The organism is Amycolatopsis sp. NPDC024027 (genome assembly GCF_040638975.1).
GTDB lineage: Bacteria > Actinomycetota > Actinomycetes > Mycobacteriales > Pseudonocardiaceae > Amycolatopsis.
Map to the genome: position 1 here is coordinate 258,351 of NZ_JBEZYY010000010.1, position 57,671 is coordinate 316,021.

Below are 57,671 nucleotides of genomic sequence, written 5' to 3' on the forward strand. Positions count from 1 at the left end.
GGCGTTTCACTCGTCCAAACGGAGGTACCTAAGCCACCGGCCCTCTGCCACTATCTTGCGCAAAATACATCTTCGGGTGGTCCGGCCGCTGAGTATCGGTCTGCCCGAATCTGGGGGTCGATCGAAGTGGAAATCGAACTACTAGGCACCATGGAAATAAGATCGAATGGGAGAATTTACTCGATACGCGCGAAGAAAGTGCGGACCTTGCTGGCCATGATGGCTCTGTCGCCGGGCCGCCCGGTGTCCTACGAGCAGCTGGCGGACGAGCTCTGGGGCCCGCGGTCACTCGCCAACTCCCGTAACGCACTGCAAGCGAATATCGCACGACTGCGGCGGCTTTTCAAGCCGATCACCGACGCGAGCGGGGAGGAGATCGTCCGGACCACCTACAGCGGCTACCAGCTGGAAGTGTCCGCCGATTCGATCGACTCGCACCGGTTCCTCGAACTCGCACGGCGCGGCACGTCCCTGGTCGCCTCCGCACCGCAGGAAGCCACCGGCATCCTGCGGGAAGCCCTGGTCCAGTGGCGGGGGCCGGCACTGATGGACGTGCAGGAGGGCGTGCGCTGCCGGGCCGCGGCCACGCACCTGAACGAGCGGCGGCTGACCGTCCAGGAAGACCTGATCGCCGCTCGGCTCGCGGTGGGACAGCACCACGACATCGTGCACGAACTGCGGCAGCTGGCCACCGAGAACCCGGGCCGGGAACGGCTCAGTGAACTGCTGATGCTCGCCCTCTACCGCACCGGCCAGCAAAGCGAGGCGCTGTCGGTGTTCCACCGCACCAGCAAGTGGCTCGGCAATGAACTCGGTCTCTCACCCGGCCGGGCGCTGCGGCAGCTGTACCAGGCGATCCTGGTGCAGGACTGCATGCTCGACTGAACACCACGGCACCATCGGCAGCAGGGACGGCGCGACCACCGGCCGTCCCTGCTGTCGTTTCCGGAGGAATTTCCGAAAGACTTTCACGAATACCGTCCGGGCTCATCCACTCTCCTTCCGTGATCACGAGCATGATCATGGCGGACGCGGATGACCGACGGCTGACGGCTCACCGACGCCTGCCTTCGTCAGCGTTCGGTCAGAGTGCGGTCATCTGCGCTGGCTAGTTTCCCGGCGAGGCCGAAGTTCGTCCGAAACCGGTACAGGAGTCGTCATGACAGCGGCAGTGTCCGAGCGCAGGGAACAAATCCGCGCGATCGTCCGCGAGCACCTCGAACTCGAGGACAACGAGCTCTCCCCGACGAGCAACTTCATCGAGGACCACGAAGCCGACTCGCTCACGCTGATGGACGTCCTCGCGGCGCTGGAGAAGGAGTTCGGCGTCACGATCGACCAGGCGCAGTTCCGGCGGATGGTCGACCTGGACAGCGCCTACGAGGTCGTCGCGGAATCCGCCGGCTGGTAGGGGAAATCCGATGAGCGAACAGTCCACACCCGGCAGGCGGGTGGTGATCACCGGTTGCGGGGTGGTTTCCAGCCTCGGCACGGGCATCGAGGAGTTCACGGCCGCGCTCCGCGCCGGGCGCAGCAACGTCCGGCCGATCAGCGTCTTCGACACGACCGGCTTCGAGCACAACAACGGCTGCGAGGTCATCGGCTTCGAGCCGGAGCGCTGGATCCACAACGTCGAAATCGACTCACTCGGCCGAGCCAGCCGGTTCTCGACCGCGGCCGCCCGGCTCGCGGTGGCGGACTCCGGCATCGACCTCGACGTGCTCCGGGACGCGCGGTGCCTGCTCTCGGTCGGCACGACCGACGGCGAGTCGCACGAAATCGACAGCATGGTTTCCCTGGAGATCGCGGACGGACCGGAAGCGATGACCCCGCGGCTGGCCCGGCGGACCTCGGCCGGCCGGCTCGCCACCTCGATCGCCCACGAGCTGCGGCTGTCCAATGTGGAGGTCGGCAGCATCGCGACGGCCTGCTCGGCGGGCAACTACGCGATCGGCCACTCGTTCGACGCGATCCGGCTCGGGGAAGCGGACTTCGCGTTGTGCGGCGGCGCGGACGCCGTCTGCCGCAAGACGTTCACCTCCTTCTACCGGCTGCGCAGCATCGCGCCGGACTTCTGCCGCCCGTTCGACAAGAACCGGCTGGGCATCCTGACCGGCGAGGGCGCCGGCATCCTGATGCTGGAAAGCCTGGAGTCGGCCACCGCCCGCGGTGCCCGGATCTACGGCGAAGTGCTCGGCTACGGCCTGTCCTGCGACGCCCACCACCCGGTGGCCCCGCACCAGGGCGGCATCGCCCGGTGCATGGAGCTGGCGCTGGCGAACGCCGGCGTCAAGCCCGCCGAGGTCGACCTGATCTCCGCGCACGGCACCGGGACCCACGCCAACGACAAGACCGAAGCCGCGGCGATCCGCGAGCTGTTCGGCGACGACACGCCCCGCGTGGTGTCGATGAAGTCGATGCTCGGCCACTCGATGGGCGCGGCGAGCGCGCTGGCCGCGATCGGCTGTTCGGTCGCCATCACCGAGGGGTTCATCCCGCCGACGATCAACCACGTCGAGACCGATCCCGAATGCGCCGTCGACTGCGTGCCCAACGTGGCGGTCGAAGCGGACCTGCGGATCGTGCAGAACAACGGCTGGGCCTTCGGCGGCAACAACTCGGTCGTGCTGATCGGCCGGTACGACGGCCCGCGAGAGGCGATCGCATGAGTACCGCAACACCGGCCGCGCCGGTCATCTCCGCCTGGACGGCGATCTCGCCGTTCGGCCACGACCGCGCCTCCTTCGCCGACGGCGTCCGCACCCGGACCTCGCCGGTGTCCACACTCGACACCCAGCGCTGGGCGCGGGGACCCGCCGCCACGGCGGCCACCGTCCCGGGCTTCGAGCCGCGGGAGTTCCTCGGCACGAAGGGCACCCGGGCGATGAACCGCGTGAGCGGGCTCGCCGTCGCCGCGGCGAAGCACCTGCTCGCCGACATCGGCGTCGAACCGGGCGACGAGCGCGACGACATCGGGTTCGTGCTGGGCACCACGACCGGCAGCGTGCAGAGCATGATGGACCTGACCCGCGCCTCGCTCACCGGCGACAAGCCCGACCACGTCGAACCGGCCGCGGTGCCCGGCTGCGTGATGAACTGCGCGGCCGGCCAGGCGGCGATCTGGCACGGGCTCAAGGGCCCGAACGCGACGATCGCCGCGGGCCGGACCACCGGCCCGCACGCGCTGAACTACGCGCGGCGGCTGCTGCGGACCGGCCGGGCGACCCGGGTGCTCTGCGGCGCCGCCGAGGAGTACTCCCCCGCCCGCGCCTGGGTCGAGCACCACCGCCGCGGCGGGCCCGACCCGGTGGTCATCGGCGAGGGCTGCGCCATGTTCCTCCTCGAACCCGCGGACCTGCGGCCGCCCGGCCGCCGGGTGCTGGGCACCCTGGAGGGGTTCGAATCCCGGGTCTGCCTCGACGGCGATCTCGCCGGGACGGTGGCCGTCGCGGTGCGCGCGCTGCTCGCCTCCGCCGGGGTCGCTCCCGAGCAGGTGTGGGCCGCCACCGGCAGCGGCTTCACCGACTCCCGCGGCGAACCGGCCGAGACGGTGGCGCTGCGGGCCCTGTTCGGCGACGCGCCCGTCGACCGGGTGCCGTCCGCGGACCTCCTCGGCGACACGGCTTCGGCGAGCGCGATGTTCCAGCTCGCCGCCGTCCTGAGCGTCGCGGAATCCGCCGAGCGGGCCGGCGCCGACCACACGGTCGTCACCACCTGCGACGACGACGGTTCGGTGGCGTGCACGCTGCTGCGGCTCGGGGAGCCGGTCGCATGAGTGACCCGAAGGTGGCGCTGGTGAGCGGCGGATCGCGCGGCATCGGCCGCGCGGTCGTGCTGAACCTCGCCGCGAGCGGCCACGACATCGCGTTCTGCTACCGCTCGGACGAACAGTCCGCCGACGTGCTCACCAAGGAGGTGCACGACCTCGGGCGGCGGGCGGTCGCGACGAAGGTCGACGTCACCGACCGGGAAGCGGCCGGTGACTGGGTCGCGAAGACGGCCGCCGACCTCGGCGTCCCGGACGCCGTGGTGACGTCGGCGGGCATCACCCGGGACGGCGCGTTCGTGACGATGACCGAGGACCGCTGGACGGACGTGCTGCGCACCAACCTCGACGGCGTCTACAACGTCTGCCAGCCGGCGGTGTTCCTGATGCTGAAGCAACGCCGCGGCAGCGTCGTCACGCTGTCCTCGGTGTCCGGGGTGTACGGCAACCCGACCCAGGTCAACTACTCGGCGTCCAAGAGCGGCGTGATCGGCTTCGCCAAGGCGCTGGCCAAGGAGGTCGGCCGGTTCGGCATCCGGGTCAACGCGGTCGCGCCGGGCCTGATCGAGACCGACATGACCGCCCAGATGACCGGCAAGGCCCGCGAGAAGCTGCGCGCGGCCATCCCGCTGGGCCGGTTCGGCACCGCCGAGGAGGTCGCCGACCTGGTGGCCTACCTGGCGTCCGACCGCGCCGCCTACATCACCGGAAGCGTATTCGAGATCGACGGCGGCCTGGTCGTCTGAGGGGAAGGTCCGCCAATGGACTCCGATAGCCCGAACTTCATCGCGCGGCTGAAGACCGCCGCGCTCGGCTCGGCCGAGCACCCGCTGGTCTTCCTCGGCAACTTCGAGGTCGAGGAACTGTGGGCCGCCGACGAGCTCGGCCTGCCGCGGGTGTCCGCGGCGGGCAGCACGGCGGTGGTCAACAGCATGGACGAGTTCGCGCTGCTGCTGGGCGGCAAGGGCGACCACGTCGTGCTGAAGCACGCGCCCGACCCGGACTACCACCACTACCTGCTCGACCTCGGTTTCGAGCTGCCGGAAGTCCACGTCGTGGCGGCACCGGACCCGGCGCGCAACGTCAGCCAGGACGCGCTCGCCGATCCCGCGCTCGTCGCCGCGCTCGCCGAACTGGCGACCGACGGCGCGCACCTGCTCCCGCACGGCGCCTCGGCCGTCGAGGAGGAACTGGCGGCCCGCACGGGCGTGCCGCTGGCCACCCCGTCCGCCGCGCTCTGCAAGTCCGTCAACAGCAAGGTCTACAGCAGGCAGCTGGCCGACGAGCTCGGGCTGCGGCAGCCGCCCGGCTGGGTCTGCGACACGCCCGCCCAGCTGGCCGAGGCCGTCCCGGAGGCCGCCAAGGTGCTCGCCGACGGCGGCACGGTGGTGGTGAAGGAGGCGTACGGCGTGTCGGGGAAGGGCATCGCCGTCGTCACGAGCGAGCAGCGGCTGCTGCGCCTGCAGCGGATGATCGAACGCACCGCTCAGAAGGCGGGCCGCGACCGCATCGCGCTCGTGACCGAGACCTGGGTCGACAAGCTCGCCGACCTGAACTACCAGTTCACGGTGGGCCGGGACGGCTCGGTGCGGTTCGACTTCGTCAAGGAAGCGATCACCGAGAACGGCGTCCACAAGGGACACCGGATGCCGGCCCGCCTCGACGAGCGCCAGCACCAGGTGATCCGGGACGCGGCGGACGCGCTGGGCGCCCGGCTGGCGAAGGACGGCTACTACGGTGTCGTCGGCGTCGACGCGCTGGTCGAGCCGGACGGCGGGATCTTCCCGGTCCTGGAGATCAACGCCCGCAACAACATGTCGACCTACCAGGTGCCGCTGCAGGAGCGGTTCGTGCCCGCCGGCGCCGTCGCGATGGCGCGGCACTACCCGGTGCGCCTCGCCGCTCCCCTGTCCTTCGCCCGGCTGCGCGAGACGCTCGGCGAGCTGCTGTTCGCCGGCTCGGGCAGCGGGCTGCTCGTCAACAACTTCGCCACGGTCAACGCCGGAGCCGGCGTCGCCGCCGAGGGCGACGCCTTCGCCGGCCGTCTCTACGGCGTGCTCATCGGGCCCTCGGCCGAGACGCTCGACGAGCTGGACCGCCGGATCACCGAGCGCCTCGCCACCCTCGCCGCGGCGTGACCGCGCACCGACCGCCTCAGGAGGCTGCCAGCATGAGCACCAGCACGTCCGTCCCGGAGTTCGCCGTGATCTCCGGGGCGCAGGTCCACGACGTCCTCGGCGGACAGGAAAAGCTCGTCATCGACCTGATCGAGTCGGCCTACCGCCTGCACGGCGACGGCGACACGGTCAACCCGCCGTCCTACTTCCTGCGCTTCCCCGACCGGCCGTCCTCGCGGATCATCGCCCTGCCGGCGTCGGTCGGCGGGGACATCGCGGTCGACGGGCTGAAGTGGATCTCCAGTTTCCCGGAGAACGTGGCGAGCGGGCTGCCGCGGGCTTCGGCGATCCTCGTGCTGAACGACCGGCAGACCGGCTATCCGCTGGCCTGCCTGGAAAGCTCCATCATCAGCGCCACCCGCACCGCCGCCTCGGCCGCGCTCGCCGCCGACTGGCTGACCCGGGACCGGGCCCGGCCGGCCCGCCTCGGCATCGTCGGCACCGGCCTGATCGCGCGGTACGTCCACGCGTACCTGGCCGCCGCGGGCTGGAGCTTCGACGACGTCGGCGTGTTCGACCTGAACCCGGCGCACGCCGACGGGTTCAGCGGCTACCTCCGGGCGGCGGGGCAGCCGTCGGTCACCGTGCACGACAGCGCCGAAGACCTGATCCGCGGGAGCGACCTGGTCGTGTTCGCGACGGTCGCCGGCGAGCCGCACGTCCACGACCCGGCCTGGTTCGAGCACAACCCGCTGGTCCTGCACGTCTCGCTGCGCGACCTCTCGCCGGAGGTGATCCTGGCCTCGACCAACGTCGTCGACGACGTCGAGCACTGCCTCAAGGCGAACACGTCGGTGCACCTCGCCGAGCAGCGGACCGGGGACCGGGACTTCCTGTCCGGGACGCTGCACGACGTGATGACCGGAAAGGCGTCCCTGCCGAAGGACCGGCCGCTGGTGTTCTCGCCGTTCGGGCTCGGGGTGCTCGACCTCGCGGTCGGCAAGCACGTCTACGACCAGCTCCGTGCGTCCGGCGACCTGCGGACCGTGCCCGAGTTCTTCTTCGAACTCGACCGGTACGGCAAGCGGTGAGCGGGAGCTTCGCGTGCCGATAATCAGCGCCCCGCAGGACTTCAACACCGACGACCTGTTCGTCGACCTCCGCCGGTTCGCCGGCCACCCGCTGTTCCTCAAGTGCGAGGGCTTCAACTTCGCCGGGTCGATCAAGATCAAGGCCGCCCGGTCGATGGTCGCCGCGGCCGAGCGCCGCGGCGACCTGCGGCCCGGCTCCACGCTCGTGGAGAGCTCGTCGGGCAACCTCGGCGTGGCGCTGAGCCTCGTCGCCGCCAGCTCCGGCTACCGGTTCGTCTGCGTCACCGACTCGCGGTGCACGCTCGGGGCCCGGCAGCTGATGGAGACGCTCGGGGCGGAGGTCCGCATCGTCACCGAGCCGCACCCGGAGCACGGCCTGCTGGGCGCGCGCATCGAGCTGGTGAAACGGCTGTGCGCCGAACGCGGGTTCGTCTGGCTCAACCAGTACGAAAATGCCGGGAACTGGCGCGCCCACTACGAAACGACCGGGCCGCAGATCGCCCGGAGCTTTCCGGACGCCGGCGTCGTCTTCATCGGCGCGGGGACCACCGGGACACTCATGGGGTGTGCGCGGTACCTGCGGGACCACCGGCCCGGCACCCGGGTGATCGCGATCGACACGGTCGGCTCGGTCACGTTCGGGACCCCGCCGGCCCGCCGGATGATCCCCGGCCTGGGGACCGGGATCCGGCCGCCGATGCTCGACCCCTCCTACGTCGACGAGGTCGTGCACGTCGAAGAAGCGGACACCGTGCGCACCTGCCGGGCGCTCACCCGGGAAGGGTTCTGCTTCGGCGGTTCCACCGGAACCGTGGTGAGCGGTGCCCTGAGCTGGCTGGCCGAGCACGCGCACGAGGAGATCGGCACGGCGGTGGCGATCGCGCCCGATCTCGGCGACCGCTACCTCGACACGGTCTACCACGACCAGTGGGTGGCCGACCTCTACGGCGAGGACCTGCTCGAGCACGACCCGGCGATCCGGCCCGCCGAGATCGGCCGATGACCGGGCCCGGGGCTGTGATCCACCACACACGGCCTAGCACCACCGCGAATCCGGGTCTCACACCCCGTGAACGAACGGTCACGGTCCCCTAGACTCGAACACACGCGCGGACGGAATCGCACCGCGAACGCCGCCTTGCTCATCGGGTCGAACGGGGACGATCGTGAAGCCTTCGCTCGCCGTCCGCACCTCCTGCTGGTGTGCCGAGCACCCCAGCGCGGTCATCGCGCTGTGGCTGATCTTCGTCGCCGTGGCGGAGCTGCCCGGCCTCACCGGCACCGCCCGGCTGGGTGACGGCTCGCTGTCCGACCCCGACGTGGCCGCGAACTGGTGGCCGGTGGTCGCCGCGCCGATCGCGGTCGTCGTGAGCGCCCCCTTCTCCCGGCTGCTGCTGCTCGTGTCCGCGCTGTTCATCAGCATCGTCACGGCTACCTCGGCGGCCGTGCTGGACGCGGTGTCCGAGTCCGCCGCGATGTCGCCGCTCGCCGGCAACGCGGCCCTGCTCGTCGTCATCACGGTGGCGGTCCAGCACATGCTGTTCGCCCTCTGCCGGAGCCGGGAAGCGGTGGCGAGCGGGAATGACGCGTCGCGGGCCGCCCGGATCGTCGCGAGCACGGCCGGCAACGCCGCCCTCGTCTCGGGCGGGGCCCTCGCCGTCTCGCTGACCGCGGTGGCCCTGGTCGCCGCCCCGGAGCTGGCGCCGCTGGCCACGGCCGTGCTGGTGGTGGTGCTGGTCGCGACCGTGGCCTCGCTCAGCCTGCTGCCGGCCCTGAACGACCGGGTGCTCGCCTCGTCGAGACCGTTGCCGCCGCTGCCCTCGGCCCTGAAGGTCGGTGTCCTGCCCCGGTTCGTGCGGCCGACGGCCGTCACGGCCGGCGTGCTCACGCTGGCCATCGCCGCGGTCTACGGGTCGATGCGGGTGTTCTCCTCCCCCGCCTGCGCGGGCTGCCGTCCGCTGGCCGCCGACCTGGACGTCTGCGGGGTGACCACGATGCTGGTCGTCCTCGGCCTGGCCACGCTCGTCGCCTACCGGCGTCCGGTGGTGGCCGTGGCGACCTTCCTGCTGAACGGCGTCGCCGTGCTCGCCGCGCTGGGAATGCTGGTCCTGCTCGTCGATCCGCTGCCCGGCTGGGCGCCCATGGTGCTGGTCGTCGCGCTGCTCGTGCCGGCGAACCACCTGCAGGTCTACCTGCTGCACCGGCTGCGGAGCGAAACCCTGGCCGGGATGTCCCGGCGCAACACCGTGGCGCACGCACGCCGCCGGGCCTGGTCGGCATCCGGCGGCGCGCTGCTGGTGACGGTGGTGATGTGGCTGGTCTGGGGACTGACCGAGCGCGGGGACGTCCGGGAGTTCGCCCTGGCCACCACGCTGGTCCTCGTCGTCGACACGACGATCGTCCGGTTCCTGCTGCTGCCCCGGCTCGCCGTCCTGGGTGAACGGACGAGCTGGTGGCGGCCGGTCAAGTGACCGAAGGACGTCCCGTGAGGTCGAGGAACACCTCGTCGAGCGTCGGGCGGCGCAGGGCGAAGTCGGTGTACTCGACGCCGGCGTCGCGCAGGGCGGCCGCGGCGGCGGCGATGCCCCCGGCGGTGTCGGGCAGTTCGACCGCGATGCTCCGCTTGCGTTCGTCGACGGTCACCGCCGAGGCCGAAACCCCGGACAGGGCCGAAACCGCGGGCTGGAGCCACTTCTCCTCGGCGACGGCGATCTCGAGCCGCTCCGCGCCGATCTTGCGCTTCAGCTCGTCGGCGGTGCCCTCGGCGATCACGCGGCCGTGGTCGATCACGACGATGTGGTCGGCGAGGTAGTCCGCCTCCTCGAGGTACTGCGTGGTGAGCAGGACCGTGACGCCTTCGTCGACCAGGCCACGCACGATTCCCCACAGCGTGCTGCGGCTCGCCGGGTCGAGGCCGGTGGTCGGCTCGTCGAGGAACAGCACCGACGGGCGGCCGATGAGGCAGGTCGCCAGGTCGAGCCGCCGCCGCATTCCACCGGAGTACGTGCCGACCGCGCGGTCGGCCGCGGCGGTCAGGTCGAAGCGCTCGAGCAGCTCCTTGGCCCGTTCCCGGGCACCGCGCCGGCCGAGGTGCAGCAGCGTGCCGAGCAGCTGGAGGTTCTGGCGCCCGGTGAGCAGTTCGTCGACCGCGGCGTACTGGCCGACGAGACCGATCCGCCGCTGCACTTCCTTCGCCTGCGTGGCCACGTCGAAGCCGGCGACCCGGGCGGTGCCGCCGTCCGGGCGCAGCAGCGTCGCGAGCACCCGGACGGTCGTGGTCTTGCCCGCGCCGTTGGGGCCGAGCAGGCCCAGCACCGAGCCCGCGGGCACCCGCAGGTCGATGCCGGACAGGGCCTGGTGGTCGCCGAAGCCCTTGCGCAGCCCGGTGACTTCGATGGCCGCTTCGCGGTCGAGCACCTCGCTCGCCATCAGCCCGCGTCCCGCAGGCTCTTCGGGCGCAGGTCCGTCCAGGTGGCCTCGACGTGGGCGACCGCGTCCGCACGGGAACTCTCCCCCAGCGAGACGTCCCACCCCGGCGGCACCGCGGCGAACACCGGCCAGATGCTGCGTTCTTCCTCGGCGTTGACCAGGACGAGGAACCGGCCGTTCTCGTCGTCGAAAGGACTCGTCACTTCACATCTCCGTCTGTTTCGGGCCTGGTGGCTTGCTGTCATGGTGTTCGGACCGGCTGACGGCACGCTGACCGCCACCTGACCCGCTAGGCGATCGTGCGGTACTTGCGGAAGCTCAGTCCCCCGGCCAAGACCAGGGTGACGGCCAGGGTGATCGCCACGACCACCCCCGGGTGCTGGGCGGGGAACCCGGTTTCGTCGACCGGCGTGCCCCACAGGCGGCGGACCGCGGTGGTCACCGAGCTGACCGGGTTCCACTCCGCGACCGGCCGCAGCCACGACGGCAGGCGGTCGGTCGACATGAAGGCGTTGGAGAGGAAGGAAAGGCCGAGCGTGGCCACCGCGCCGATGCCGTCGATCGCCTCGGGGTTGCGCAGCGACAGGCCGAGCAGGATGCCGACCCAGATCATCGCGTAGAGGAACACGACGAGCAGGGCGAGCCCGCCGATCAGCGGCAGGAACCCGGTGTGCACCCGGCCGCCGACGAGCAGGCCGGATGCCACGGTGATCGCCAGCGCGATCAGGCCCACCAGGAAGTCACCCAGGGAGTGCCCGATCAGCACGGCGGGCCGGACGATCGGCAGCGAGCGGAACCGGTCGGTCAGGCCGCCGTTGAGGTCGGTGGCGACGGCGATCGCGGTGGGCGCGATGCCGGCCAGGCCGACCTGCATCAGCGCGGCGGGGAACAGGAACTCCGGGTAACTGCCGCTGCCCGGCACGATCACCGCGTCCTTGAACACGTACCCGATCGCCAGCATGGTGATCAGCGGGTTGAGGGTGACCGCCAGCAGGCGGCCCGGAACGTTGCGCAGGTGGGTGAGACGGCGCCCGGCGAGCGCCAGCACCTCCACCACGGCGTCGGAAAACCGCCGCGCCGGCGCCGGGGCAATCACAGTCATTCGTCCTCCTCGGAAGAGCCGTCCAGTGCGGCGGCGACGATCCGGCCGATGGCGGCCTGGGCTTGCGGGTGCATCATGAATTCGTGCCCGCAGCCGATGCGGTGCGTTTCGATCGCCCCGTCGACGTACGGTGCCCAGCGGCCGGGCCGCTCGGCGAGGTCGGCCTCGGTGAGCCCTTCGGCCGCCAGGAACAGCAGCAGGCGGCCGGAGAAGCGGGCGGGTTCGTACCGGAGAGCGAGCTCGCCGTTGTTGCTCATCACGTCGAGCACCCGGGTCATCCGGTCCTCGCCGATCCCGGCCAGCCGCGAGCCACCGCGCCGCAGGACGTCGATGACGGCCGCCGGGGACAGGCCGGCGCCCTCGTCGGCGTCGTAGCCGAGGTGCTCCAGGAAGCTGACGAGCAGTTCCTGCCGGGTCGGCGGGGCCTGGCCCGCCGCTTCGACCGGGAAGCTGTCGAGCACGCACAGGGTCTCGACCCGCTCCCCCGCCTCCTGCAGCTGCACGGCGATCTCGTACGCCAGCAGCCCGCCGAACGACCAGCCGAGCAGGTGGTACGGGCCGGCCGGCTGGATCGCGCGGATCCGGGCGGTGTACTCCTCGGCGACGTCTTCGACGCTGACCGGCAGCTCGCCGTCCCCGCCGACGTTCGGCGACTGCAGGCCGTACATCGGGCGGCCGGGGTCGAGGTGCTGGACGAGCCCGAGGTAGGGCAGGCTCAGCCCGAGGCCCGCGTGCACGCAGAACAGCGGCGCGCGGTCGCCGTCCGGCCGGATCGGCAGCACCGGCGCGAACGGGTCGAGCACGTCACCGCCGTCACCGCCGGTGCCGGCCAGCGCGGCCAGGCGTTGGACGGTCCCGTGCGTCAGGACGTCCGCCACGGTGAACCGCACCCCGGCGTTGCGGGCCAGCGCGACCAGCCGCACCGAGAGCAGGCTGTTGCCGCCCAGTGCGAAGAAGTCCGCGTCGGCGCCGACCTCGGGCAGGCCGAGCGTCTCGGCGAAGGCGAGCCGCAGGACCTCCTCGGCCGGCGTGCTCCCGTCCGTGCGGGCGGCCGTTTCCGGTGCGGGCAGCCGCGCGTGGTCGAGCTCGCCCGCCGCGGTGAGCGGGAGGGCGGCGAGCTCGACGATCGCCGACGGGACCGCGAAGTCCGGAAGTTCCCGCGCCAGGTGCTCGCGCAGGTCTTCGCCGCGGCCGACGACGTAGGCGACGAGCCGGTCGTCCCGGACCACGACTTCGGCGGCGGCGACGCCCGGGTGGCGCAGCAGCGCGGCCTCGACCTCGACCGGACGGACGGCGAAGCCGCGCGCCCGGACCGGTTCGGCCACCAGTTCCAGGCTGCCGTCGAGCCGGCGGCGGACCAGGTCGCCGGTGCGGTACATCCGCTCCCCCGCGGTGAACGGGTCGGCGACGAACCGCGTGGCGGTGCGGCCGGGTCCTCCCGCGTAGCCGCGGGCGAGGGCCGGGCCGGCGAGCCAGAGTTCGCCGTGCGCGCCCGGTGGGACGGGTTGGAGCGTTTCGTCGAGGACGTAGGCACGCGTGGCGCGGGCCGGAGCGGGCAGGGTGCCGGGCTCGGCTTGGCCGGTGAGGGTGCGGTACTGCGTGTGCACCTCGGCGCCGGCGCGGTCGAGCCGGTCGATGAGCGGCGCGGCCAGGGGTTCGCCGGCGACGATCAGCCGGACGCCGGCGAGGGCCGGTTCGTGGCGGGCCGCCAGCGCCCGGACCTGGTGGGGGGTGGCGAACAAGACCGCCGGCAATTCACCTTCGAGGAGCTGGGCGAGTGCGGTGGCGTCGCCGGTTTCGGCCTCGGCGAGGTGGACGGAGCCACCGGTCGCCAGCGCGGCCAGCGTGGCGGGGATGGCATCGGGCAGGTCGGGGACGATCACCCGGCTGTGGGCCGGGATGGACTCCTGCAGGGCGGCGACGGACTCCGCCAGCGCGCGGCGCGAGAGGATGGTGCCGTCCGGGAGGTGGGCGGCCGCGTGTCCAGGGGCAACCGGTGCGGCGGCGGAAGAAGCTGCCTCGCCGGAAGCCGCCGGGCCGCTCTGCGGGCGACCGACCTCGGCCTGCGCCGCCGGGCCGCCATCCAGGCGACCGACCTCGGCCGCCGCCGGGCCGCCGTCCGAGCGAGCAACCTCGGCCACCGCCGGGCCGCCATCCGAGCGAGCAACCTCGATCACCGTGCCGAGCGCGTCGCCCGGCTCGGCCAGCCGGTAGGCCGCCCCTGCTTCGAGCGCAGCCAGCACCTGAACCACGCGTTCCGCCGCCGAGTCCGCGGCGATCGACACCGTCCACTCCGGACCCGCACCGCGGGCCTTCAGCTTCCGGGCCTCCGCCGTCACGCGGCGGCGCAGCTGGGCGTGGCTGAGCCGGCCGCCGTCCCAGATCAGCGCCGGGCCTCGGCTGTTCCGCAGCACCGGCAGCTCCGCCGGTTCCCCGGACCCGGCCACGGAAAGCACGTCCGGCTCGGCCGGCGTGCCCAGCTCGATCCGGCTCAACGGCAGCTCCGGGTCCTCCGCCACCGCCGACAGCAGCCGGTTCAGGCGGGTGGCGAGCAAGCCCGCCGTCTCCGGGGTGAACAGGTCGGCGCAGTACTCGATGCTGCCTTCCATGCCCGCCTCGCCCGGCCGCTCGCCGAGCTGGAACGTCAGGTCGAACTTGAACTTGGCCCCGGTCGCCGGGAGGATCTCCGGCCGCACCGAAAGGCCGCCGATCGTGAACCGCGGGTCCGGGACCTCGTAGTACGACAGCATCACCTGGAACAACGGCTGGCGCGACAGCGAACGCGCGGGCCGGGCCATCTCGAGCAGGAGCTCGAACGGCAGCTCCTGGTGCGCGTACGCCTCGAGGTCGGTGTCCCGCACCCGGGCGATCAGCTCGGCGAACGTCGGGTTGCGGCCGGTGTCGGTGCGCAGGACGAGGGTGTTCACGAAGAACCCGACGAGGTCGTTCGTCACCTCGTCCGAGCGGCCCGCGACGAGGCTGCCCAGCGGGATGTCGGTGCCCGCGCCGTGCTTGGTGAGCAGCGCGGCCACCGCCGCCTGGACCACCATGAAGACGCTCGCGCCGGACCGGCGGGCGAGCGCCGTCAGTGCTTTGTGGACGGTCGGCGGCACCTCGAAGCCGACCGAGCCGCCGCGGAAGGCGGTGGCGGCCCGGCGCGGGAGGTCCGCGGGCAGCCGCAGCTCGTCGGGCAGGCCGTCGAGCGCGGTGCGCCAGTACTCCCACTGCCGGTCCGCCGCCTGCCGGTCGTCGAGCAGCTCGCGCTGCCAGACCGCGTAATCGGCGTACTGCGCGGCCAGCTCCGCCCAGCCCGGCTCGGCCCCGCGCACCCGGGCGTCGTACGCGATCGCCAGGTCGCGCGCCAGGACGTCGACCGACCAGCCGTCACCGGCGATGTGGTGCAGGACGAGCAGCAGCACGTGCTCGCCGGAGTCCTCGACGCGGTACAGGCCGGCCCGCAGCGGGCGGTCGGTGGCGAGGTCGAACGCGCGGCCCGCCTCGGCCGCCAGCGTCGCGGCGAGCTCGTCCTCGGAGACCGTCGCCGTGGCGAGCGGTGAGTCCGGGGCGGGCGGCAGCACCCGCTGGTACGGGACGCCGTCGACGTCGGGGAAGACCGTGCGCAGGACCTCGTGCCGCTCGACGACGTCGCCGAGCGCGGCCGCCAGGGCCGCCGGGTCGAGGTCGCCGCCGAGCCGGACGGCCAGCGGGATGTTGTACCCGGCGCTTTCGAGCCGGTTGAGGAACCACATCCGCGTCTGCGCGTGGGACAGCGGGATCTTCTCCGGCCGCGCGAGCTTCCGGAACCCGGCGCCGGCCTGGCCCGCGGAAACGAGCCGGCCGGCGAGCCGGCTCACGGTCCGCGCCTCGAAGAGGTCCCGGATGGACAGTTCCGCGGCCAGCGCGGACCGGACCCGGCTCACGACCGAGTTGGCCAGCAGGGAATGCCCGCCGATGGCGAAGAAGTCGTCGTCGATCCCGACTTCGGCGACGCCGAGCACGTCGGCCCAGATCTCGCACAGCGTGGCTTCGACCGGGGTGCGCGGGCCGCGGGTGCCCGCACCGGTGTGCTGTTCCGGCGCGGGCAGCGCCTTGCGGTCGATCTTGCCGTGCGCCGTCAGCGGGAAGCGGTCGAGGACGAGGTACGCGCCCGGGACCATGTACGCCGGCAGCTGCGCGGTCACGTGCTCACGCAGTTCGCCTTCGGTGACGGCACCGGAGACGTACGCGACGAGCCGCCGGTCGTTGCCCGTGCCGTGCACCGTGACCACCGCTTCCCCGACGCCCGCGTGCGCGACGAGGCAGGCTTCGATCTCGCCGAGCTCGATGCGGTGGCCGCGGATCTTGACCTGGAAGTCGCGGCGCTCCACGAACTCGAGCTGACCGTCCGGGCGCATCCGGACGCGGTCGCCGGTCCGGTACATCCGCGTGCCCGGCTCGCCGAAGGGGTCGGCCACGAACACCGACGCCGTCCGGACCGGATCGCCCACGTAGCCGCGGCCGACCACCAGGCCGCCGACGAACAGCTCACCGATGGCGCCCGACGGCACCGGACGCAGCTCGTCACCCAGCACGTACAACCGCGAATTCCGCACTGCACGGCCGATCGGCACCACGTCGACGCCGGACCGGATCACCGCGTGCGTCACGTCGTCCGAACACTCCGTCGGGCCATAGGCGTTCACCAGCGGCACGTCCGGGAACCGCGCGAACCACCGCACGCACAGATCCGGCGGCAACGCCTCCCCCGTCACCACCAGCCACCGCAGCCCCGAGACATCGGGCTGCTCGGCCAGGTCCCAGGAATCCAGCGCTGCCCGCAGCAACGAAGGCACGACCTCCAGCACCGAAACGCCCTCGGCCCGGATCAAGCCGAACAACGCGTCGGGGTCCGCCGCGACGACCCGCGAGACGACGCGGACCCGGCCACCGACCAGCAGCGGCGCCAGCATCTGCCACACCGAGACGTCGAACGTCACCGGGGCGTTCTGGACCACCACATCCGACGGCTCGAGCCCGAGGTCTTCCACCTTGGCCAGCAGGTGGTTCACCATCCCCCGGCGATGCACCATCGCCCCCTTCGGACGACCCGTCGACCCCGACGTGAAGATCACATAACCCAAGTCAAGACCAGCGTCACCCTGGGCAGCCGGTGCCCATTCCTCGTCCTCGGCGTCATCCAGAACCACGATCTCGACACCATCACCGAGCTCGGCCGCGAGATCCTCGAAGCCCGCACCCACCACAATGGACGAGGCGCCCGAATCCGCGAGCAGCCCGGCCAGCCGGGCCACCGGCAACGTCGGGTCCAAGGGCAGGTAGGCGGCCCCGGACCACAACACGCCCAGCACGGCCGACACGAAACCCACGCCGGGGTCGGCCAGGATCCCGACCACGCCATCGCTCACCCGGCGGGACAACGCACTCGCCCGGCCGGCCAGCGACCCGTACGAAACCCACGCGCCACCGTCGGACACCGCCGCCGCTTCCGGGGAAGACAGCGCGAATTCACGCACCCGCGACACGACATCGGCACCCACCGGCCCGGTGGCACCGGCGCCCCGCTCCAGTTCCGCCACCGGCACCACGTCGATCGACCCGAGAGCCACCGTCGGATCGGCGATGGCGGTGTCGAGCAGGTGCCGGAACATGGCGGTGATCCGGCCGACGCGCTCAGCGTCGAACGCTTCCGGCGCGTAGTCGAAGCGGAAGGCCAGTTCGCCGCCCGGGTTCACGACCAGGCTCAGCGGGTAGTGGCGGGAGTCCTCGGTGACGGCGTCGAGCACGCGCACGTCGTCGCCCAGGACCACGTCGGTCTGTGCACCGTCGGCGGGCACGTTCTCGAAGACGATGGCGGTGTCGAACAGTTCGCCGGTGCCGGCGAGGCCGGGCACGTCGTTCTGCACCTCGGCCAGCCCGACGTGCTGGTAGGCCGACATCCGGGCCTGCTGGTCGCGGAGGAAGACCAGCAGCTCCTCCAGCGTGCCCGCCGGGTCGAGGTCGGCCCGGACCGGCACCGTGTTGATGAACATGCCGACCATGGTCTCCACGCCCGGCAGCTCCGCCGGGCGCCCGGAGGTGACCGACCCGAACACGACGTCCCGCCGTCCGGTGAGCCGGCCGACCAGGATCGCCCAGCAGGCCTGCACGACGGTGTTCAGGGTGAGCTCGTGCCGCCGGGCCCACGCCACCAGCTCGGCGGTCTCGTCCCGGGACAGCACCACTTCGGCCGACTCCGGCACCGCCTTCAGGTGCCCGTCGATCTGCGGCGCCACCTTCGTCGGCTCGGTGAGGCCGTCGAGGACCTCGCGCCACGCCTGCCGGGCTTCCCGCTCGTCCTGGCGGCCGAGCCAGGCGAGGTAGTTCCGGAACGGGGCCACTTCCGGCAGCGCGGCCGCGGGGCCTTCCGTGTACAGCGTGGCCAGTTCGCGGATGAGGATCGGCACCGACCAGCCGTCGGTGGCGATGTGGTGGGCGGTCCAGAGGAACCGGTGGCGGCCGGCCGCGACCTTGATCAGGGTGAACCGGACCAGCGGCGGGTGCGCGAGGTCGAACCGGCGCTCCCGGTCCTCGGCCGCCAGCCGGCCCAGCCGCTCCCCGCGTTCGGGCTCGGGCAGCGTGGAGAGGTCCAGCTCGGTCCAGGGCAGGCCGACCTCGGCGGCGATCAGCTGCACGGCGTCGCCGCCGCGGCGGTGCCGGAAGTAGGCGCGCAGGGTCGCGTACCGGCGCAGCAGCGCGGCACAGGCATCGCGCAGCGCGTCGACGTCGAGCGGGCCGGCGAGGTCCGCGGTGGCCTGCACGGTGTAGACGTCGACGCCGTCCGGGTCGAATTCGGAGTGGAACAGCAGGCCTTGCTGCAGGGCCGACAGCGGCAGGACGTCCTCGATGCGGCCGCCTTCCGGCGCCAGCTCGCGCAGCTCGTCTTCGGTCAGCTCGACCAGCGGCCCCTCGGCCACCGCGATCGCCTCGACGTCGGCGCCCGGCTCGCGGAGGCCGACCTGCTCGGCGATCGCGGCCGGCGTGCGGCGCTCGAGGATGTCGCGCGGGGTGAGCTCGATGCCCGCCGTGCGGGCGCGGCCGGCCACCTGGATCGCGCTGATGCTGTCACCGCCGAGGGCGAAGAAGTTGTCGTCGATGTACACCCGCGGCACGGACAGGACCTCGGCGAGGATGTCGCAGACGACGGTCTCGACGGTGTTGCGCGGGCGGCGCCCGACGACCTCGGCCCGGAAGTCCGGGGCGGGCAGCGCTTCGCGGTCGACCTTGCCGTGTTCGGTGAGCGGCAGCTCGTCGAGCACGACCAGCGCCGAGGGCACCATGTAGTCCGGGAGCAGCTGCTGGGCGGTGCTGCGCACGGCACCGGCGTCGATCGGGCCTTCGCCGTCGATGCCGATGAGGTAGCCCGCGAGGCGCTTGCCGCCGTCGGCGTCGGTGAGCACCCGCACCACGGCGTCCAGGACACCGGGCACGGCCCGCAGGACGCTTTCGATCTCGCCGAGCTCGATGCGGTGGCCGCGGATCTTGACCTGGAAGTCGCGCCGCTCCACGAACTCGAGCTGGCCGTCTTCCCGCAGCCGGACGCGGTCACCGGTGCGGTACATCCGCGCGCCCGGGCCGCTGAACGGATCCGCGACGAAGACCGCCGCCGTCCGCGCCGGGTCACCCACGTAACCGCGGCCCACGACCAGGCCGCCGACGAACAGCTCGCCGACCGCGCCCGCCGGCACCGGACGCAGCTCGTCACCCAGCACGTACAGCCGGGAATTCCGGACCGCGTGGCCGATCGGTACCACCTCGACGCCGGACCGGATCACCGCGTGCGTCACATCGTCCGAGCACTCCGTCGGGCCGTACGCGTTGACCAGCGGCACGTCCGGGAACCGGGCGAACCACCGCACGCACAGGTCCGGCGGCAACGCCTCCCCCGTCACCACGAGCCAGCGCAGCCCGGACACATCGGCGGACCGCCCGGCCAGGTCCCAGGAATCCAGCGCCGCCCGCAGCAGTGACGGCACGACCTCCAGCACCGAAACGCCCTCGGCCCGGATCAACCCGAACAACGCGTCCGGATCCGCCGCGACCGACCGCGGCACGACCCGGACCCGGGCCCCGGCCAGCAGCGGCGCCAGCATCTGCCACACCGAAACGTCGAACGTCACCGGCGCGTTCTGCACGACCACGTCCGCGGGCTCCAGGTCGAGGTCCTCCACCTTCGCCAGCAGGTGGTTCACCATGCCCCGGCGGTGCACCATCGCACCCTTCGGACGCCCCGTCGAACCCGACGTGAAGATCACATAAGCCAGCTCAGCACCGGCGTCTTCCCCCGCGCCGAACACCGGCGCCAGAGCGTCCGGGCCGTCTTCGGCACCGTCCAGGGCCACGATCGCGGCACCACCGCCGGCCGCGGCCACCACCTCCGCCGCCAGCTCCTCGTACCCGGGGCCGACGACCACGCGTGAGGCACCCGAATCCACCAGCAGCCCGGCCAGCCGGGCCACCGGCATCCCCGCGTCGAGCGGCACGAACGCCGAACCCGACCAGAGCACGCCCAGCACGGCCGAGACGAACCCGACGCCGGGGTCGGCCAGCACGCCCACCAGCCCACGGGCAGGAAGCCGGCGGGACAGCGCGCTCGCCCGGCCGGTCAGGGACCCGTACGAAACCCAGTCGCCGCCGTCGGCCACCGCGGCCGCCTCCGGCGAGGCCTGCGCGAGGGCGCGGATCCGCGACACCACGTCGGCCCCCACCGGTCCGGCCGCACCGACCCCGGAGGCCAGCAGCTCACCGAGCTCGTCCGCCGACACGACGTCGACCCCGCCCAGCACCGCCGACGAGCCGGCTTCGGCGAGCCGGCCGACGAACCCGGCCAGCCGCTCCAGGTGCGCGGCGACGCCCTCGGCGTCGTAGAGGTCGGGGTTGCCGTTCAGGTGGATTTCGATGATGTCTTCGGTGACGTCGAGCACGGTCAGCGAAAGGTCGTTGGTGATCCCGGTCGACAGGTTCATCACGCGCGTGTGGCAGTCGCCGAGGCGCAGGCCGGGCTCGGGCGGGAGCACGTTGACGAACGGGCCGCCGAACGGGCGGCGCTCGTCACTGCGCACGCCGATGTCCCGGCGGATCTGGTTGACGTGGTAGCGCTGGTGCTTGAGGGTCGCGGCGAGCTCGCTCGAGGCCTGGCCCAGCAGGGCGGCGATCGTCATCTGCGGCTCGACGACCATCCGCAGCGGCAGGTAGTTGGCGACCATGCCCGGGGTCGCCCGCGAGCGCACGCCCGCGCGCGCCGCGACCGGGACGGTCAGCAGCAGGTCCTTGATGCCCGAAAGCCGTTGCGTGTAGGCCGCCATCGCGGCGATGAAGAACGTCGGCAGCGTCACCTTCGCGCTCGCGGCCGCCTCGCGCACGGCCTTCGCCGTCTCCGGGGGCAGCACCATGGTGCGCCGCAGGAAGCCGCGCGCCGGCGCCGGTTCCTTGCCGGACAGGCTGACCAGGTCGGGCGTCGTGTCGAAGTGCCGTCCCCAGAACGCCTTGTCCCGCAACCGGTGCGGGGAGTCCTGGTAGGCGAGGTCGGCGTCCAGCAGCAGCCGGAACGGCGGCAGCGCAGTGGGCCCGGGGTCCTCCCCGGCCAGCAGCGCGTTGTAGAGCTCGCCCAGCCGGCGGTGGCAGATCATCGCGCTGAAGCCGTCGCCGATGAGGTGGTGGGTGGTGAGGTACCAGAAGTGCCGCTGCGCGCCGAGCTTGATCAGGGCGCCGCGGAAGAGCGGGAAGTCCTCCAGCGAGAAGGGGTGCCGCATGTCTTCGTGCATCCAGTCGAGCGCGGCGCTCTCCGGGTCGGCTTCCCCGGTCACGTCCGGGAAGCGGATCGGGAGCTCGGTCAGCGGCTCGATGAGCTGCCGCGGTTCGCCCTCGACCTCGACGAACCGGGCCCGGAAGCATTCGGCTTCGTCGGCCAGCGCCCGCAAGGCCGCCTGGAACACCTCGACGTCCAGCGGACCGGTGATGTCCAGGTAGTCCGCCATCGCGTAGGCGAGGCCGCCACCGGACAGCTGTTCGTCGTACCAGACATCGGTCTGTGCGGTGGACAGGGGCAGGAATGCGTCGACCGCGGTCATCAGGGCACCTCGAAGAGTGTTTTGGCGTAACGGGAATCGGGTTCGGCACCGTCGAGCAGCGCTTCGGGGCCGTAGTTGTCCTTGACCCACTGGTCCTGGTAGATCGTGTCCAGGTAGCGGTCGCCGAGGTCGGGCGAGATCACCACCGCCGTGGGCTCGGCGCCGCCCGCGTCGTTGTCCGCCAGCCAGCCGAGCGCGCCGGCCAGCACCATGCCGGAGCCGCCCCCGAGCAGGAAGCCGCGCTGCGCGAGCCGGCGGCACTCGCGGATCGCCGCCGCTTCGTCGACCCGCACGAGATCGTCCACGAGGGACATGTCGATGACCGGGAACCGCACGCTCGTGCGCAGGGCCGTGCTGCGCCGCGCGGCCCGCGGCCCGGGACCGACGCACTCGACCGCGACGATCCGCACCTGCGGCCGGACCTGGCGCAGGTAGCGGGCGCACCCGGTGAGGGTGCCGGCCGAGCCGACGCCGACGAAGAGCACGTCCAGATCCGGCACGGTGCGCAGGATGTCCGGGCCGGTCGAGCGGAAGTGGGCCATCCAGTTGCCCGCGTTGACGTACTGGTCCAGCCAGGTGTAGCCGTCGTTCTCCGCGCACAGCCGGCGGACGAGCCGCAAGCCCGCCGCCGGGTCCGGGGCGACCAGCACCTCGGTGCCGAGGTTCTGCATCAGCTGCCGGGTGAGCAGCGTGCTGCGCGGGTCGGTGACGCAGACGAACCGGTACCCGCGGCTGGCCGCGACCAGGCTCAGCGCGACGCCGAGGTTGCCCGACGACGTTTCGACGATGGTCGAGCCGGGGCGCAGCACGCCCGCGCGCTCGGCCAGTGTCACCATTTCGAGGGCGGGCTTGAGCTTGCTCGAGCGCGCGAAGTTGAAGCCCTCGCACTTCATCAGGACCCGCCGGTCCACGATGTGGCGGAGGTCGACGTACAGGTCCGTGACGTCGAACTCCTCCGGCCTCGTGATCACCTGCACGACGAACCTCCGCTGGACGATTTCCCGGCGTGCGCGGGAAAGGGGTCGCCCCGGCCGACCTTGCCGGCGACCAGGCCCTGGAAGACGGTGAGCTTCTGGATGTTGCCGGCGCCCTCCATGAATTCGACGCCGCGCGCGTCCCGGACCAGCTTGTCCAGCGCCGGGTGCTCCCAGCGGGCTCGCGGCCCGAAGAAGCCGCACGCTTCGAGCGTGGCCTCCTCGGCCAGCCGGCACGCTTCGGCCTTGGCCGCCGAGGCGAGGTGGCCGCGGGAGCCGTCGGCGTCGACCTCGATCGCGGACAGCTGCACGAGGTGGCGCACGCCGTCGATGCGGCGGCCCAGCTCCTCGAGCCGGTCGCGGCCGTCGCGGCCGAGCGGGCCGCGTTCGGCCAGCACGTAGTCGCAGGCGGCCGCGGCGATGCCGACCGCGATCGCGGCGACGCCCGGCCGCAGCCGGTTGAAGGTCTGCACGCACGCCCACATGCCCCGCCGCGCGGGCGAGCGGTCCCGGCCGAGCACCCGCTCGGCGGGCACGGCGACGTCTTCCAGGGTCAGCTCGCAGATCCGCGCGGCCCGCAGGCCCAGCGACTCGAGCGGCTCGGCGTGGAACCCCGGGTCCGCCGTGTCCACCAGGACCGCGGTGACGCCCAGCGGGCCGGGCCCGGTGCGGGCGAACACGACCCCGAGCGCGGCCCGGGCGGCGTTGCCGACGTACTTCTTGCGGCCGTCGAGCCGGTGCGGGCCGCCGTCCGGCGACGTCTTCAGCGCCGTCTCCAGCGCGGTGGCGTCGGAGCCGCGGTCCGGCTCGGTGAGCGCGAAGAACGTCCACGTGGGACGTTCGAGGAGCCGGCCGTAGAACCACTCCTTCTGCTCCCGGTCGGCCAGCACGTCGACGAGCACGCCGGACATCGACGCGCCGGGGCTGGCCAGCATCAGGCCGGCGTCGCCGCGGGCGAGTTCTTCGAGCACCACCGTCCGCTCGATCGCCGTCATGCCGTGGAAGCGGTGCGCGCCAAGGGACAGGCCCGCGCCCCCGAACTCCCCCGGGACGAGCATGGTGGCGAGGCAGCGGACGCCGGCCAGGTCCAGGTGCGCGCCGACGCCGTCGGGGTCGGTGTCGAGGCCGGCACCCGCGGCGCGGAACTCCGCGCCCCACTCCCGGGCCGCGTCCCGCAGCGTCACGAGCCGGTCGTCCAGCACGGTCGCGCTCACGCCACCGCCTCCGGGGTGTAGGCCCCCGCGAGCAGCTCGGAGACGTCGGCGACCTCGCCCGCCCCGCCGCGGACGAACCCCGCCGCGCCGAGCAGGCGCAGCAGGACGCGGTCGGTGTCGGTGAGCCGCCGGTGCAGGTAGGCCAGTGCGTCCGGTGCCGGGTCCGCGTCGTGCGCGGTCAGGAACGCGCGCACCTCGAGCTGCCCGGTCAGCGCCTCGGCCACGGCGCCCTGCACCATCTGGCGGCGCAGCAGGGTGGTGTCGCCGCTGCGCCGCCCGCCCAGATACGCGAGCCCGGAGTCGAGCAGGGCGCCGGACAGGCCCAGCCGCAGCCACACCGACCCGGTCGCCAGGACCGGGTCGAGGTGGCCGGTGGGCCGGTGCGTCCGGACGAGGACGACCGGGCCGCCCGGCAGCTGCGCCGTCCGGACCACGAGCACGTCGCCGGCCACCGGCCCGGCCGGCAGGACCGCGGCACCGCCGGCACCGAAGACCGGCGCCCCGGCCGGCAGCGCCGCGTGCAGCTCGGCCAGCGCCGGGGCCATCCCTTCCGCACGGGCGGTGTCGTGGCACCGCAGCCAGGTCGCCGTGATCGGCGGCGAGATCGTGGTCATCGCTCAGGCGGCCATTTCTGCCGAGACGAACCGGGCCAGCGACCCGACCGACTCGAAGTGGCTCATTTCCAGGTTCTCGGCGTCGAATTCGATGCCCAGCGCCTCTTCCAGCTGCATCAGCAGTTCCAGCACGCCGGTGGAGTCGAGACCGGCGTCCGCGAGCCGGGTCTCCGGGCCGAGATCGGCGACCTCCGCCTCCAGCACGGACTCCAGTGCCGCGCAGATGCCCGCGACCACGCGGTCGTCCAGGACCTCCGTCGGTTCAGCCACGGTTTCCGTCACTTCGCTCACCATTCCCTTCATGAAGACAGCAGCAATTACCCCACGGGCCCGGAACCGGGCCTCGAGTTCTTTTTTTCGGTTTCGCGTGTGTCGCGCGCTTATCCCGCCACGACCCGGTCGAGCGGGGCGAGGCCGCGCGCCGCCCGCCGCCGCAGGCCCCGGGAAGTGCGCAGCGGGTCCCAGCCGGGCTCGCGTTCCGGGAGCAGCTCGGGATTCCCCAGCACGCCGGCGGCGCCGTCCGCGAGGACCGGCCGGCCGAGGATCGTCGAAGCGCACAGAGCGCCCCCGGTCGCGACCCCGACGATTCCGCCACCGTGCAAGATGCTCTGACCCGTGAGGTAGAGACCGTCGACCCCCGAATCGATATCCGGCCGTTGCCCGACCCGGCCCCAGGTGTGCAGGCCGTACGCGCTGCCCCCGGTCGAAAGCGTGTAGCGCTCCTGGGTCAGCGGCGTCGACGTCTCGACGTGCACGAGGTGCTCGCGGAACGGCCCGATCGCGGCCTCGGCCAGGTCCAGCATCTGCTCGGTCAGCCGGTCCTTCGCGCCCAGGTAGCCGGGTTCGCGCCGGTAGCGGGCCCCGCGGGCCGGCCCGTCCGTGAGTCCCCAGTGCGCGTAGCCGGGCGGGCAGGCCGTCATGATCTGGAAGTTCATGTGCCCCGGCGGGCACGCCGAGCCGGGCACCGGGTCCTTCAGGGAAGCGAAGGACAGGAACGCGAACGGCAGCTCGTCGAGCCGGCCCGCCTCCACCTGGGCGTAGGCCGCGTCGACGTCTTCGTTGGGCCAGTACCAGATGTTCGCGCTGGGCAACGGCAGCTCGCGGTCGAGCGCGACGTAGCAGACGGCCAGCGGCAGGCGCATCGTCGCCGTCTCCGCGCGGGCGACCACCGGGCCGGGCAGGTTTTCCCGGCCGTCGCACAGTTCCAGCACGGTCCGGCGGTAGTCCGCATTGGACACGACCACCGGCGCGCGGTGGACCGTGCCGTCGGTCAGCCGGACACCGGCCGCCTTGCCGCGCTCGACCAGGATCCGGTCGACCCGCGTGCGGGTGAGCAGCGTGCCGCCGTGCGACTCCAGCAGCTCGACGAAGGACGCGGCGATCACCTGCCCGCCACCCTCCGGGTAGTAGGCACCGCGCAGGTAGTCGTCGAGCATCATCGTGTGCGCGACGACGAGCGTGCCGGCCGGCGCGGAACCGTAGTTCCCGGACTGGGCGGCCAGGATTGTGCGCGCCCGGGCCGAAAGCCCGCAGTGGTCGAACAGTTGCGCCAGCGTCCGGCGGCTCCAGCGCACCATCACGGCCGGCACCTTCGCCGCCGGGCCCGCCGCGAAGGCGGATTGCCGGCAGGCCCGCGCGACGGCCTCGCACACCTCGATGTAGCGGGTGATGCCGTCGGCCTCCGCGGGCAGCGCGGCCCGCAGCCGGTCGGCGTAGCGGTCCCACCCGGTCGGCACGTCCACGGTGACGCTCGGCAGGACGATCCGGTCGAACCCGTCGGGGTCCATGGGGTGGAAGCGCACCCGGTCGCCGAGGCCGAGGCCCGAGAGGACCCTCGGCAGCAGGCCGTCCGGCCCGCAGTCGCCGAGGTAGTGCACCCCCACGTCGAACTGGTAGGCGCGCCGCCGGCGGAACACGTGGCTGTTGCCGCCCGCGACGTCGTGCTGTTCGAGCACGAGCACGCGCATCCCGCTCGCCACCAGGTAGCCGGCGCACACGAGGCCGCCGATCCCGGAGCCGACCACGATGGCGTCCCAGCGCTCGGCGGCCTTCTCTTCTGTGTCCACGCCCGCGACGTTATGCCGGGGCGGTGACCTCGGGCTGACCGCGCGCTGACAATCTGGGGGAGAGTTCGTCAGCGCCGTGCTGGGGGCTCCGGCCCGCCCGAGGTCACCTATTCAGGGGCGAGCGTCGAAGGTGACGGCCTGGTGCGCAACGTGAACCACGTCGGCGCACAGGTGGCCACCACCGTCAGCACGACGGCCAGCCCGAGTATCAGAAGATATATCCACAAAGGACCGGACGGGAAGAGGCTGTCCGAGACGGCCGCGCTGAAGGGCATCAGCATCGACGCCGCGACGAGCGTGCCGAGGAAGACACCGATGGCGGCCACCACCCCCGCTTCCATGGCCATCATGCGCATCACCTGCCCCCGCGTCGACCCGATGAGCCGCTGCAGCCCGAACTCGCGCCGCCGGTCCGCCGTGGCCATCACCAGCGTGTTCACCATGGAAATCGCGGCGTACACCAGCAGCAGCCCGACGATCAGGTAGTTGACCCAGGCATTGGCCTGCAGCTCCGCCAGGAAGGCCTTGGTCAGCGCCTCCCGGCCGGCCACCTGCACGCCGTCCACGTCCCCGACCCGGCTGCGCAGCGACGTGAGCAGATCACCTTCCGCCGTCCCGGGTTGCGCCATCACGAGGATCCGGTCGGCCGCACCCGCGGCCGTGTGCGGCGCCAGCGTGTCGGCCGGCATCAGTGCCGACGCCGAGGCCGCCGTGGTCCGCAGCGTCGCGACAACGTCCAGGGTGACCTGGGAGCCGTCACCCAGCCGCATGGCGACCTTGGCACCCACGCCGACCCCCAGCCGCTGCGCGAGATCGGCGGGCAGGGCGATCGTGTTGCCGCGCAAGGCGTCGAGCTGCCCGCTCGCGACGATGCTGCCCCACGCCTTCGCCACGCCGGCCGCGGTGACGCCGGTGAGGTCCACGCCGTCCTCGTCCTGCGTCGCGTCCGACGGCTTTTCGTTGTACCCCTTGCTCGTCACGAACGCCGTGGCCCCGGCCACCCCGGGCGCCTGCTGCACCTTGGCGACCAGATCCGGCGGCAGGTCACCGGTCGCGGACGTCACGACGGCGTCGGCGAGCAGCGAGTCGGAGTACTGCTTCTCCGCGACCGCGACCTCCGTGGTCTGGAAGTACAGCATGAAGATCGCCAGGCCGGTGGCGAGCATGATGGGCGTGACCGCCCCGGCCATCGGCATCCAGCGGGCCCGCGCGTTCAGCGAGGCGAGGTAGCCGGGCAGGCCACCGAACGCCCGGATCGGCCGGCGCAGCACCCCGACCAGCAGCTTGGTGAGCCCCGGGGCGAACAGCGCGACGGCGGTCGCCACCAGCGTGACGGCCGGGCCGGCCGTGCTCGCCGCGAGCGGGCCGTCGACGACGGTGATCGTCAGGTAGGCCAGCGCCACCGCGCCGATCAGGCTCGAGACCCCGAGCCACAGCCGCGTGGGGGTCAGCCAGCGCGTGGGGATCGCCGTTTCCCGCATGGCTTCGACGGGTCGTGTCCGGCCCGCGTACCGGGCGGCGACGAACGCGGCACCCCACGCCGAGCTCAGGCCCACGATCGCCGCGGCGACGACCGGGTAGAAACCCTGCTCGAACTTGAGGACCGGCTGGATCACGCCGAACCCGGTCAGCCGGCCGAAGAGCCAGTTGCCGAGCAGCACGCCCGGGAAGATCGCCAGCGCGGTGCCCAGCGCCCCGATGATCATCGCTTCGCCGGTGATCATCCGGCTCAGCTGACGCGGGGTCGCGCCGATCGCCCGCAGCATGGCCACCTCACGGCGGCGCTGCTGCACCGAGAGCGTGAGGGTGCTCGCGACGACGAACATGGCGACCTGCGCCGCGAGGCCGCCGAACACGGCCGCGAGGATGATCAGCAGCTCGCCGTCGCCGGCGGCCTTGGCGAACTCCGCGGAACCGCGGGCGTCGCCGGTCAGCGTCACCGCGCGCTGGTCCCGCACCGCGGCGGCGATCTGCGCGCTGACGGCGGTGACGTCGGCACCGGGCGCGAGCTGGACGCCGAACGCGTCCACCCGCCCGGCCGCGGACTGCAGCCCGGCGGCTTCGGCGGGCGAGAAGAACACCGCGTCGGCGGCCATCCGGCGGCCGGCGTCGGCGATGCCGGTGACCTGGTAGGAGTGCACGCCCCCGCGGACGGCGATGTCGGCCTTGCCACCGGCGTGCGCCCCGATCCGGGCGGCGGTGGCGGAATCGAGCACGACTTCGCCCTCGCGGATCGGGGCCGCGCCCTCGGTCAGCCGGTAGGGCGCCAGTTCCGCGGAAACCCAGCTGTGGCCGGCCTGGGTGCCGGGCACCGACGGACCGCCCTGGTCGCCGAGCACCTCGGCGTGGAAGGAGACGTCGGGGACCACGTGCGCGACGCCGGGCACGCCGCTGATCGTGCTCGCGAGGCCTTCGCCGAGCCGGACGCGCTCGGACAGCGTCGCGGTCTCGTGTTCGGCGTCCTCACCGTGGCCGACCGTGGGCAGGTCGTAGGACTGGTTGCCGGCGACGACGATCGGCGCGGCGGCGAGGCGCTGCGGCGGGATCACGGTCCGGATGCCGGTCTCCATGAGCCCGCCGCAGGCGAGCATCACGGCGGTGCCGACGAACACCGAGACGAGGGTGGCGATGAAGCCACCGGTGCGGTAGCGCAGGGTGCGTACGACGAGGGTCAGCATCAGCGCGTCAGCTCGCTCAGCCAGGGGCCTTCCTGCGGCCGCTGCTCGGTGCGGGCGACGAGGTTGGTCATCCGCCGCGCCACCTCTTCGGGGTTCGGCTGCCGCAGCTCGTCGACGACGCGGCCGTCGGCGAGGAACAGCACGCGGTCGGCGTAGGAGGCGGCCACCGGGTCGTGGGTGACCATCACGATGGTCTGCCGGGACACGCTCTTCGCCTCCCGCAGCAGGGAAAGCACCTCCTGGGCCGACCGCGTGTCCAGCGCGCCGGTCGGCTCGTCGGCGAAGATGACCTCGGGGTGGGTGACAAGGGCGCGGGCGATCGCCACCCGCTGCTGCTGCCCGCCGGAAAGTTCCGCGGGCCGGTGGTGCCGCCGCTGGCCGAGCCCGACCTGTTCGATGACGCGGCGCACGAGAGCCGGGTCGGCTCGCCGTCCCGCCAGCCGCAGCGGCAGGGTCACGTTCTGCTCGACGTCGAGCGCGGGCAGCAGGTTGAACGCCTGGAACACGAAGCCGATCCGGTCGCGCCGCAACCGGGTCAGCTCGACCTCGCGCATCACGCTGAGGTCCGTGCCGCCCAGCACGACCGAGCCGGACGTCGGCTTGTCCAGGCCGGCCGCGCAGTGCAGCAGCGTGCTCTTGCCCGAACCCGACGGTCCCATCACCGCGGTGAACGTGCCGGCGGCGAAGCCCGCCGTCACGTTGTCGAGGGCCAGTACCTGCGCCCCGTTCTTGCCGTACGCCTTGCGTACGGACAGCAGCCGCACGACTTCGACCGTGTCGTCTTGGTGGTACATCTGCGGCTCCCCTGCGCGGCTTCGCTTTGGTTCGTTCTTTACCGCGACCACGTTACGAAGGTGCGGCCCGGTTTCCGAGGGTGCTAGGGAGCGGAAGTTTGCGGGGGTTAGCACTACCGCGGAGAACGGCCCGGCCTGCGCATAATGGGCGCCATGACAAGCGGAAGCCCGGTCGCCACGATGACGCGGTCGCTGCTGCGCGACGGCGGGCTCGCCACCCTGCGCGGCGGCGCGCTCGCCGTGGTCGCGGTGACCGAACTCGTGATGTTCGTCGTCGTGGTCACCGCCGGCTCGCTGATCGGCGTGGGCGTGGGACTGTTCATGCTGCCTCCGGCCGTGCTGCTGATGCGCGCCCTGACCGACCGGGTGCGCGCGTCGGCCGACGCGTGGTCCGGCGTGCGGATCGCCTCGCCGTACCTGCCGGAGCCGGCCGGGAGCTCGGCGCTGCGCCGCTGCCACCACCTGCTCGGCGACCGCGCGAACTGGCGCGACGCGCTGTGGTTGGTGGTGGACAGCTCTCTCGGCATCCTGCTGACGATCACGCCGCTTCTCCTGATCGCGCACGGCCTCCGCGGGCTGGCGATGCCGTTCCTGGTCGGCACCGAGGCGGCCGACTGGCTCGGCAGCTGGTACGTGGTGCTCCCGGTGGACGACCCGACGACGGCCTGGTTCGCCGCCATCCTCGGCCTGGCGCACTTCCCGCTCGCGCTGTGGAGCGCACCGCACCTGCTGAAGCTGCATGCGCGGCTCGCGGCCACGCTGCTGGCGCCGACCGAGGTGACCCGGCTGACGAACCGCGTGCAGCACCTGGCGGAAAGCCGCGACGACGCCGTGGGGTCCCAGGCGACCGAGCTGCGCCGCATCGAGCGCGACCTGCACGACGGCGCGCAGACCCACCTCGTCGCGATGGGGATGACGCTCGACGCCGCGATGCGCGTGCTCGACTCCCACCCCGAAGCGGCCCGGTCCTTGATGGACGAGGCGAAGAACAGCTCGGCCAAGGCGCTGCAGCAGCTGCGCGACCTCGTCCGGGGCATCCAGCCGCCGGTGCTGGTCGACCGCGGCATCGCGGACGCGATCCGCACCCTGGCCATCGAAAACCCGCTGCGGATCGAGACGACGATCGACCTGCCCGGCCGGCCGTCGCTGGCGGTCGAGACCGCCGCGTACTTCTCGGTGTCCGAACTGCTGAACAACGCGATGAAGCACTCCGGGGCGCGGAGCGGCGCGATCAACGTCCACTACGAGTTCGGCCGGCTGGTGATCAACGTCAGCGACAACGGCGGCGGCGGCGCGGACACCGAAGGCGGCACGGGACTGCGTGGCATCGAGAAGCGGCTCGCCCCGCTCGACGGCTTCATCACGATCCTCAGCCCGCTCGGCGGCCCGACCATGGTGACGATCGAAATCCCGTGCGCCTTGGAGCTCTGAGGCCCGTCAGTGCTTCAGGTAGGCCAGCACCGCCAGGACCCGCCGGTTGGCGTCCTCGGACTGCGGCAGGTTCAGCTTGGCGAGGATGTTGTTGATGTGCTTGGAAACGGCCTTCTCGGAAACCACCAGCACGCCCGCGATGCTGCTGTTGGACCGCCCTTCGGCCATCAGCTTGAGGACTTCGCGCTCCCGGGTGGTCAGCCGCTCCAGGCGGTCGTCGCGGGTGTTGTGCGTCAGCAGCCGGGTCACGACGTCCGGGTCCATCACCGTGCCTCCGAGAGCGACCTGGCGGACGGCGTCCACGAACTGGTCGCCGTGGAACACGCGGTCCTTGAGCAGGTAGCCGACCGAACCCTCGCCGTCGGCGAGGAGTTCGTCGGCGTACAGCCGTTCCACGTACTGCGAAAGGACGAGCACCGGGAAGCCCGAGATCCGGCGGCGGGCTTCGATCGCGGCGCGCAGGCCCTCGTCGGTGAACGACGGCGGCAGCCGGATGTCGACGATCGCGATGTCCGGCCGTTCGCGCAGCATCGCTTCGAGCAGGTCCGGCCCGTTGTCCACCGCCGCGCTGACCTCGAATTCGTGCGCCTCGAGCAGCCGCACCAGACCGTCCCTGAGCAGGAACTGGTCTTCACCGATGACCACGCGCACTTTTGTCCGTCCCCCGCTTCGAGCCCGACCACGACGACCCTCATCATAGGGCTGCCTCAGTCGGACCCGGCCACCACGCAGATCCCCAGCGCACCGCGGCGCGGGTCGTAGTCGGCCAGCAGCACCGGACCGGCGGCCGGGCCACCGGCGAGCGGCGCCCAGAGCCCGGTGCACGGGAACTCGGGCGGCGCGACGATCGCCCCCGGCCAAGCACCCGCCGCCCGGGCGAGCCCGCTGCCGATGACGACCGTTTCCGCCGGCTCGAACTCCGGCAGGGCGTCCGGCGCCACTTCGGGTTCGTAACCGACGCGGACCGTCCGGCGCCCGCCCGCCTCGAACAGCAGGGCCGTGGCGGCGTCGCCGATCCGGCCGGGCACGTCGTACGGTGTGACGCCCTGGTCCATGATCAGAACGAGGACGCGCCGGTAGTCGTGGCGCCGCGCGTAGGAACCGGCGATGCGCAGCGCGGTGAACGGGGCCAGGCTTCCTTGCCCCGAAACGGAAAACACCAGCGGGTGGCCGGGGAGCACGGCGGTGAGGTTCACCGGCGCCGACAGCCGCGGGTCGAACTCCGGCGCCGCGTGCGCGACGATCGCGAGGTCGATCCGCTCGCCGGACAGCTGCCCGGCGAGCAGTTCGCGGGCCATCGCGAGGAAGGGGTTGCCGCGCGCCCGCGTCACCCGGCCGGGCCGGAAGCCGATGTCGTGCCCGCGGCTGAGGTCGGCGAAGTACCGGTGCAGCTCGGGAACGTCGATTTCGCGCTCGCCGGGCGGGAATTCACGCCGGGCCGCCAGCGCCAGGCGCAGCGGCAACGGCTGCAGGCCCGGCGATGGCGCGGCGGACAGGGTGGTCGTGGACGCGCGGTACATCGCCTAGCGCTCCGCGCCCACGGCGACCGGCGGCGCGAACTCGTGCAGGTGCTGGCGGCGCAGCAGGTCCGCGGGCTGGTCCCGCTCGCTGACGAGGTAGTGGCGTCCACCGTGGACGATGACTTCGGCCGGGTAGCCGTGGCTGAGGAAGAGCACCGGTGACGCCGTCGGGCCGTAGGCACCGGACCGCGTGACGCCGATCAGGTCGCCCGGGCGGACCGGCGGCAGCGCGGCCTTCTTGGCGAGCACGTCGTTGGGCGTGCACAGCGGGCCGGTCACCTGCCAGGTTTCGGTGGCGGGTTCGTCGATGCGGTTGAGCAGCCGGATCGGGAAGTCGCGCTTGACGTAGGACCCGATGCCGACGGCGGCCATGTGGTGGTTCGTGCCACCGTCGGCGACGGCGAAGTTCTGCCCCAGCGAGGTCTTCGTGTAGCGGACGCGGACGACGTAGGTCCCGGAGGTGGCGGTCAGGTACCGGCCGAGCTCCATGACCAGCCGCGTCGCCGGGTGCCGCTGCGCGAACTCGTCGATCACCGGGTTGAGCATCGAGGCGAGCAGATCGCGGTCGAGGTCCTTCTCGCCGTCGAAGTACGCGACCCCGAGGCCGCCGCCGACGTCGACCATGTCCAGCGGGAACCCGAGCTGCCGCGAAACGCGTTCGGCGAGTTCGAAGATGCGCCGCGTGTTTTCGACGATCGGCTCCTCGTCCAGGATCCGCGTTCCCATGTAGACCTGCACGCCCATCAGCCGCAGGTTCGGGTGCCGGTCGGCGAGGTCGGTGGCGGCGAGCAGCTGTTCTTCGTCGATGCCGAACTGGCGCGGCTTGCCGCCCATGGTGAGGCCCGAGCCCTTGACCGCGAAGCTGGGGTTCACGCGCAGGGTGACCCGCGCTTCGATCCCGCGTTCGCGCGCGAGCTCGTCGAGGACCGCCAGCTCGCCGAACGATTCGCAGACCACGGTGTAGACGCCTTCGTCCAGGCAGGCGGCCAGTTCCGCGGTGCTCTTGCCGGGGCCGAGGAAGATGATGTCCTCGCCGGCGACCCCGGCCCGGCGCGCGGTGATCAGTTCGGCCATCGACGACACCTCGGCCCGGGCACCGTGGGCGTGCAGCAGTGCGCACACCGAGATGTTCGGATTGGACTTCAGCGAATAGAAGATCTCCAGCCGCGGGTGCAGCTGCTCGCGAAGACCCAGCAGCCGGCCGCCCAGTTCGTCACCGTCGTAGACGAAGAGCGGGGTGCCGTAACGCTCCGCGAGTTCGGCGATGCCGACGCCCGAGATCTCGAATTCGACACTCATTGCAGTGCTCCTCATTTCCGGAAGACCATGGCGGAGAACGTCGACCCCAGGCCGACGGAAATCATCAGGTAGTGGGCGCCGGGCGCGATGAGCCCGAGGCCGTTGGCGGCGTGGTAGTTGAGAAAGGGGTCGGCGCAGAAGCAGTGCCCGGTCGTCCCGACGTTCTGCAGGAAGATCTTCGAGCGCGGGATGCCCAGCGCCGCGCTCGCGCGGACCCAGGAGATCTTGTTGACGTTGTGCGGCAGGACCAGGTCGATGTCGTCGACGGTCAGCCCGGCGGCCGCGATGGCTTCGAGCGCGACGTCGGCGACCGTGCCGGGGTAGATCTGCCGGAACTCGGCGGCCTGGTCGTCGTCGAGGATCACTTCGCCGCCCGGGCCGCCGAGCGTGGTGGTGGCGTAGCCGATCAGGGTGTCCTGGTCCTCGCCCGGTCCGACGAGCACCGCGGCGGTGGCCTCCCCCATGATCGCGGTATCGGGAATGACCTGCGCGGAGTGGGTGAACGCCTTTTCGCCGGTGAGGATCAGGGCGAGCGCGTCGGGATCGCCGTCGGCGGCCAGCAGCGTGCCGCACAGGTCGACGGCGAGCAGCCCGGAGGCGCAGGCGTGGTCGGTGAGGGTGAACAGGGTGGCGTGGGTGAGCCCGAGCGCCTCCCGCACGTCGACCATGGGGTCGACGGGGTACGGGTTCGCGGCCGGCATCGTCTTGGCGCGCACGACGTACCGGACGCGCTCTTCCCGGCCGCGCAGGGAATCGAGCTTGCTGACCGCACCGAGGATCATGTCCGCTTCGGACTCGTCCGAGCGGCAGACCTCGTCGAGGCCGTACATCCGCCGGAACCGGCGCAATTGCCCGGCGGAGAGGGCCAGCTCGTCCTGCAGCGATTCGATCGCCACGGTCGTCGGAACGTAAGTGGACACCGCCACCAGCGAAGTCATCGCACCGTCAACTCCCCTCGGGGTCCGCCACCGGTTCTCGGTCCGGCCCAGAATCGCGGCGTCCGCTGACGAGGCACTGACCAGCCGCTGACCCGGCGCTCAGGTGTGGATTTTCCGGCAGGGCACCGGCAGTTCCGCCAACGCGGCGAGGTTTCGGCCTCCGCGGCCGCATCCAGCGTGACGGTCTGGCCAGCCGCCGCCCGGGGATCAGGCGTGGATCTTCCGCCGAGGCACCGCCAGCTCCCCCAACGCGGCCAGCGCCTCGGCCTCCGCAGCCGCATCACCCAGATCCCGCGCCAGCCTCACCGCCCGCTCATGCAGCAACCCCGCCTCACCATGACGACCGGCCGCCGCGTGCACCCGGCCCAGCGCGGTCGTGGCCATCCGCTCCCACCACCGGTCACCGACCTCCTGAGCCAGCGTGACGGCCTGGCGGAGGCAGTTCGCCGCCTCTGTCGCGTCGCCGGCGTCGTGGTGGAGGCGGCCCAAGCCGGTCAAGGCCATGCTTTCGGCCCAGCGGTCCCCCGCCGCGCGGGCGTACGCCAGGCCGTGCTCGAGGTGCCCGCGGGCGTGGCTGGGTGCGGCCGTGAAGCCGAGCCCGATGGCGGCCAGTGCTTCGCCCCAGCGGTCGCCGACCTCCTGGGCCAGGTCCAGGGCGCGCCGGAAGTCCGCCGCGCTCTCCGCCCGGCGGCCGGCGTGGTAGTGGAGGTCGCCGAGGCCGACCAGTGCGCGGGCTTCGCCGCACCGGTCGCCGGCCGCGCGGTACAGCTCGGCCGCGTGGCGGTGGTGCGTCAGCGCCTCCTCGTGGCTCCCGCCGCGGGCGTGGATGAACCCGAGGTGGTTGTGCGTCTTGGCCTGCCCCCACCCGTCGTCGTTCGCGCGGTCGAGCGCCAGCGCGCGGTGGTGCTGGCCGACCGCCTCCGCGAAGTCGCCGCTGCGCCAGTGGCCGAGCCCGAGGTTCTTGCGCAGCTCCGCTTCCGCGATCGGATCGCCCAGCTCGCAGACCACGCCCAAGGCGAGCCGGTGGGTGCGCAGCCAGTCGTCCACGTGCCCGCGGACGAAGTAGAACCGCCACAGCGTCTGGACGAGCTGCCAGCAGTGCTGCGGCCGGTCCCGGGCCGCCGCCGCGGCGACCGCGGCGAGGTTCACCCGTTCGGCTTCCAGCCAGGCGAGTGCCTCGGCCGCGGTGCCGAACTCCGGTCCGCTCGCCGGCGGGGACCCGGCCGGCCGGAACCGTTTCCTCGTCGGCTCCAGCACGTCGGCCGCTCGCCCCGCGACGTGCAGGTAGTAGTCGGACATCCGGCTCGCCGCCGCTTCCCGGTCCGCGGCGGGGCCGGCGAGGCCGGTGGCGCGGGCGTGGTCGCGGATCAGGTCGTGGAACCGGTAGCGGCCGAGCGCGGGCTGGGCCAGCAGGTGGACGTCGACGAGGTCCTCGAGGAGCCGTTCGGTCTCGCAGGGTTCGCGGCCGGCGATCGCCGCGGCGGCACCGGCGTCGACGTCGGTGCCGGGGAACTCGCCGAGCAGCCGGAACAGCCGTTGCTGCGGCTCGGTGAGCTGGCGGTAGGAGAGCGTGAACGCCGCCCCCACGCCGCGGTCGCCGGTGCTCAGCTCGGCCAGCCGCCGGTGCTCGTCGCGCAGCAGGCCGGCCAGGTGACTCATCGTCCACAACGGACGGTCGCGGAGCCGGGCGGCGGCGATCCGCACGGCGAGCGGCAGGTAGCCGCAGAGCCGGGTGATCTCGTCGACCGCCGGATCCGGCCCGGTGCGGTCCGGACCGGCGACCCGGGTGAGCAGCTGCGCGGCTTCGGCGGGCGCGAGGACGTCGAGCGAAACCGTTGTCACGACGTCGATGCTGGTGAGCCGGGACCGGCTGGTGATCAGCACGAGCGAGCCAGGGCCGCCGGGCAGCAGCGGGCGCACCTGGGCGGCGCCGGCCGCGTCGTCGAGCACCACCAGCGCGTGACGGCCGGCCAGCAGCGACCGCCAGAGCGCGGCGCGCTGGTCCAGCCGTTCGGGGATCCGGGCGCCGTCCACGCCGAGCTGGCGCAGCAGCGAGTCGAGCGCGGCCTCGGGGGCCAGCGCGCCGTCCGGGCCGTGGGCGTGCAGGTCGGCGAACAGCTGCCCGTCCGGGAACCGGTCGGCGAACCGGTGGCCGAGGTGCACGGCCAGCGCGGTCTTGCCGACGCCGGCCATCCCGCAGATGCCGTACACCGCGGGCCGGCCGGCGCCGCCGGTCAGCCGGACCGTCTCGGCCACGCGCCCGACGAAGGGGTCGACGTCGCGCGGGAGGTAGTTGCCGGTGCCGAAGAGCCGGGCCGCGGCGGGGACCTCCTGGCGCAGGACGTGCAGCTGGGCGGCCCGGATCTCCGGCCCGGGCTCGATGCCGAGTTCGGTCGCCAGCCGCGCGTGCAGGGTGTCGAACAGCGCGAGCGCGGCCGCCTGCCGCCCGCTGCCGGCGAGGGCGACCATGAGCCGGGCGTGCAGGCCCTCGTGCATCGGTTCGTCTTCGCGGATGGTCTCCAGGTGCGCGACGACCTCGTCGTGCCGCCCGAGGGCGATCCCCGCATCGGCGTGGGCGAGGGCGGCGGACAGCCGTCGCCGGGAGAGGGCGGCCACCGCGGAGTGCCGGTGCAGGGCCTCGTGGCCGGCGAGCACCGGGCCGCGCCAGCAGGCCATCGCCGCGTCGAGGGCGCGGAAAGCGGCTTCGCGGTCGCCGCCGGCCTGCGCGGCCCTGGCCTCGTCGAGCCGGGCGTCGAACCGCAGGACGTCGAACCGGCCGGGCTCGCCCTCGAGCCGGTAGCCGCCGCGCCCGGTGGCCGCCAGCCGCAGCTGCGGGTGCAGCAGCCCCCGCAACCGGCGCACCGCGCTGCCGATCAGGTCGAGGTGCGACCGGGGCGGCCGGCTGCCCCAGAGGACGTCGACGATGTCGTCCACGGCGACCGCCCGGTTCGGCTGCAGGGCCAGCAGGCCGAGCAGCCGCGCCCACCGGGCGTCGCCGGGGTGCTGCTGTTCACCGCGGGTTTCGACGAGCAGCGGCCCGAGGACGCCGACCCGGGTCGTGGTCCCGGCCGGCGTGCCCGGCCCGGGTTCGAGGGCGGCGAGCAGCTGCCGGATCGACGCCGGCCGCGGATTCCGCGTGCGGCCTTGTTCGAGGTAGCGCACGGCCCGGACGCTGACGCCGGCCCGCCGCGCGAGATCGGCCTGCGTGATGCCCAGCTCACCCCGGCGCCGCCGGAGCAGCGCCGAGAACGGCTCCCCCGCCGCGCCGGCGCGTTCGGTGTGCGGATGGCCTCCCCTGCCCGTGTCCACCCGGCCGATTCTGCCAGCGCCGGGGTGCCCGGGCATCCGGCGACCGGACCAGGCCCGGCACCCGATCGGCTCAGGCCGGCGGCTCCCCGAAGGCCTTGAGCAGCAACCGGTGCAACGTCTCCCGCTCGCCCGGGTTCAGCCGGGCGAGCAGCTCGCCGGTCACCGCGTTCGAAACCTCCTCGACCTTGCCCACCGTGGCGTGGCCGCGCTCGGTGAGGGTGAGGACGTGCCGGCGGCGGTCCTCGGTGTCGCGCTTCCGCGACACCCAGCCCGCCGCCTCCAGCCGGTCGAGCACCTTCACCAGGTCGCTGCGGTCCAGGCCGAGCCGGTCCGCGACGCGCTGCTGGGACAGCGGACCGGACTCGCCGATGCAGACCAGGACGTAGTAGTCGCGCAGGGCGACCCCGTGGCCGGCCAGCGCCGTGTCGATCCGGCCGACACCGCTGCGGTGCAGCTGGCCCATCACGTAGGTGGGCCAGCGCAGCAACGCGCGGGGCCGTTCGGACGAGGAAGCGGACATGCCGGCGAGCATAGGGCGGGCCGCGGGTGGGCGGAATTGTAGGGTACCCCTACAGTATGGGTCATGAACGAACTTCCGATCGCGCTGGTCACCGGCGCGAGCCGCCCGGAGGGGCTCGGCTTCGCCGTCGCCCGCGAGCTCGCCGTCCGCGGCCACCACGTCGTCCTCGCCGGCCGGAACCCCGACCGGACCCGCACGCTGGCCCGGCAGCTCGCCGGCGAAGGACACTCCGCCGACGCGGTGCGCCTCGACGTCACCGCCCCGGCCGACGTCGCCGCGTGCGCGGAATTCCTGCGCGGCCTCGCCGGCCGGCTCGACGTTCTGGTCAACAACGCCGCCGCCATGCCCGACTTCACCACGACGTCCCTGCTGGGCGCCGACCTCACCGAGGCCCGCACCGCCTACGACGTCGACGTCCTCGGCAGCTGGGCGCTCGTGCAGGCCTGCCTGCCGCTGCTGCGGGCCGCCCCCGCCGCCCGGATCGTCAACGTCTCCAGCGGCGCCGCCGCGCAGATCGCCGCCGGGACCGGCCTCCGCGGAGGCGTCCGGTCCCCCGGCTATTCCCTGGCCAAGTACGCCCTCAACGCCTTCACCGCGACCCTCGCCGCCGAACTGCGCGAAACCGGCATCCTGGTCAACGCCGTCGACCCCGGCTCGGTCGCCACCCACCCCGAACGCGGCGACGACGCCGCCGACCGCTCCCCCGCGGAAGCGGCCCTCGACGTCGTCCACGCGGCGACCCTGCCGGCCGGCGGGCCGACCGGCGCCCTGCTCAGTGCCGGCGACCCAGCGCTTCGCGCTTGACGAACCCGATCACGCCGGTCGCGACGAACAGCACCGCGCCCACGATGATCAGCCAGAACAGGCTCTTGACGACGATGCCGAGCACGACCAGGACGGCCCAGACCACGAGCAGGGCGACGAGGATTCCCATGGCGATTCCCTTCTGAACTTCTCAGGAGGGAAATACCCCGCCCGCGGGGCGCCTACTCCCGCCGCACCCGTCCGGGGCAGGCTCCGCGGGCACGCGGTGAGCCGGTGATCAATGGGTTTCCGTGGCGTAGCCGCCGTCGATGGCGAGGGTGGCGCCGGTGATGTTGCCCGCCACCCGGTCGCTGGCCAGGAACGCCACCAGGTTCGCCACTTCCGCGGGCCGGGTGAACCGGCCGGTGACGGCGTGGGCCGCTGCTTCGTCCGCGACCGAGTCCGGGTTCGCGCCCGTGGTGGCGGCCAGGGTTTCGGCCACCCCGCCGGCGCCGAGCCACAGGTCCGTCGCGACCGGGCCCGGGTTGATCGCGTTGGCGCGGATGCCGCGGGGCCCGAACTCCTTCGACACCGACTTCGTGAAGTTGACCAGTGCCGCTTTCGCCGCGCTGTAGTCGATGACGCCGGGGTCCGGCAGGATCGCGTTGACCGAGGCGACCGTGACGATGCTGCCCCGGCCCGCGGTCACCATCGTCGGCAGCACCGCCCGCGTCGCCCGGACCGCGCTCAGCAGGTTCAGCGTCACCGATCGCATCCACTCGTCGTCGGTGACCAGCAGGAAGCCGTTCGGCCGCGGGGAGACGGCGCCGACGTTGTTGACCAGGACGTCGATGCGCCCGAACTCGGCCAGGGCCAGCTCGGCGAGCCGGCCCGGGCCGTCGGCGGTGCCGAGGTCGACGGCGAGTGCGTGCGCTTTCCCCGCCTGGACGAGGGCGTCCAGGTCCGGTCCCGGCACCCGCGCGCCGGCCACGACGTGCGCGCCCTCCGCGACGAGGGCTTCGGTGACGGCCAGGCCGATGCCGCGGCTGGCTCCGGTGACGACGGCGACCGCGCCGGCCAATCCGAGGTCCACGGGCTCAGATCCCCTGCTCGCGCAGCCAGCCGAGCACGGCGTCGGCGACCTCGCGCCAGCCGCTGTCGATGGTGAGCGAGTGTCCCCGGCCCTCGAACTGCTTCAGCTCGGTCACCGCGGTGGAATCCCGGTACTGCTTGAAGGTCGAGCGGGTGACGACGTCCGGGACGGTGTGGTCCGCCGTCCCGGAGATCAGCAGGAGCGGGCCGCGGTCCGCGCGGCCGGTGTCGACCGCGGCCTGGGAGTGCAGCACGAAGTTCGCGGCCGCCGCCTGGAACAGCGGCCGGGCCGGGGACGGGATCGTCCAGCGCCGGTACAGCGCCGACGATTCCTCGTCGGTCAGCGCGTTGCCGAAGCCGAACCGGAACTCCTTCTCGGTCAGTGACACGGACCGGTGGAGGTTCGCCGGGTTGCCCAGGGCCGGCAGGCCGGCCCGCAGCTGGGCCAGCGGCAGCGGCAGGACGCCTTTGATCTGCGCGGGGTCGATGGCGACACCGGCGAGGCCGATCCCCTGCCCCAGCAGCTTTTCGGTGATCAGGCCGCCGAAGGAGTGCCCGATGATCACCGGCGGCCGCTCGAGACCAGCGATGATCGACGCGAAGTGGCCGGTGGCGTCGTCGATGCCGGTGTCCGCGACGGCGTCCGGGTTTTCCCGGGCCAGTTCGACGGTTTCGGGCTCGTGCGGCCAGCCGGGCGCGAAGGGCGCGTACCCGGCCGCCCGGAAGTGGTCGATCCAAGGGGTCCACGAGGTGGCGTGCAGCCACAGCCCGTGGATGAACACGACGGGGGTGCCCGGCTCGGCCATCGGATCCTCCAGTTCGCCCGGGTGGTCCCCGAAGCCAACCCGACGGACGCCCGGGCGTCCAAGACCCGTTGTGCCCGGATCGATAGCCGTGGTGGCATCGTTGGCGCTCCCGACCCTTTGCGCGGAAGGCCCGCATGGACCTCGACCTCAGGCTGGTGCGGTACTTCGTCACCGTCGCCGACGAACTGCACTTCGGCCGGGCGGCGGCGAAGCTGTTCATCAGCCAGCCGACGCTGTCCAAGCAGATCCGCAAGCTCGAAGCCGACGTCGGCGGCGCCCTGCTGGTCCGCGACAGCCGCCACGTGGCCCTGACCCCGCGCGGCGACCGGTTCCTGCACCTCGCCCGGCAGCTGCTGGCCACCGCGGACCAGATGCTGCGCGAACCCGCCCCGCACCACCTGCGGATCGCCCACATCTTCGAGCTGGACACGAGCCGGGTGGTGGCGGACGCGTTCCTCGCCGCCCACCCCGCCGTCCGGCTCGTCCAGAGCCAGATGGACAGCGCGCGCCAGCTCACGGCGCTGCTCGAGGGCCACCTGGACGTGGCGATCATCCGCGTCACCGGGGCGATGAAGGCGGCCCACCCGGCGGGCTGGCGGCACCGGCTGCTGCGGCTGGAGCCGTTCCGCCTGGTCGGCCGGCCCGGCGACCCCCGCCGCGCGGCGGTGTCGGTGCACGAGCGGCCGATCGAGGTCTTCGCGGACGCACCCGGCACGGCGCTGTACAACGTGCACGGCCGGTACTTGAGTTCGCTGGAGCAGCACACGGGACTGGCCCTGCGCTGGCTGGGCAACCCGGGCACGTTCGACACGTGCCACGCCGCACTCACCCGCGCGCCGGACAGCGCTTACCTGCTGGAGTTCGACAGCTACGCCAGGCGGTACGAAGATCTCGGGATCCCGACGTCCCGGCCGCAGGAGCTGCAGCCGGTGTACCCGTGGTCGCTGGCCTGGCGGGAGGGCGAGCGGCCGGAGATCGTCCGGACGTTCCTGGAAGTGGCCGAGGAGCTCGCGGCGCGGCTGCACTGGCTGCATCCCGAGCGGGCGGACGGGGTGCCGCTTTGGGCGCCACCGGAGGACCTCGCCGTCGCCACCGGGTGAGGGACCGGGTCACGGAACTGCGTGAGCCGGTCGAAGCACCGCTCGACCACGTTGCGCTGCCGGTGAGCCTCGGGATCGAAGGCCGGTGGTCGCCCACCGCGGGCGCCTTCGGCCGCGCGGCGGGCGATCCGAGTCCTTCCCCGTCGAGGGCGAGGACTTCGACTCCGTCGCCGCATCCCCCTTTTCCGGGCGCCGGCCGACCACAAGTTCGCGTTGATCACTCACCGGACACGTCCTACTCGGCCAGGCGGTGCAGCACGATCATCCCGCCGTGGGCGGCTTCGTCGGACCGCTGGTCGTCCGTGGACACGTATCGCTCGACGAGAGCGAGGATCCCGCGCTCCAGTTCGGCCGCGTCCTCGGCGGACAGGTGGACGGCGAACCGGAGGAAGATGCGCACCGAGTCGGGACCGGCCGCGCGCAGTTCGTCCTGAACGGCTTCGATGGGCGCCAGTGCCGCGTCGAATTCGGTGTTCGGGGGGTCGTCCAGCCACCACGATCGCGCCTTGGCGCGGTACGGCTTCTCCAGCGCGCCGCTGTCGCCGGTGCGGACGGGCGCCGGTTCGAGCAGACCCGCCTCGATCAGCTGGCGCACGTGGTACAGCACCGTCCCGGGATCGCGGTCCAGCCGGTCGGCGAGCTGCTTGTTGGTCAGCTCGCCCTGCCAGCACAGCCGCAGGATGCGCAGCCGCAGCGGATGGGCCAGGGCCTTGGCCTCGCTCACCGTGGCCTCGCGCCGCGGCACCGACGAGGAAGCAGCTCCGGGTTCAGCCATGGGCGAAGGCTAGTACACGCTGATGGACTTTTCTCCATCGATGTGAAATTCTCCACCAATGGGGACATCGCTCGGTGGCGGGTACTGGCGGCTGTGGACGTCGGCCGCCCTGTCCAACCTCGCGGACGGGATCCTCAAGTTCGCGCTGCCACTGCTGGCGATCGGCTACACGCGCTCACCGGCCCTGATCGCCGGCCTGACGTTCGCGTTCACGCTGCCGTGGCTGGTCTTCGCGTTGCCGGCGGGTGCGATCGCCGACCGCCGGGACCGCCGCTCGCTGATGCTGCTCGCGAACGTCGCCCGCGCCACGCTGCTCGCCGGGCTCCTCGTGACCGTGCTGCTCGACGCCGGCTCGATCTGGATCCTGTACGTCGCCGCGCTCGGCACCGGAATCGCGGAAACGTTCTACGACACGGCGTCCCAGGCGATCGTGCCGCAGCTGGTCGGACGCGACAAGCTGCCGAGAGCGAACAGCCGGCTGTACGCGGCCGAGACGACGGCGCTGGAGCTCGCCGGTCCCCCGGCAGCGGGCCTGCTCGTCGCCACCGCGGCGGCGCTGTCGCTGGAAACGCCGATCGTCCTCTGGGCCGCGGCGATCGTCGTGCTCCTGTTCGTCCGCGGCTCGTTCAAGGTGGGGACCACCGATCGGCGTCCCGAGCTGCGCACCGAGATCGCCGAGGGACTGCGCTTCGTGTGGCGCACCGGCATCCTGCGCACGTTCACCGTGATGACGGGGATTTTCAACTTCGCCAGCAGCGCGATCCAGGCCGTTCTCGTGCTGTACGCCGTAGGCCCGGCTTCGGCGATGGGGCTGTCGGAGCAAGCCTACGGCTGGCTGCTCAGCCTGGTCGCCGCCGGCTGCCTCGCCGGTTCCTTCTTCGCCGAGCCGGCCGAACGCGTGCTGGGCACGGCACGCGCCATCGGCGTCTCCTTCTTTCTCGGCGCCGCGTCGCTGGGCGTGCCGGCGTTGACGGCCGACCCGGTGATCATCGGCGCCGCTTTCTTCGTCGGCGGTGTCGGCCTCATCGTCTCGAACGTCACGACGGTCTCCCTGCGCCAGCGGGTCACGCCGGACCGGCTTCTCGGGCGGACCAACAGTTCCCACCGCCTGGTGGCCTACGGCACGCGGCCCCTCGGCGCGCTCGCGGGCGGGCTGCTCGCCCAGAGCTTCGGCCTGCAGACGGTGTTCGCCGTGATGAGCCTGCTGGCCGTGTCCACCGTCTTCGGCGCGACGAAGGTGACCGCCACGGCGGTGGCCGAAGCCGAACGCCACGCCGTGCGGAGCTCGCCCTAGTCGTCGCCGGTGACGGCGGCCAGCCGCTCCTGCACCCGCGCGTGGCGGAACTGGTACACGCCCCCGGCCTGCCTGAGCACCCCGCGCCGGTGGGCGTCGTCGAGGAAGTGCATCAGGCGCCACGGCAAGCGGCCCGTGGCCGCCAGCCAGAGGTGGTGGACGAAGTAGTTGCCCCACGCCCGGGTGACCAGGACCGTCAGGCCGATGCCCACGCCGAAACACACGCCGGCCACGATCGGGGTCATCGCGTTCGTCGCCGCCGGGAACACCTGGCCGCCCGCCAGCGCGGCCGCCACGCCGTAGCACACCGCCGCCACGCCGCGGCCCATGAAGAACCCGAACGACGCGCCCGCCACCCCGGCCGCGATGGCCAGCGCCAAGTCGTAGCGGCCACCGAGCACCGGGAGGAACCGGGTCTGCGCGGTGAACGCGAACGCCATCCCGTCGAACAGCCCCAAGGACACCAGGAACGACACCGACAGCGCGATCGCGCCGGTCCGTTCGTTGCGCAGGATCGTCCCCGGGCTCGACACGCGGCTCGCGTCGACCGGTTTCGCCAGCCACACGTGCACCGCGAACACCAGGCCGAACACCAGCGCCAGGAAGCCGACCAGGCCGGCCGCCAGCGACCAGCCCAGGCCGAGCAGGACACCCACCACGGCACCGATCGCGAAGCGGCCGGCGAACTTCCGGGCCGCGCCGGCGAACCGCAGCTCCGTGCGCAGCGGCTCCGGCGGCCGGCCGAAGCGGTGGCTCAAGCCGGCGGCGCCACCGAACGACAGCCCGTAGACCGCGGCCAGGACCGGTCCGTCGTCGACCCAGCCGGTGATCACGAAGAACACCGCGACCAGCACGCCGACCAGGACCGACCGGGTTCCGGCGGGCACCGCGCGGTACAGCTGCCACCAGGCCAGGTCGCGGCTGCGCGCGCGTTCGAGGTGCCGGGCCAGGAACCCGAGCCAGCGGGTGGCCTGCTCCGCGGTGTAGCGCCCGGACGGGCTCGTCTTCGGGTTCCGCCCCGGTGACTGCGGCGCCGGCGCGTAGGCGTTGGGGACGAAGGAGTCGAGCAGCTGCCCTTCGAGGGCCGCGGCGTCTTCGGTGGCGAGCAGTTCCGCGGGATCGGCCGGCGGCCGGCCGTAGCCGATCCGCGCGAGGTCGACCATCAACGGCGTCCGCAGCACCCGGGCGAGGGCGGCGTCCGGATCGCGGCGCAGCCGGTCGGCGACGGGAAGCCAGCGGTCTTCGCCCTGCCGCGCGGACAGGTAGGTGATCGCCTCCTGCCGCACGACCGGTTCGAGCCGCACCACCGTGGCGGCGCCCAGCACCGTGCCGGACTCGCGCGTCGCCTGCTCGTACTCGGCGGAACGGCAGGTCAGCACCAGCGAGCGTCCCACGCCCATGGTCTGGTCCAGGGCGTCCAGCGCGGCGACGCGCAGGTCGGCCGGCATCTCGTCGAGGCCGTCGAGGACCGGGACGACGTGGCCGCCGAGGACGAGCCGGGTCGGGGCGTCGGGCCCGTACTCGCGGGCGTTGAGCAGGGCCGGGTGGTTGTCGGCGAGCCGGGCCGCCAGCCACCGGTCGAGGTGCTCCCGCCGCGGGTCCCACGACGCCAGCGACAACAGCACCGGGACGGGAGCCTCCGGGGTGCGGGTGCGCAGCAGCTCCAGGGTCAGCATCAGGGCGAGCACCGACTTGCCCGAGCCGGGATCGCCCAGCACGACCAGCTGCCGCGCGGGCAACGCGGTGAACGTCGCCGCGATGTCGTCGAGGTCGCCGCGCGGCGCGGGTTTCCCGGGGCGCGCGACCGCCGACCAGCGCAGCCTGATCGGCTGTGGCCGGTGCAGCGACCGCAGCTCGGCTTCCGCACGCCACTGCCACGTGACGGCCTCGGCCAGCTCGGTGACCGCCCGGTCGAACTGGTGCTGCGCCGGGGGTTCCGGCTCGGGGTCCCCGGCGCCCGGCGTGGCCTCGGCGAGGATCTGCTCGTGGAGCCGCCGCAGGTCGGGATTCGGGTCGACGCCGAGTTCGTCGGCCAGCCGCCGGCGCAGGCCGTGGAACAGCGTCGAGGCTTCGGCGTAGCGCCCTTCCTTCGCGAGGGCGCGCATCAGGAGGAGGTGGGACAGCTCGCGCGTCGGGTGCTCGCCGCAGAACTCCGTCAGGTCGCGGACGACTTCCCCCGTTTCGCCGAGCCGCAGCCGCCATTCGGCACAGAGTTCGACGGCGTCGGCGCGTTGTTCGTCGAGCAGCGCGGCCCGGCCGGCGAGCGTGGCCGTCCGCAGCCCGTCGAGCGCGGGACCGCGCCACAAGGCGAGCGCGGTGCGGATTTCGTCGACGGCGTCGGCGAGTTCGGCCTGCCCGGCGAGTCCCCGGGCCACGGCGACGTGCCGGCGGAAGCGCAGGGAGTCGAGATCGTCGGCGTCGATCTGCAGGCGGTACCCGGGACCATCGGTGACGATCGCCCCGCCGAGCTCGCCGAGCCGGCCCCGCAACGCGGAAACGCAGTTGCGCACCTGCTTCACGGCCGTCGCCGGCGGCTCGTCGTCCCAGAGCGCGTCGATCATGCGCTCCACCGGCACGACGGCGCCCGCGTTGAGCAGCAGCACGGCGAGCGCGCGCTGCTGCCGCGGGCTCGCCAGCGCGACCCGGCTCCCGTACGCCGTCACTTCCAGCGTTCCGAGAATCCGGAACCTCATCGCAACCCCCTGGTCGTCAAGGCAGGCCCGGCTTCGGAACGCGCAGGTGGAGCGGCGAAATGCCGGCGCGAGGACGAAACGAGGACGGCGTCCGGAACCCTAGGGGCACGGTGAACGAGGGGGAATGCCGGGGCGACCCGGTGGCGGGCGCGTCGTTGGGGGTCGCGCCCTCCGCCGGGACCGCTCGGCGACGACAGCGGCGAGTTCTTAGCCGTTTCTTAAAACCTCGCCTGGCCGCCACCCCGCCCGCCTCGGACAATCGGCAGAGTGCTGATCGTGATCGCCGACGACGAGGACGCCGTGTGCGACTCCCTGTCGCGCACCCTGCGGTTCGAGGGCTATGCCGTCGAGATCGCCAAAGACGGCCGGGCCGCCCTCGAGGTCATCCGGGAGCGCGAACCCGACGGGGTCATCCTCGACGTCACCATGCCGGTGCTCGACGGCCTGGAAACCTGCCGGCGGCTGCGGGCCGCCGGGAACCTGGTGCCCGTGCTGATGCTCACCGCCCGCGGTGACGTCACCGCGCGGGTGGCGGGTCTGGACGCCGGCGCCGACGACTACCTCGCCAAGCCGTTCTCCCTCCAGGAGCTGCTCGCCCGCGTCCGGGCCCTGCTCCGGCGCGCGCGGTACGAAGCCGTCGCCGAGTCGCCGGCCGACCTGCGCTTCGACGACCTCGCGCTCGACCCGGCCACGCGGGAAGTCGTGCGCGCGGGCCGTCCGGTGCGGCTGACGCGGACCGAGTTCGCCATCCTCGAGCTCTTCCTGCGCCACCCGCGGCAGGTGCTCACCCGGTCCGTCCTGTTCGAACACGTGTGGGGCTTCGACTTCGGCAACAGCTCGAACAGCCTCGACGTCTACCTCGGCTACCTGCGCAAAAAGCTGGAAGCCGGCGGCGGCGGCCGGCTGCTGCACACCGTGCGCGGCGTCGGCTACGTCCTGCGCGAGGACCCGCTGTGAGGCTGCGCGGGCTGGGCCGGCGCAAACTCACCCTGCGCGCCCGGGTCGCGGTCCTCTCCGCGCTGGGCGTCGCGCTCGCCGTCGTCGTGGTGTCCCTCGCCGGCTGGTGGCTGATGCACGGCCGGATGTACGAGGACCTGGACCTCCGGCTGAGCGCCGACGCCGCCCAAGCGGTGCAGGCCACGACCCCCGAGGAAGCAGCGCGCAGCCTGCACGTCGCCGACGAGCTGCCGGACACCTGGTCCGACGACGACCCGCCCACGGAAATCCAGCAGCTGATCCGGCTAGCCGGGTTGCCGCCACCCGTGGTCGTCCGGTTCCTCGACAGCCGCGGGCACGCCGTGTCCGCCGGCGCCGGAGCCGAATGGCTGGGGACGGTGACTTCGCCCGCCGCCCGCGTCGCGAGGAGCGGAACCGGCCAGGACCTCGCCGACGCGGAGGCCGGGGACGAGACGGTCTACCGCGTGCTCACCACGGCCCGGCCCGGCGGTGCGGTCCAGGTGGCCGCCCGCGTCACCGGCATCGAAGGGACCCTCGACGACCTCCGGGTCCTGCTCACCTGGATCGGGCTCGCCGGCGCCGCCCTCGCGGGTTTGGTCGGCTGGGGCGTCGCGCGGGCGGGCCTGCGGCCGGTCGACCGGCTCACCGGCGCCGTCGAGACGGTGGCCGAGACGCACGACCTGGACAGTTCGATCCCGGTGGCCGGGCACGACGAGATCGCCCGGCTCGCCACCGCGGTCAACCACCTGCTGACCGCGCTCGCCGCGTCGAAGGCCGCCCAGCAGCAGCTCGTCGAGGACGCGGCTCACGAGCTGCGGACCCCGCTGACCAGCCTGCGCACCAACGTCGAACTGCTCACCTACGCCGAGCAGCAGCTCGGCTCCGGCCGGACCCTCGCCCCGGACGACCGCGCCCGGCTGCTGCGGGATCTCGGGGTCCAGGCCGAAGAGCTGACCACCCTCACCACCGAGCTGGTCGAGCTGGCCGCGGAGAACACCGACCCCGAGCCGTTCGGGCCGCTCGACCTCGCCGACGTGGTCCACAGCGCCGTCATCCGCGCCCGCGCCCGCTGGCCGCAGGTCGTCTTCACCGTCTCGGCCACGCCCGCGAGCCTGACCGGTCAAGCGGGCGGGCTGTCCCGCGTCGTGCTGAACCTGCTCGACAACGCCGCGAAGTGGAGCCCGCCCGGCGGCACCGTCCGGGTCCGGCTGTCCACAACGGACGGACAGGCCGAGCTGACCGTCACCGACGAAGGACCGGGCATCGACGAAGAGGACCGGCCGAAGGTCTTCGAGCGCTTCTACCGGGCCACCGGGGCCCGTTCGATGCCCGGGTCCGGGCTCGGGCTGGCCATCGTGGCGCAGATCGTCGGGACCCACGCGGGCAGCGTCGTGGCGGGGCCGGCCCCGGACGGCGGGGCCGAGCTGCGCGTGCGGCTGCCGCCGGACCGCGTTTCTTAACCGGCTCGGAGGCGGTTCTTAAGGTTCTTTCACCCGCGGACACGAAGTTCGAGTCGTGTCCTCCGTCGAAACGATCCGCCCCGCCCCCGCGGCGCTGCGGCAAGGCCGCACCGCCGGGCCGTGGGCCGCCGCCGCGATCGCGTGCTTCGGCCTGTCCGTGGTCACCGCCCTCGTCCTGCACGTCACCCAGGCCGCCGCGGTCGATCCGGTGCGGCAGGTGATCAGCGACTACGCCCTGTCCGCCGGCGCCGGCGGGTTCGCCGTCTGCGTGCTGACGCTGGCGGCCGGCACCGGCTTCCTGCTGGCCGGGCTGGCCAGGGCCGGGCTGCCGGTGACCCGGCCCGTCGTCGCACTGGCCGGCTGCTGGGGTGCCGGCCTGACCCTGTGCGCGTTCTTCCCGACCACCCCCACCGGCGCGCCGATGACGCTCGCCGCCGGGGTCCACCGCTGCGCGGGCCTGGTGCTGTTCGTCAGCCTGCCGGCCGCGGCCGGGCTCCTCGCCCGCGGCGCCGCGAACCACCCGGTGCACCACGGCCTCGCCGCCCGGCTGCAGCGGTACACCGACTGGGCGTGGGCCGCCCTCACGGTTTTCCTGCTGAGCCAGCTGCCGGTGCTCCTCGCGCCGTCGCACGGCTTCGACGGCCCGCTGTTCCAAGGGCTCGCCGAACGGCTCGTGCTCGTCGTCTACCTCGTCCTGCTCGGCGAGCCGGCCCTCGCCGTCCTGCGTTCCGGGAGGAAATCATGCTGACCATGGCCATCGGCCTCGCCGCCGCCGGCGCGTGCTGCTTCGCCGGCACCGTCCACTTGCAACACCGAGCCGTCCGCGGCGCGGCCACGGGCTCGACGCTGCGGCTGTCCGGGATCCGGGCGATCCTGCGCACGCCCGGCTGGTACGCCGGGATCGGGCTGGCCGGGCTGGGAGCCGCGCTGCACGTCCTCGCGCTCACCATGGCGCCACTCGCCGTGGTGCAGCCGATCGGCGTGCTCACCCTGGTGCTCACGGTCCTGCTCGCGCGGATCCCGCTCACCCGGACCGTCCTCGCCGCGCTGGCGATGAGCGTCACCGGGCTGGCCGGTTTCGTCGCGCTGTCCGCCACCGTCACGAACGCCGCCCTGCCGGCCCCCGCCCTCGGGACCGCGCAGTGGGCGCTGCTCGCCGCCGCCGGACTGGCCGCGGCGGCCCGGTACACCCGTGGCCGGACCCGGGCCCTGCTCGCCGCGCTCGGCACGGCGGTCCTCTTCGGACTCACGTCGGCGCTGATCCGGGCGGCGGCCGTCGCGCCGCTCGCCGGCGGCCTGGCCGTCGCCGTGGTCACCGAGGCGGTGGCGGCGACCCTCGCCGGGGCGTGGCTGCTGCACCAGGCCTACGCGAGCGGACCCGCCCCGATCGTGGCCGGCGCGACCACCATCGCCGACCCGCTCAGCGCGGTCCTCATCGGCGTCTTCGCCTACGGGGAGCTGGCTCCGGGACAGCTCGCCGGACCGGCCGTACCCGGGTTCGTCGCGGTGGCCGGGCTCGTGCTGCTCGCCCGCGCGCTGCCGGCACCCGTCGCACCCGCACGCCGGACGCACCGCGATGGCCCGCTGCGGATCGCGATCGCCGCGGACACCTACCCGCCCGACGTCAACGGCGCTGCGAACTTCGCCCACCGGCTGGCGTCCGGCCTGGCCGGGCGCGGGCACGACGTCCACGTCCTCTGCCCGTCGCCCGGCGGCGCGACGTTCACCGAGTCGGTGGCCGGGGTGACCGTCCACCGGCTCGGTTCGGTGCGCACACCGTTCCACCCGACGTTCCGGATCTGCCCGCCCTGGCGGACGGCCAAGGCCGTGCCGGCGCTGCTCGCCGGCATCGACCCCGACGTCGTGCACACCCAGGCGCACTTCCTCGTCGGCCGCAGCGCGGTCCGCGCCGCCACCGCGACCGGCGTGCCCGTGGTCGCCACCAACCACTTCATGCCGGAGAACCTCCTGGGTTACGGCCCGCTGCCGCGCTGGACCCACCGCCCGCTGGCCCGGCTGGCGTGGCGCGATCTCGTCCGGGTCTTCGACCGGGCGACCGTCTGCACCACCCCGACGCCCCGGGCCGCCGGGCTGCTCGAACGCAACGGCCTGAACCGGCCGGTGCTGGCGATCTCCTGCGGGGTCGACCGCGCGCACTACGCCGGGCCGTCCGCCGAGCCCGCCGGCCGGCCGGCGGTGTTGTTCGTGGGCCGGCTGGACGCGGAGAAGAACGTCCACGAGCTCCTGGAAGCCACCGTCGCGCTGCCCCCGGACGTGCGGGTCGAGCTCGTCGGCGACGGCAGCGAACGCGCCCGGCTGGAGGCGCTGGCCGCCCGGCTGGGCATCGCGGACCGGGTGACCTTCCACGGGTTCGTCCCGGACGAGGAGCTGGTGCGGGCCTACCGGCGGTGCGCCGTGTTCTGCATGCCCGGCACCGCCGAGCTGCAGAGCCTGGCGACGATGGAGGCGATGGCCGCGGGCAAGCCGGTCGTGGCCGCCGACGCGATGGCCTTGCCGCACCTCGTGCGGCCCGGGCACAACGGCTGGCTCCACCGGCCCGGCGACGTCGCGGACCTGGCCGCCCGGCTCACCGCCGTCCTGGCCGACGAGCCCGCCCGGAGGGCGATGGGCCAGGCCAGCCTCGAGCTGATCGCCGCGCACGACCTGGATTCCATAGTGGACACCTTCGAGGGGGTGTACCTCGACGTCGCGGGCCGTCCGGCGGCCGTCGCCCTCCGGGGGTGAACCGTCACCGGCAAAATTGCCGGTCGCCTCCCCGTCACCGCCACCGAAACCGCAGCTCAGGCGCGTGCGGGCGCCCTCGGCCGCAGGCCGCCTCCGGTCGGGTTGCCGCGCTACTGTCGTCGACGCGGGTACCCGCACCGGCGGTGGCCCCGGCTGCCGACCCCGGTCCCGTGGTGGGTGCGGCGGACCCCAGCTCCGCACCCACCACGCCTCACCGCCCCGGGAACGCCGTGGGTGCCGGCCGGTAGCCGAGCCGGTCGATCGCCGCGGTGATGTCCAGCGTGCGTTCCACCGCGAACTGGCTGATCACGTACCGGTTCAGCCGCCCGCCCGGGAACACGCGGGCGAGCGGGGACAGCACGCGGGCCGGCACGTAGACCGGCCGCACCCGCACACCCGCCGAGGCCAGCAGGCCGCGCAGCGCCCAGTCGATCGGCACCGGGGCGCTGTCGGCGATGTTGAACACCCGCGGCCACCCCGGTTCGGCCGTCGCGGCGAGCAGGCAGGCGCGGGCCAGGCCGCCCACCTCGGTCATGCTGACCAGCACCCGGCCGGTGCCGGGCACCAGCAGCCGGGTACCCCGCACGTTCTGCAGCAGCCTCGGCAGGAGGGTGGTGTCCCCGGCGCCGTACACGGCGTGGGGCCGCAGGACGACCGCGTCGCGGGCGATGGCCAGCACGAGCTGCTCGGCCGCGGCCTTGGCGGCCGCGTAGGCGTTGAGGTACCGGTCCACCGGAGCTTCGTGCTCCTTCGCCCGCACCGTCGGCCGGTACGGGTCGTACACGCTGGCGCTGCTGACGTGGACGATGCGGCGGTCCGGGAACGACGCCAGCACGTGGTGGGTGCCGAGCAGGTTGGTCCGCCACACCTCCCGGGCCACGCCGGTGTCGGTAGCCGACGCCGCGCAGTGCACCACCGCGTCGACCTCGGGCGGGTCGGCGAGCTTGGCCGCCCCGATGTCCCACGACCGGTACGCGGCCCCGCCGACGTGCCGGGGGTCCGCCTCGGCGCGCCTGCCGAAGGCGCTCACCTGCCAGCCCTCGGCCGCGGCGGCCCGGCAGACCGCGCCGCCGACGAACCCGGTCGCGCCGGTCACCGCGACCTTCACGGCCGGCTCGCGGTCATCAGCTCCCGCAGGCGGCCCCGGTCGAGCTTGCGGGACCGGCCCGAGCGGGGCAGCTCCGGCAGCACGACGATGCGGTCGGGCACGGCTTCGGCGTCGATCAGCTCCGGCAGCTGCTTGCGGAGCCGCCGGACGAGGCGGGCCGGGTCGGCCTCGTCGCCGTCGGCCACGACCGCCAGCACCACGCTCTCGTCCCCGGTCACCGGGTCGGGCGTCCCGACCATCGCCGCTTCCCGGACCCCCGCCAGCAGCGCGATCGACGGCTCGTACAGCCCGGGGTAGATGTTGTACGAGCCCCGGATCAGCATGTCCTTCTTGCGGCCGGTCATGACGATCCGGCCGGCCGCGTCCAGCCGGGCCAGGTCGCCGGTGGCCAGCTCGGTCAGCGGCGGCGCGCCGAGGTAGCCGAGGCAGGCGTTGGGGGCCGACACCAGCAGTTCGCCGTCCTCGGCGATCCGGGTGGTCACCCCGGGCGACGGCGTGCCGAGCAGATCACCCGGGAGACCCCGCTCGATGTGCGCCAGCTTGTCCTCCGCGCGGGCGACCGCCAGCGGGATCGCTTCGGTCATGGCGTAGATCGAGAGCACCTGCCCGGCCGGGACCGCGGCCATCGCCTGCCGCAGCACCGCGGGTGCCGCGGGCGCGGACCCCATCACGAGGTGGCGGACGTGCCCGGGCCACTCCGGGAGGACGCCGAACACCTCGGCCAGGTGCACCGGCACCCCGTAGGCGTGGGTCACCCGTCGTTCCGCGAGGTCCCGCGCGAAGCGCTCGGGCGGCGCGGACGGCTTCGGCAGGGAGAGCCGGGCGCCGCCCAGCAGGGCGGGCAGGCCGGCCATGATGCCGTCGGCGTGCATCACGTCCCCGGGCGCGAACGGCAGGTGCTCGCCCAGCATCGTCACCGCCGCGGTGAGCGACCGCAGCGAGTGCACGACCCCCTTCGGCTGCTCCGTGGTGCCCGAGGTGAACACGATCAGCGCGGGTGCGTCCGGATCCCGTTCCGGAGCCTCGCCCGGCGCCCGGCCGAGCAGGTCCTTCAGCGACCGGGCCGCGCGCGGCACCCCGGGCAGCCGGCGTCCGATGTGGACGTGCCGGATCCCGGGATCGCCGATCGGCTGCCGCAGGTCCGGCACCGGCCAGCCGCGGCGACGGCAGAACGTGCGGGCCGGCCCGACCACGCTGGTCGTGTAGAACAGCGACTCCGCGATCAGCCAGCGCGGGCGGCAGGCCCGCAGCCGCGCCGACACCAGGGCCGGGCCGACGGCCGTGTCCGCCGAGATGAGCACCGCGCCGGCTCGCAACGCCCCCAGGAACAGGCCGATCGCCCTGGCGGAGTTCCGGACGGCGAACAGCACGCCGTCACCGGGCTCGAGTCCCTCGGCCCGCAGCCCGGCGCTGACTTCGAGCGCCAGGCGGCGCAGCTCGCCGAAGGTCGTCGTGCGGCCGTCCGGATCGATGACGGCGACGGCGCCGGGCCGCTCCCCGGCGGTGCTCAGGAATCGGGTCACGAAATCGTTCATGCGCGGCTGACCTCCAGGCGCCGGTAGGCGGGGAAAAGCACGCCGGGTGCGGCCCGGCGGGCGGTGATCCGCAGCGCCGCGGGGCCGGCCAGGGTGCCGAGGATGGCGTGGATCTCGGCCATGGCCAGCGGGTAGCCGAGGCAGAAGTGCGGCCCCGCCCCGAACCACAGCCGCCGCAGCTCCGGCGGGTGCGCGCGGGTGAGGTCGAACCGGCCGTGCGCCCGGGCGCAGTTGAGCGTCGACAAGACGACCCGGTCCCCGGCGCGCACGGCGACCCCGCCGATCCGCCCGGACCGGACGGCGTTGCGCAGGATGATCGGCGCCGGGGTGATCAGGCGGGCCGTTTCGTGGATCGCGGCCTCCATCGGCCCGGTGTCACCATCGCGGTACGCGGCGGCGACGGCGGCCAGCGCACCGTGGTCGTGGAGCACCGCGACCATCCGGGGCAGCAGGCTGGTGATCGTCTCGGTGCCCGCGATCAGGAACGCCGACGCGAGCCCCCGGGCCTCGTCTTCGGTGAGCCCGAAGCTGCGCATCCGCCCGACCGCGGTGGTTTCGTCGCCCTTTTCCCAGGCCAGCGAGGTGGTGGCGCCGACCTCCGCGACGATCGCGCGAGCCCGGGCGACCTGCCGGTCGCTCAGGCTCAGCTTGCCCAGCTTGACCAGGCCGATGATCGCGGTGGCCTGGCCGGTCATCCGCAGGTACGCCGCCTCCCGTTCCGCCGTCGACCCGGTCACGGTGAACCCGACCAGCGCACTGGTCACCGCCCCGGCGACGACCTTCGTCGTCCGCACGACATCCACCGGACGGCCGGCGCGCAGGGCCTCGGCCGTGCGGGCCAGCGGTTCCGTGCACGCCGCGTCGACCAGCTGGCGGACGTAGGCCGGCGTGAAGAACTCGGCGAGCTTGCGCCGCATCGCCCGGTGCTCCGGGCCGTCCATGTTGACCAGCATCGTCGGGCCGAAGACCGGGGTCCACAGGTCCGCCTCGGTGCCGCCGCCGCTGCGGAAGGTCTCGGTGTCGGTCAGCACCTCCCGGGCCACCGACGCCTCGTTCACGACGACGCCGAGCCCGGGCACCCGCACCGCCGGGCCGAGCCGGCCGAGAACGCGGACGACGGGGTACGCGAGCGGGTGCGCCGCCAGCTGCAGCCGCAGCTCCTGCGCGGCCGCCCTCATCGGACGTCCACCGTTTCGCCGCGGTAGCCGTGGCTGGTGTACCAGGCGAAGGTGTTGCGGATGCCCCACGCCTTGGTCCGCCGCTGCGACCAGTAGACGACCATGTCCCGGCGCCGCCCGTAGGCCCGGGTGACGCACCGGACGCGGTTCACCAGCGTGCGGTCCTCGTGGTCCTCTTCGATGCACGAACGCGGATAGCCGCCGCACCGCTCGTACAGGCTCGCCGTGATGGCCGTGTTCCCGCCCGCGCACAACAGGTACGGGCCGAGGTACTCCGGCCCCCGGTTGGCGCGGCGGAACCGCGCGGCGTACCCGCCGAACCCGACCAGGAACGCCAGCACGGCCCGCTCGGCCCTCGGCACGGCGAAGTCGTCGGTGCGCGCCTTGAACCGGCCCCCGATCAGCTCCAGCCCGGACGCGAAGCCCCGCATGACCGCTTCGGTCCACCGTGGAGCGACGAGGCAGTCCGCGTCGGTCCGGGCGAGGTGGGTGGCCCCGTTTTCGATGGCCTGGCGCATCCCGGTGTCACAAGCGGCCCCCGTGCCCTTCTGCGGTTCGGCGATCACCCGCACGTCCATCTCGGGGTGCGCCGCGGCGAAGGCGCGGACGACGTCGGCCGTCGCGTCCGTGCTCGCGTTGTCCACCACCAGCACGGTGAAGTCGCGGTGACGCTGGGCGGCGAGCGACCGCAGCGGCCCCTCGATCCACTTTTCCTCGTTGTACGCGGGGATGATCACCCACAGGCGCGTCACGACGACAGCTCCGCGAACACGGTGCCGACGCTGACGCCGCCGGCCAGCCCGATGAACGCGACCTTGTCGCCCGGGCCGCACCGGCCGGACTCCAGCGCCAGGCTCAGCTGCAGCGGCAGGCTGCACGAAGCGACGTTGCCGTGCTCGGTGATCGTCACGACGAGCTTGTCTTCGGGCACGCCGCTGCATTCGAGGAACACCCGCAGGTGCGGCAGACCGACCTGGTGCACGCAGAAGAGCGCGAAGTCGTCCCGGCTCAGGCCGGTGCGGGCCAGTGCCGCGTCCAGCTGCGGCCGGATGCCGCGCACGACGGACTCCATCAAGGTGCGGCCGTCGCCCCTCATGTAGCCGTCGGTGACCGGGTCACGGGAGTTCGCGCCGCCGTGCCCCGGAATCGAGGCGACGTCCCAGCAGGACGAATCGGCCGAGAAGTCCCGGTGGAAGATGCCCGGTGCGGCCGAGGC

General features: G+C 73.1%; 44 protein-coding genes (1 of these 44 only partly in view). 17 read left to right on the plus strand and 27 right to left on the minus strand.

Going from position 1 to position 57,671, the window contains the following annotated elements; all coding sequences use genetic code 11:
- Window positions 1-150: 150 nt before the first annotated feature.
- From AB0F52_RS25350 to AB0F52_RS25390, 9 genes are all read left to right on the plus strand, one after another.
- Window positions 151-885, plus strand: a complete 735-nt coding sequence (locus tag AB0F52_RS25350; protein WP_360175913.1) for an AfsR/SARP family transcriptional regulator — start codon at window positions 151-153, stop codon at window positions 883-885.
- A 274-nt stretch (window positions 886-1,159) separates the two neighbouring features.
- Window positions 1,160-1,411 carry an acyl carrier protein gene (locus AB0F52_RS25355; RefSeq protein ID WP_233226150.1) on the plus strand — a complete coding sequence of 84 codons (252 nt, stop codon included), beginning with the start codon at window positions 1,160-1,162 and terminating at the stop codon, window positions 1,409-1,411.
- A gap of 10 nt (window positions 1,412-1,421) precedes the next feature.
- Window positions 1,422-2,669 (plus strand): beta-ketoacyl-[acyl-carrier-protein] synthase family protein, encoded by a 1,248-nt coding sequence (locus AB0F52_RS25360; protein ID WP_360175717.1) that lies wholly within the window; start codon window positions 1,422-1,424, stop codon window positions 2,667-2,669.
- Window positions 2,666-3,775 (plus strand): beta-ketoacyl synthase N-terminal-like domain-containing protein, encoded by a 1,110-nt coding sequence (locus AB0F52_RS25365; RefSeq protein WP_360175720.1) that lies wholly within the window; start codon window positions 2,666-2,668, stop codon window positions 3,773-3,775. The genes AB0F52_RS25360 and AB0F52_RS25365 overlap by 4 nt, the downstream gene beginning before the upstream one ends.
- Window positions 3,772-4,512 carry a 3-oxoacyl-[acyl-carrier-protein] reductase gene (gene fabG / locus AB0F52_RS25370; protein ID WP_360175723.1) on the plus strand — a complete coding sequence of 247 codons (741 nt, stop codon included), beginning with the start codon at window positions 3,772-3,774 and terminating at the stop codon, window positions 4,510-4,512. The genes AB0F52_RS25365 and fabG overlap by 4 nt, the downstream gene beginning before the upstream one ends.
- Window positions 4,513-4,527: 15 nt before the next feature.
- Entirely contained in the window at window positions 4,528-5,904 is a 1,377-nt protein-coding gene (locus tag AB0F52_RS25375; protein ID WP_360175726.1) for an ATP-grasp domain-containing protein, read from the plus strand.
- Window positions 5,905-5,936: 32 nt separating this feature from the next.
- Window positions 5,937-6,974 carry a 2,3-diaminopropionate biosynthesis protein SbnB gene (sbnB, locus tag AB0F52_RS25380; protein ID WP_360175729.1) on the plus strand — a complete coding sequence of 346 codons (1,038 nt, stop codon included), beginning with the start codon at window positions 5,937-5,939 and terminating at the stop codon, window positions 6,972-6,974.
- 13 nt (window positions 6,975-6,987) lie between these two features.
- Complete coding sequence (gene sbnA / locus AB0F52_RS25385; protein ID WP_360175732.1) at window positions 6,988-7,977, plus strand: 2,3-diaminopropionate biosynthesis protein SbnA; 990 nt, start codon at window positions 6,988-6,990, stop codon at window positions 7,975-7,977.
- 163 nt (window positions 7,978-8,140) lie between these two features.
- Window positions 8,141-9,445 carry an MMPL family transporter gene (locus AB0F52_RS25390; protein ID WP_360175735.1) on the plus strand — a complete coding sequence of 435 codons (1,305 nt, stop codon included), beginning with the start codon at window positions 8,141-8,143 and terminating at the stop codon, window positions 9,443-9,445.
- Here the strand turns inward: AB0F52_RS25390 and AB0F52_RS25395 are convergent.
- The 11 genes from AB0F52_RS25395 to AB0F52_RS25445 form a co-directional block, all read right to left on the minus strand.
- A complete protein-coding gene (locus AB0F52_RS25395; RefSeq protein WP_360175738.1) occupies window positions 9,438-10,403 on the minus strand; it encodes an ATP-binding cassette domain-containing protein in 966 nt (321 codons plus the stop codon). The genes AB0F52_RS25390 and AB0F52_RS25395 overlap by 8 nt on opposite strands.
- On the minus strand, window positions 10,403-10,606 hold the full coding sequence (locus AB0F52_RS25400) for an MbtH family protein (RefSeq protein ID WP_360175741.1): 204 nt from the start codon (window positions 10,604-10,606) through the stop codon (window positions 10,403-10,405). The genes AB0F52_RS25395 and AB0F52_RS25400 overlap by 1 nt, the downstream gene beginning before the upstream one ends.
- Window positions 10,607-10,692: 86 nt before the next feature.
- Window positions 10,693-11,505, minus strand: a complete 813-nt coding sequence (locus tag AB0F52_RS25405) for an ABC transporter permease (RefSeq protein WP_233226151.1) — start codon at window positions 11,503-11,505, stop codon at window positions 10,693-10,695.
- Entirely contained in the window at window positions 11,502-21,611 is a 10,110-nt protein-coding gene (locus AB0F52_RS25410; RefSeq protein WP_360175744.1) for an amino acid adenylation domain-containing protein, read from the minus strand. Before AB0F52_RS25410 ends, AB0F52_RS25405 begins: the two co-directional genes overlap by 4 nt.
- Window positions 21,611-22,588: a pyridoxal-phosphate dependent enzyme gene (locus AB0F52_RS25415; protein WP_360175747.1), complete on the minus strand. Its 978-nt coding sequence runs from the start codon at window positions 22,586-22,588 to the stop codon at window positions 21,611-21,613. The genes AB0F52_RS25410 and AB0F52_RS25415 overlap by 1 nt, the downstream gene beginning before the upstream one ends.
- Window positions 22,579-23,799: an acyl-CoA dehydrogenase family protein gene (locus AB0F52_RS25420; protein WP_360175750.1), complete on the minus strand. Its 1,221-nt coding sequence runs from the start codon at window positions 23,797-23,799 to the stop codon at window positions 22,579-22,581. Before AB0F52_RS25420 ends, AB0F52_RS25415 begins: the two co-directional genes overlap by 10 nt.
- Window positions 23,796-24,413: a DUF2786 domain-containing protein gene (locus AB0F52_RS25425; RefSeq protein ID WP_360175753.1), complete on the minus strand. Its 618-nt coding sequence runs from the start codon at window positions 24,411-24,413 to the stop codon at window positions 23,796-23,798. The genes AB0F52_RS25420 and AB0F52_RS25425 overlap by 4 nt, the downstream gene beginning before the upstream one ends.
- A gap of 3 nt (window positions 24,414-24,416) precedes the next feature.
- Window positions 24,417-24,695 (minus strand): acyl carrier protein, encoded by a 279-nt coding sequence (locus AB0F52_RS25430; RefSeq protein WP_360175756.1) that lies wholly within the window; start codon window positions 24,693-24,695, stop codon window positions 24,417-24,419.
- 98 nt (window positions 24,696-24,793) lie between these two features.
- A complete protein-coding gene (locus AB0F52_RS25435; RefSeq protein ID WP_360175759.1) occupies window positions 24,794-26,479 on the minus strand; it encodes an NAD(P)/FAD-dependent oxidoreductase in 1,686 nt (561 codons plus the stop codon).
- A gap of 107 nt (window positions 26,480-26,586) precedes the next feature.
- Window positions 26,587-29,157, minus strand: coding sequence for an FtsX-like permease family protein (locus AB0F52_RS25440; protein ID WP_360175762.1), 2,571 nt, complete (start codon window positions 29,155-29,157; stop codon window positions 26,587-26,589).
- Window positions 29,157-29,951 (minus strand): ABC transporter ATP-binding protein, encoded by a 795-nt coding sequence (locus AB0F52_RS25445; RefSeq protein ID WP_103342277.1) that lies wholly within the window; start codon window positions 29,949-29,951, stop codon window positions 29,157-29,159. Before AB0F52_RS25445 ends, AB0F52_RS25440 begins: the two co-directional genes overlap by 1 nt.
- A 153-nt stretch (window positions 29,952-30,104) precedes the next feature.
- On the opposite strand from AB0F52_RS25445, the gene AB0F52_RS25450 reads away from it, so the two are divergent.
- Entirely contained in the window at window positions 30,105-31,382 is a 1,278-nt protein-coding gene (locus tag AB0F52_RS25450) for a sensor domain-containing protein (protein WP_360175766.1), read from the plus strand.
- Window positions 31,383-31,388: 6 nt separating this feature from the next.
- Here the strand turns inward: AB0F52_RS25450 and AB0F52_RS25455 are convergent, their stop codons facing one another.
- The 6 genes from AB0F52_RS25455 to AB0F52_RS25480 form a co-directional block, all read right to left on the minus strand.
- Entirely contained in the window at window positions 31,389-32,033 is a 645-nt protein-coding gene (locus tag AB0F52_RS25455) for a response regulator transcription factor (protein ID WP_360175769.1), read from the minus strand.
- A 56-nt stretch (window positions 32,034-32,089) separates the two neighbouring features.
- Window positions 32,090-32,902, minus strand: coding sequence for a hypothetical protein (locus tag AB0F52_RS25460; RefSeq protein WP_360175772.1), 813 nt, complete (start codon window positions 32,900-32,902; stop codon window positions 32,090-32,092).
- Window positions 32,903-32,905: 3 nt separating this feature from the next.
- Window positions 32,906-34,201 carry a type III PLP-dependent enzyme gene (locus AB0F52_RS25465; protein ID WP_360175775.1) on the minus strand — a complete coding sequence of 432 codons (1,296 nt, stop codon included), beginning with the start codon at window positions 34,199-34,201 and terminating at the stop codon, window positions 32,906-32,908.
- A gap of 11 nt (window positions 34,202-34,212) precedes the next feature.
- The gene (locus AB0F52_RS25470) at window positions 34,213-35,139 is read right to left on the minus strand and encodes a 3-oxoacyl-[acyl-carrier-protein] synthase III C-terminal domain-containing protein (protein ID WP_360175778.1); all 927 of its coding nucleotides are present in this window, start codon (window positions 35,137-35,139) and stop codon (window positions 34,213-34,215) included.
- A 207-nt stretch (window positions 35,140-35,346) separates the two neighbouring features.
- Window positions 35,347-38,448: a BTAD domain-containing putative transcriptional regulator gene (locus AB0F52_RS25475; RefSeq protein ID WP_360175781.1), complete on the minus strand. Its 3,102-nt coding sequence runs from the start codon at window positions 38,446-38,448 to the stop codon at window positions 35,347-35,349.
- Between the two features lie 70 nt (window positions 38,449-38,518).
- On the minus strand, window positions 38,519-38,968 hold the full coding sequence (locus tag AB0F52_RS25480) for a MarR family transcriptional regulator (protein WP_360175784.1): 450 nt from the start codon (window positions 38,966-38,968) through the stop codon (window positions 38,519-38,521).
- Between the two features lie 63 nt (window positions 38,969-39,031).
- Between AB0F52_RS25480 and AB0F52_RS25485 the strand changes: the two genes are divergently transcribed.
- A complete protein-coding gene (locus AB0F52_RS25485; protein WP_360175787.1) occupies window positions 39,032-39,772 on the plus strand; it encodes an SDR family NAD(P)-dependent oxidoreductase in 741 nt (246 codons plus the stop codon).
- Here the strand turns inward: AB0F52_RS25485 and AB0F52_RS25490 are convergent.
- The 3 genes from AB0F52_RS25490 to AB0F52_RS25500 form a co-directional block, all read right to left on the minus strand.
- A complete protein-coding gene (locus AB0F52_RS25490) occupies window positions 39,741-39,902 on the minus strand; it encodes a hypothetical protein (RefSeq protein WP_360175790.1) in 162 nt (53 codons plus the stop codon). The genes AB0F52_RS25485 and AB0F52_RS25490 overlap by 32 nt on opposite strands.
- A 108-nt stretch (window positions 39,903-40,010) precedes the next feature.
- Window positions 40,011-40,805: an SDR family oxidoreductase gene (locus AB0F52_RS25495; RefSeq protein ID WP_360175793.1), complete on the minus strand. Its 795-nt coding sequence runs from the start codon at window positions 40,803-40,805 to the stop codon at window positions 40,011-40,013.
- A gap of 4 nt (window positions 40,806-40,809) precedes the next feature.
- Complete coding sequence (locus AB0F52_RS25500; RefSeq protein ID WP_360175796.1) at window positions 40,810-41,610, minus strand: alpha/beta fold hydrolase; 801 nt, start codon at window positions 41,608-41,610, stop codon at window positions 40,810-40,812.
- 134 nt (window positions 41,611-41,744) lie between these two features.
- Here AB0F52_RS25500 and AB0F52_RS25505 point away from each other — a divergent pair, with 134 nt between their 5' ends.
- Window positions 41,745-42,710 carry a LysR family transcriptional regulator gene (locus AB0F52_RS25505; RefSeq protein ID WP_360175799.1) on the plus strand — a complete coding sequence of 322 codons (966 nt, stop codon included), beginning with the start codon at window positions 41,745-41,747 and terminating at the stop codon, window positions 42,708-42,710.
- Window positions 42,711-42,945: 235 nt separating this feature from the next.
- Here AB0F52_RS25505 and AB0F52_RS25510 read toward each other — a convergent pair whose 3' ends face one another.
- Window positions 42,946-43,485 carry a winged helix-turn-helix domain-containing protein gene (locus tag AB0F52_RS25510; protein ID WP_360175802.1) on the minus strand — a complete coding sequence of 180 codons (540 nt, stop codon included), beginning with the start codon at window positions 43,483-43,485 and terminating at the stop codon, window positions 42,946-42,948.
- Window positions 43,486-43,543: 58 nt separating this feature from the next.
- On the opposite strand from AB0F52_RS25510, the gene AB0F52_RS25515 reads away from it, so the two are divergent.
- A complete protein-coding gene (locus AB0F52_RS25515; RefSeq protein WP_360175805.1) occupies window positions 43,544-44,779 on the plus strand; it encodes an MFS transporter in 1,236 nt (411 codons plus the stop codon).
- On the opposite strand, the gene AB0F52_RS25520 is transcribed toward AB0F52_RS25515, so the two are convergent.
- Window positions 44,776-47,472 carry a BTAD domain-containing putative transcriptional regulator gene (locus tag AB0F52_RS25520; RefSeq protein WP_360175808.1) on the minus strand — a complete coding sequence of 899 codons (2,697 nt, stop codon included), beginning with the start codon at window positions 47,470-47,472 and terminating at the stop codon, window positions 44,776-44,778. The two genes, AB0F52_RS25515 and AB0F52_RS25520, sit on opposite strands and share 4 nt — an antisense overlap.
- A 267-nt stretch (window positions 47,473-47,739) precedes the next feature.
- Here AB0F52_RS25520 and AB0F52_RS25525 point away from each other — a divergent pair, with 267 nt between their 5' ends.
- Genes AB0F52_RS25525 through AB0F52_RS25540 form a run of 4 tightly spaced genes read left to right on the plus strand, consistent with a single transcriptional unit; the run spans window position 47,740 to window position 52,634 of the window.
- A complete protein-coding gene (locus AB0F52_RS25525) occupies window positions 47,740-48,429 on the plus strand; it encodes a response regulator transcription factor (protein ID WP_360175811.1) in 690 nt (229 codons plus the stop codon).
- Window positions 48,426-49,889 carry a HAMP domain-containing sensor histidine kinase gene (locus tag AB0F52_RS25530; protein ID WP_360175814.1) on the plus strand — a complete coding sequence of 488 codons (1,464 nt, stop codon included), beginning with the start codon at window positions 48,426-48,428 and terminating at the stop codon, window positions 49,887-49,889. The genes AB0F52_RS25525 and AB0F52_RS25530 overlap by 4 nt, the downstream gene beginning before the upstream one ends.
- A 55-nt stretch (window positions 49,890-49,944) precedes the next feature.
- Complete coding sequence (locus tag AB0F52_RS25535) at window positions 49,945-50,637, plus strand: DUF998 domain-containing protein (RefSeq protein WP_360175817.1); 693 nt, start codon at window positions 49,945-49,947, stop codon at window positions 50,635-50,637.
- Window positions 50,631-52,634 (plus strand): glycosyltransferase, encoded by a 2,004-nt coding sequence (locus tag AB0F52_RS25540; RefSeq protein WP_360175820.1) that lies wholly within the window; start codon window positions 50,631-50,633, stop codon window positions 52,632-52,634. The genes AB0F52_RS25535 and AB0F52_RS25540 overlap by 7 nt, the downstream gene beginning before the upstream one ends.
- Window positions 52,635-52,845: 211 nt before the next feature.
- On the opposite strand, the gene AB0F52_RS25545 is transcribed toward AB0F52_RS25540, so the two are convergent.
- The 5 genes in view from AB0F52_RS25545 to AB0F52_RS25565 are tightly spaced (each overlapping or abutting the next) and all read right to left on the minus strand, a layout consistent with a single transcriptional unit that may run on beyond the window.
- Window positions 52,846-53,742 carry an NAD(P)-dependent oxidoreductase gene (locus AB0F52_RS25545; protein WP_360175823.1) on the minus strand — a complete coding sequence of 299 codons (897 nt, stop codon included), beginning with the start codon at window positions 53,740-53,742 and terminating at the stop codon, window positions 52,846-52,848.
- The gene (locus tag AB0F52_RS25550) at window positions 53,739-55,277 is read right to left on the minus strand and encodes a class I adenylate-forming enzyme family protein (RefSeq protein ID WP_360175826.1); all 1,539 of its coding nucleotides are present in this window, start codon (window positions 55,275-55,277) and stop codon (window positions 53,739-53,741) included. Before AB0F52_RS25550 ends, AB0F52_RS25545 begins: the two co-directional genes overlap by 4 nt.
- A complete protein-coding gene (locus AB0F52_RS25555; protein WP_360175829.1) occupies window positions 55,274-56,455 on the minus strand; it encodes a cytochrome P450 in 1,182 nt (393 codons plus the stop codon). Before AB0F52_RS25555 ends, AB0F52_RS25550 begins: the two co-directional genes overlap by 4 nt.
- A complete protein-coding gene (locus AB0F52_RS25560) occupies window positions 56,452-57,207 on the minus strand; it encodes a glycosyltransferase (protein ID WP_360175832.1) in 756 nt (251 codons plus the stop codon). Before AB0F52_RS25560 ends, AB0F52_RS25555 begins: the two co-directional genes overlap by 4 nt.
- Window positions 57,204-57,671 carry the 3' end of a ketoacyl-ACP synthase III gene (locus AB0F52_RS25565; RefSeq protein WP_360175835.1) on the minus strand. The gene runs 543 nt beyond the window's last position, so 468 of the gene's 1,011 nt are visible here — the last part of the coding sequence; the start codon falls outside the window, past its right edge — the gene reads right to left on this strand; it ends in the stop codon at window positions 57,204-57,206. The genes AB0F52_RS25560 and AB0F52_RS25565 overlap by 4 nt, the downstream gene beginning before the upstream one ends.

Excerpts from the sequence above, each read along its gene's own strand:
- AB0F52_RS25350 (WP_360175913.1), top strand. The coding sequence starts at position 151 with ATGGAAATAAGATCGAATGGGAGAATTTACTCGATACGCGCGAAGAAA.
- AB0F52_RS25355 (WP_233226150.1), top strand. The coding sequence starts at position 1,160 with ATGACAGCGGCAGTGTCCGAGCGCAGGGAACAAATCCGCGCGATCGTC.
- AB0F52_RS25360 (WP_360175717.1), top strand. The coding sequence starts at position 1,422 with ATGAGCGAACAGTCCACACCCGGCAGGCGGGTGGTGATCACCGGTTGC.
- AB0F52_RS25365 (WP_360175720.1), top strand. The coding sequence starts at position 2,666 with ATGAGTACCGCAACACCGGCCGCGCCGGTCATCTCCGCCTGGACGGCG.
- fabG (WP_360175723.1), top strand. The coding sequence starts at position 3,772 with ATGAGTGACCCGAAGGTGGCGCTGGTGAGCGGCGGATCGCGCGGCATC.
- AB0F52_RS25375 (WP_360175726.1), top strand. The coding sequence starts at position 4,528 with ATGGACTCCGATAGCCCGAACTTCATCGCGCGGCTGAAGACCGCCGCG.
- sbnB (WP_360175729.1), top strand. The coding sequence starts at position 5,937 with ATGAGCACCAGCACGTCCGTCCCGGAGTTCGCCGTGATCTCCGGGGCG.
- AB0F52_RS25395 (WP_360175738.1), bottom strand. The coding sequence starts at position 10,403 with ATGGCGAGCGAGGTGCTCGACCGCGAAGCGGCCATCGAAGTCACCGGG.
- AB0F52_RS25405 (WP_233226151.1), bottom strand. The coding sequence starts at position 11,505 with ATGACTGTGATTGCCCCGGCGCCGGCGCGGCGGTTTTCCGACGCCGTG.
- AB0F52_RS25410 (WP_360175744.1), bottom strand. The coding sequence starts at position 21,611 with ATGACCGCGGTCGACGCATTCCTGCCCCTGTCCACCGCACAGACCGAT.
- AB0F52_RS25425 (WP_360175753.1), bottom strand. The coding sequence starts at position 24,413 with ATGACCACGATCTCGCCGCCGATCACGGCGACCTGGCTGCGGTGCCAC.
- AB0F52_RS25440 (WP_360175762.1), bottom strand. The coding sequence starts at position 29,157 with ATGCTGACCCTCGTCGTACGCACCCTGCGCTACCGCACCGGTGGCTTC.
- AB0F52_RS25445 (WP_103342277.1), bottom strand. The coding sequence starts at position 29,951 with ATGTACCACCAAGACGACACGGTCGAAGTCGTGCGGCTGCTGTCCGTA.
- AB0F52_RS25450 (WP_360175766.1), top strand. The coding sequence starts at position 30,105 with ATGACAAGCGGAAGCCCGGTCGCCACGATGACGCGGTCGCTGCTGCGC.
- AB0F52_RS25460 (WP_360175772.1), bottom strand. The coding sequence starts at position 32,902 with ATGTACCGCGCGTCCACGACCACCCTGTCCGCCGCGCCATCGCCGGGC.
- AB0F52_RS25465 (WP_360175775.1), bottom strand. The coding sequence starts at position 34,201 with ATGAGTGTCGAATTCGAGATCTCGGGCGTCGGCATCGCCGAACTCGCG.
- AB0F52_RS25470 (WP_360175778.1), bottom strand. The coding sequence starts at position 35,139 with ATGACTTCGCTGGTGGCGGTGTCCACTTACGTTCCGACGACCGTGGCG.
- AB0F52_RS25480 (WP_360175784.1), bottom strand. The coding sequence starts at position 38,968 with ATGTCCGCTTCCTCGTCCGAACGGCCCCGCGCGTTGCTGCGCTGGCCC.
- AB0F52_RS25485 (WP_360175787.1), top strand. The coding sequence starts at position 39,032 with ATGAACGAACTTCCGATCGCGCTGGTCACCGGCGCGAGCCGCCCGGAG.
- AB0F52_RS25490 (WP_360175790.1), bottom strand. The coding sequence starts at position 39,902 with ATGGGAATCCTCGTCGCCCTGCTCGTGGTCTGGGCCGTCCTGGTCGTG.
- AB0F52_RS25500 (WP_360175796.1), bottom strand. The coding sequence starts at position 41,610 with ATGGCCGAGCCGGGCACCCCCGTCGTGTTCATCCACGGGCTGTGGCTG.
- AB0F52_RS25505 (WP_360175799.1), top strand. The coding sequence starts at position 41,745 with ATGGACCTCGACCTCAGGCTGGTGCGGTACTTCGTCACCGTCGCCGAC.
- AB0F52_RS25510 (WP_360175802.1), bottom strand. The coding sequence starts at position 43,485 with ATGGCTGAACCCGGAGCTGCTTCCTCGTCGGTGCCGCGGCGCGAGGCC.
- AB0F52_RS25515 (WP_360175805.1), top strand. The coding sequence starts at position 43,544 with ATGGGGACATCGCTCGGTGGCGGGTACTGGCGGCTGTGGACGTCGGCC.
- AB0F52_RS25520 (WP_360175808.1), bottom strand. The coding sequence starts at position 47,472 with ATGAGGTTCCGGATTCTCGGAACGCTGGAAGTGACGGCGTACGGGAGC.
- AB0F52_RS25540 (WP_360175820.1), top strand. The coding sequence starts at position 50,631 with ATGCTGACCATGGCCATCGGCCTCGCCGCCGCCGGCGCGTGCTGCTTC.
- AB0F52_RS25550 (WP_360175826.1), bottom strand. The coding sequence starts at position 55,277 with ATGAACGATTTCGTGACCCGATTCCTGAGCACCGCCGGGGAGCGGCCC.
- AB0F52_RS25555 (WP_360175829.1), bottom strand. The coding sequence starts at position 56,455 with ATGAGGGCGGCCGCGCAGGAGCTGCGGCTGCAGCTGGCGGCGCACCCG.